Consider the following 57,671-nt stretch of genomic DNA (forward strand, 5'->3'; position numbering starts at 1 on the left):
AAATGTAATTTAATAATAATATAATTGCGTTTAAAAATTCCATACTATCCGCCTAAAAAAGAGCTTCTTACTCTTGGGTCGTTTAATAATTCTTGGCCCGTACCTGAATACTTATTTTCACCTGTAACTAACACATATCCACGATCAGAAATATTAAGAGCTTGTTTAGCATTTTGCTCAACCATTAAAATTGCAACATTAGTTCTTTTCACTTTAATTATATGATCAAATAATTCATCCATTACTATTGGAGAAACTCCAGCAGTAGGCTCATCTAACATTAACACAGATGGTTTTATCATTAATGCCCTTCCAAGAGCTACTTGTTGTCTTTGACCTCCAGATAATTCACCAACTAATTGATTTCTTTTTTCTCTAAGTATTGGAAATAGTTCATAAATTTCTTCTATAATATTTTGATAATTGTCATCTCTTAAATAAGCACCCATCTCTAAATTTTCTTCAACACTCATTCCAGAAAATACATTTTTTGTTTGTGGTACAAATGAAATACCTTCTCTCACCCTATCTTGTGGTGAAAGTTGTGAAATATCTTTACCATCAATTATAACTGAGCCTGATTTTAGATTTAAAAGACCTAGCATTGCTTTCATGGCTGTTGATTTACCAGCACCATTAGGTCCAAGAATTGAAACTATTTCGCCTCTATTTACATTAACCGAACAAGAGTTGATGATATCAGGTCCATTACCATAGCCACCTGTCATTTTTAAACCTTCAAAAAAAGCCATTAGTTCTCATCCTTTATCTTTGATCCTCTACCTAAATAGCTTTCTATAACTTTTTCATCTTTCTTAGCTTCTTCAGCAGTTCCTTCAAATAAAACTGAACCTTCTGCCATAACAATAACTGGGTCACATAATCTGCTTATAAACTCCATATCGTGCTCAATCATACAGAATGTATAACCTTCTTCCTTATTTAACTTAAGAATTGCAGTCCCTAGATCTTTAAGTAGTGTTCTATTAACCCCAGCTCCTACTTCATCAAGCAATACTAGTTTTGCATCAACCATCATAGTTCTTCCTAGTTCTAATAATTTTTTTTGACCACCTGATAAGTTGCCGGCTAATTCATTTGATAAATGTGTCAGATTTAAAAAATCAACTACGTCTTGAGCTTTTTGTTTAACTTTAAGTTCTTCAGTTCTAACCAAACTTGGTTTTAGTAAGGCTGTCATTAAATTTTCACCTGACTGATTTGCAGGAACCATCATTAAATTTTCAAGCACAGAAAGATTTGTGAACTCATGTGCTATTTGAAAAGTTCTTAAAATTCCTTTGGAAAATAATTCATAAGAAGGAACATTGGTTATATCTTCATCATTAAAAAATACTTGTCCCATTGATGAATTTAAGTTTCCTGCAATTAAATTAAACAGTGTTGTTTTTCCAGATCCATTTGGTCCAATAATTCCAGTAATTGTTCCTTTTTTAATATTAAAAGAGCAGTTTGATACTGCAGCAAGTCCACCAAAATATTTAGATAGATTTTCAATTTGTAAAATATTCTGTTCTTGATCCATGAAATTTATTTATTTAATCTTTTGTGTATACTGTTGAGTGTCTTTTCTAAAGATTTGTAAAAACCCGCTTTTGTTAACTCTTTAACTCCTTGCTCATTTAATCCTTTTGGCGTTTGTGATTCCTTTACTAAATATTTTAAATCTTTTTTAGAATTAATGACTGCATCCTCTGACAAGGATAAAAATAAAGATGTAATATATTTTTGTGCATTATCTCGTTTAACTCCTCTTTTAATTAACCAGTCTGTCATTACTCTTAGTAATTCATAAAATGGTGCCATCATTCCAGATGTTGACCAAAAATTGATTGAAGATTTTTCATTTTTAAGTTCAATGGTTGTTCCAATTTTATTAAAAAAATCTTTTACTTTTTTATTGGGTGGACAGATGGGAACGGGTCCTTTTTTTAAAGATATGGGCGGTAATGGTATAGCTCTTATAATTTTTGCTTTAACTTTAATTGCTTTTTTTAACTCTAATAAAGTGATTGTTGATATAAAACTAATGATTATTTGACTGGATCTAAAATTAAGATCTTTAATAATTCTCTCTCCTACTGTTGGAGTAACAGATAAAAAAACCCAATCACAATTATCAACTATTTTTTGATTATCTTTTGTAATTACTATTTTTTTAAATTTTTTTTGAAGTTCGTTTGCTATTTTTCTATTTCGAGCAGATATAAGGATTTTAGTAAATGATATTTTTGAATTGCAAATACCATTAATTACTGATGATGCTATTTTTCCACTTCCAATAAAACCTAGTTTCATTTTGTAAATATATCAGTATTTTTTTATATAACGTGCAAAAAAAAAGCCCCATTACTGGGGCTTTATAATTTTATTTTTTATTCGTAAATAATTAAAATGCTTTACCAATAGAAATTTTAAACGCAGTTGTGTCTACATCAGCATCAATTGTGTTCTTTTTTCCAGTAACTGCATCAGCTGTACCTGAAGTCAATTTAATTGAGTCATAATTTGTAAACTCTGCAGATGCTCTAAAGAAAACTCCAGCATCATTAGCCTTGTGTAAACCAAACCCAAAAAGTGTACCTTCAACTGTTGCATTTCCGTAAGTTGATCCAGTATTTAACACTTCATTTGTTTGAACTTTAGCTTGAGTCATTCCTGCTTTTAAGAATAATCCGTTATTAAATGTTTTCATCGCATACAAAGAAGTAAGCCCGTCAATTTCAGCTGACGCTTTGTTTCCACCAGATGTTTCCGCATCATCATCTGCTCTTGATTCAGTGTGAATATCTGCTGTTCCAGGAACGTGCTCTATTCCCAGTCCAAATCCATTGTCCGCTGCTAATTCAAAAAAAATTGATGGGATAACAGTTGTTTCTTCAACAGATTTTGTGGCTTTTTTGCTTGAGTCTTTTAATGTCTCTGTACCACTTGCTTCAACATCTGTTTGACCCAATGATAATCCAATTCTTTTTTCTACTGCATTAGCATTGGTAAATGCTAAAAGAATTGAAGCAGTAATAATCAATAGTTTTTTCATAAATCTTTCCGTTTATTAATATTAAGTAAGGTTATTTTTATAGTAATTTTGTAAGATTTGGAATTTTTATTTATAATTATAAAAAAAATTATAATATGTTGTATTTTTACAACAAAATAACCCTATAAAATAGTGCTTATTAACAAACAAATTTAATTTCTCAATCTTTAGTTGAACTAATTAAATACAATTTTTAAATTTTAAATGAAAAAAGAGCCTCTGATTCTTAATAACTCTCTACTTAGTTCTTTATTTTCCTTAAAGGGTTTTCTTCCATGCAACCAAAAATAATTATTAGCCACAATAGTTGATCCAGGTGCTAATTTAGTGATTACTTTATTCTTACTCTCCTCTAAAGCGTCTGATAATTTTTGTAAGAAAATTCCTTGATCCATATTTTTTGGTTCAGGGAATTGATCAATATAAGAAATATTTGGCTTACCGTTATCATCTGTTGTAAAAACTGGATGTTCAACTTTATATTCTATATTTTTACTTTTAGGAGATCCCCATACAAAGTTTTGTTTTCCTATGGGGTCATTAAATAAATCCTCACAATGTTCCCAGTCATCAAGATGCAACATTGCTGTTTCTCCACCCTGCACATTTTGTTCTTCAATTTTAGTCATAAGCAGCCAATCGGTGATCTCTTTGACATATGTCCCATCTGTATGGAGATCCATATTTGTGTAGGCTTTTCTCAAATACGAGTCACTTTTATCTTCGTGCTTTACAAAAAATCTTGCATAATATTTTCCAGCCATTGCGTCATGGTTTGGATTGCCAATTAAATAAGCAATTGCCGTTGATAGCTTAACTAAAAAAGTATCGTTAATTTTTGGACTTATATTTTTTGGTCCTATTATAAAGCAACCTGTATCTCTGTCTCTTATTATTGAATTAAGTAATTTGCTTAATTTATTAGAGGTTAAATCGTCTAAACTTTTGGCAATAGTAAATCTAGTAAATGGTTTATACTCTAAAGCAGTAATATCAAATTTATTGAATGGAAATATTAATTTATCTAAAATTTCATCTTCAATTCTAATATCAATTATTCTTTTTGAATTTTGATGTTCCGTTATTGTTATTCCAGAGATTTTTTTCATTAGAGATAATTACTTAGTAGTGTCATCATGATAGCAGAAATAATGGTAGGATAAACAAAATTTCTTTTTGAAATAAAAAATATGAATAAACAGAATAAAACCACGACAATTCTACTTAGATAGCTAGCATCAGACAAAATACCTGCCGGAAAAATAATTGTTCTGGCTATTAATGCAGCTAGTGTTGAGTAGGCAAGACAATTAAACCATTTAAATAATTTTGAAGTTTCTTTTATTCCTTGTGAAGAAATTGCACCTAAAAACCTTGAAGAGAAAGTTGCAAGGGACGTGACTAAGATTGCAAGAAATATACTAGTTGACATTTAGCTCTCCTATAAAATAAGCAATTGTTCCACCAACAAGTCCTCCCAATAAAATTGACCACTCTGGGGATAGAAAATAAAAAATTGGTCCTAATACCAAGCCTAAAATTACTGCAGCTGTAATTTGAATAGTTTTCATTGCCCCAACCATCATGCATAAAAAATAAATTGGATTTAAAATTGCTAAGCCCATCATCATATTCTTATCCAAATAATCAGATGCATAAAATCCTATAAAAGTTCCTATTACTGCTGTAGTCCAAGTAGCACAACCAATTCCAATCCAAAAATCAATTCTATGTTTTTTTTCAATACTTTTATAGTTACTCTTCATAATCAGCCATGCAGATACTGCTATAAAATGACATGAAAAGTAATATTTCCATTTTGGTTGGCTTTTGTGCATCATTAATGGAAACAAAGAAACAGCCATTGGATAAAGACGAGCATTAACAAACCAAACAGCTAAAAAAATATTTAATAATGAAGCTCCAACTAATAACGACTCTGCCATGACTAATGATCCAGGCAAAGCATAAGTAAGCATCGTTGAAAAAATACTTTCTTGAATATTAAATCCTAAATTTTTAAGAAGTGCACCTATAGCGATGAAGCAACATCCTAACGCAAGTGCTGGACTGTCTGGAGCTAAAATAGATTTGAAACCTTTAAAGAAAAATTCTTTATTAATCATTAACCACCAAGGAATAATCTACCAACATCAGGATTTTTTAATAAATCATCCCCTTTGCCAGCAATAGCAGTTTGTCCTGATACTAAAACATAACCAATATCTGCAAACTCTAATCCTTTTTTTGCATTTTGTTCCACCAGGATAATAGTTTTCTTTTCAGTTTGTTGAAGGTCTCTTAATATTTCAAAAACCATATCTATATATCTTGGCTCTAATCCAATTGAAGGTTCATCAACAAGTAATACAGAAGGTTTCATAACTAGTGCTCTAGAAATTTCTAATAGTCTTCTTTCACCACCAGATAAAACTTTTGCTGGTTGATTTCTTCTATTTCTTAATCTTTCATATTTTTCAAAAATTCTTTCTGCTTCTTGGTAAGACTCGTCTGTATTTTCTTTAGCATAACCACCCATTAGTAAATTTTCTTCAACCGTCATATCTGGAAAGACTGAGTTATCTTGTAGGATATATGCTATTCCACATGACCTAAGTTTTTCAGCTGGGGTTAAGTGAGTAATTTCTTTACCGTCAATTTCTATTTGTCCTGAAAAAATGTTTGTAAATCCATAAATAGAATGAAGGATCGTAGATTTACCTGCTCCATTTGGACCAATTAAACATAGCGACTGAGCTTTACTTACACATAAATCAAAATCATGTAGAATTTCCATCTTACCATAACCAGCAGATAATTTTTTTATTGTTACGTGGTTATTATCTGGAGATAGTTTTTTTAATTCTTCTGGTCCTGGTGCTTTTCCTAATACATCATATTGATTTGACATTATTGTGCTCCCAAGTAAGCGTCTAGCACACGCTTATCATTTTTAATTTCGTCTGGAGTTCCGTTTGCCAACATTTGACCATGTGCTAAACAAAAAACTCTTTGTGCTAAATTCATAATTACTTTCATATTGTGCTCTATAACTAACAGGGTAATCCCATAATCTTTATTAACACTAATTAAACGATCTATAATTCCATTAATTAATGTTGGATTAATTCCAGCTGTTGGCTCATCCAACAAGAGCATTTTAGGCTCATTCATTAAGGCCATTGCTAGTTCTAATAATTTTTGCTGACCAAAAGAAAGATCTCCTGCTCTAAGTTTTCTTTTTTGATGAAGTCCTACAAACTTTAATAATGTTTCTGCTTTATCAGTTAAATCTGAAGGTATTTTTTGGAAAACTGTTAAAATCCCATCGTTTTCAGGTTTGTGGCTGATTAGCATATTTTGAATACAGTTTAATTTTCCATAAATTCGAGTTTGCTGAAAAGTTCTAAGTAATCCAAGTTTAGCAATAACGGGTACTGGTAACTCAGATACCTCTCTATCGTTAAATTTAATTGATCCACCATCAATTGGATAGGTTCCAACTATTGAGTTAAATAAAGTAGTTTTTCCAGAACCATTTGGACCGATCAGTCCTACAATTGAACCTTGCTCAACTGACATAGAGATATCTACGTTGGCTTTAACACCGCCAAAAGATTTACTTACATTTGATATATCTAATATGGCCATTATTTTAATTCTACCTGTGCCTTTCGGTCAGCTTCATCAATTACTTCTCCAAATCTTTCAGGATATTTTTCTCTTAACCATCCCATTAATCCTTCAGGAAAATAAACAACGATTACAATAATTAAAACTCCAAGAGCTACATACTGCCAGCCTAAGAAGTAAGTCCAAAAACCTTCTTTAAATAAATGAAATAAAACAGCACCAACTAGTGGTCCCCATAAAGTTCCTTTACCACCAAGAATTGCCATTAACACCATGAACACTCCAAATGTAGGTCCTGCAAATGCGATTTCTGTAGGTTCAATATAGCCATTGATGTGACCCATTAGTCCTCCTGCAATTCCAACAAAGAAAGCTGATACCATCCAACCTATAATTTTATATCTCATAGTATGAATACCCATTGCTTCAGCTTTATCTTCATTGTCTCTAATTGCGTTTAAAACTAATCCAAATCTTGTGCTGTAAGCCCACTTTAAAGTAATAAAAGTTACAACTGCTAAACCAAAACTTAAATAGTACATAAACTGTGATGATGATGCATTCGTTCCAAAACCTTTTGGCCAAACTGGAACTGTCATACCCTGTCCTGCTCCAATAATTTCAATTCCACCAGCAATTTCACCAGCAGCTATTCCTAAAGCTAATGTACAAATTGCAAAGTAGTGTCCTCTTAAACCTAAAATTCCATAACCAATTACTCCTGCAATTATTGTTGGAATAATTCCAGCTAACAATATTCCAACTCCAAATCCTTGAAAAAATTGTGGGATAGTGTGAACAAAAGTTTTTTCTCCCCCTGCATCTGTCCACTCAGCTAGTGAAAAAAACATTGCTATTTGTGTGCTTGAGGCAACATACATTCCAACACCAAAGAATAATATATTACCAAACGTGTTGTAACCCATCTGTCCACCTTGAACATCCCAAGTCATCGCAAGTACAATTAAAATATAAAGAAACGACATCTGAAGTTTATAAGCTGGGAATATAAATGCTCCAGCCAAACCAAGAATTATTAAACCTGCATATAGAAATGTATTTTTACTCATTATTTCAGATATTCTCTTTTTCTTGATAGTTTAAATCTTCTGTAAACAAGGATTAACACGAGTAACGAGAATACAGCTGCTATTCTAAATTCTGTTCCAAGCAGATAATCAGCCCATTCCTCAAATATACCAAGACCCATACCAGATATTGCAACAGCTGGTAAATTTCCAAGTCCTGCAATAATTACAATCATGAAAGATCTAACTGTGTAAGGTAGTCCTGTATAAGGGTGCAACGTGAATGTGATTGCAATACATGCTCCTGCTATTCCACATAGTGCTGCATTTATTCCAAAAGTTGCTGCATAAACTTTTTCAGTATCAACACCTAAAATTTTAGCAGCTCTTGCATTTTGAGCAGTTGCTCTAATAGCTCTTCCTAATTTTGATTTTTTCATGTAGATGACAAGAATAATTGCCGATATCACACAAATTGCTCCTGAAAATATCTTAGCATTAGGTAGTGTCACTGAATTATCAAACAACATTGTTGTTCCAAAATTTGATTGAGCAACAACTACATCGGCACCAAATGCAAAGTTCATTAATTGTTGTGCTAAAATACTAATTCCAAAAGTTGCAAGAATTGATGTAAATAAATCTTTGTCTACTACTTTATTAATAACAAGCTTGTACATTCCCCAACCAACACAATACATAATGATTGGTGATACAATTACTCCAAAGGCTGGGTGAATTCCTGATAAATACATGAAGTAAGCGATGTATCCACCCATGATTACTAATTCTCCTTGAGCAATGTTTATTATATTCATTACTCCCCACTGCAAAGCCATTCCATAAGCAATTAATGCAAATAAAATACCAAGTAGTATTCCATCCATTGAAGCTTGGACCATTAGTATTGGGGCTTGGAAAATTAAGAAATCCATAAATTTTACTTTCTATTATTTATAAAAAAATGCCCCCTATTTCTAGGGAGCATTTTACATATTAGGTATTATCTTTTTGACCAAGATGGAATTGGGTGTACCAACTCAGCTGATGCCCATTTTGTAGGAGCAACAACTTTGTTTTCACACTTACTACCATCATCGTTACATGATACTTGGAAAAGCACCATTGGCTTAGATACGTTTTGACCACCTTCAGCAAATTTTATGTTTCCATAAAAAGTTTGCATGTCAGTTGCAGCTAAAGCATCTCTAACTTTTTTAGTATCAAATGATTGTGCTCTTTCGAACGCATCTTTAAAAACTAATAAAGCAGCAGAAGATTCAGCAGCTTGGTATGGCGGTGCATATCCGAAAGCTTTAGTAAAGTCTGCATCATACGTCATACCATCTTTAAAGAAGTTATCCGTATAAGATAGAGACTTATGCCATTGAGAAGCACAAAGCGCGTACTCAGAAGCTTTACCATGTTGCTTAGATAATTTAGCAGCATCACAGTGAGTCATTGCTAACATTTTCACATCAACTTTCATCTCTGAGATTTGTCTAACAGCTGTCAAAGCACCTTTAGTATGACCTGAAACTACAAGAACGTCCGGATTAGTAGCTTTTACCTTAGATAAAGTAGCAGCCATATCGTTAAGCTCTTTTGGTAACTTGTCATCTATAATGATTTTAGAACCTGTTCTTTTAGCAGCATCAAGAATACCTAATCTCACATCTTGAGAGAAAGCGTCTTGTTCAAATGCCATTGCAATCTTAACTGGTTTTCCACCATTTTTTTCAACTGCAAGATCAATTGCTACATCAAGATATAAGTTCGCTGGAGCTAGTACTGCAAATAAATATTTATAGCCCTTAGTGAATAACGATCTAGACGCACCGTTTGCTTCAACCATAGGAACTTGATATTTTTCAGTTACAGGAGCCATAGCTTTAGTCAAACCTGAGCTATAAGGTCCAAGCATATATTGAACACCATCTTGTTGAATTAATCTTTCTGCAAGTTGTGCTGCTCTTCCAGAGTTTGATTCATCATCGTAATAAATGATTTCAAACTTGTAAGTTTTTCCACCAACTTTAATACCACCCATGTCATTTATTCTGTCAACTGCTAAGTTATAGCCGTTTTGAGTATGAACACCATTTGACGAGTATTTTCCAGTCAATGAAATAGCTGCACCTAAAATAATTTTATCCCCAACAACCTTCGCGAAAGATATTGTTGAAGCTGAAATTAAAAGAGCAATTGCAGAAACTAAAGTAATAATTATATTTCTGATTTTCATTTTATTTCTTCCTCTATTAGTTTTAAATTTAAAAAATTATTAAACCTTTAAATTAAACTTCATACAACCACCAAGTGGAAAGATGCGACCTAATATTTTTGAATAAACGCTATAATTATTGCAATTATAAGTAATACACACGCTGAAATTGTATTTATAACTTTTGGGTTTGCTTTTATCCAAACAATTAATTTTTTAGCAAGCACAGCGTAAGCAATTAAAGATAAAAAATCTAACACAACATACGTTGTAATCAAAATAAAAAATTGAACAATATAATTTCCATTAAAGTCAATAAACTGAGGAAAGATTAATGGAAAAAACATCCAAGCTTTAGGACTTAATCCTGCAACTAAAAAACCATCTTTGAAAAAAGAAAAAAAACTTTTTGAAGAAATATTCTCTGAACTTATATCTTTGAGTCTTGAATTATAAATATCATAAGCAAGGTAGAGCAAATAAGCTATTCCAATCCACTTAAACATATTTAAAAAATTTGGATTATCGACAAAAAAAGATCCTAGTACAAAAATTACTAAAGTTGCCTGAATAATATTTGCTGTAACATCTCCAAGTGCTGTCCAAATACATTTTTGAACTCCATAATTCATAGAATATGAAATGATTACAATCCTAGGTGTTCCTGGGGTAATAAATAAAAATAAGATTATTTGTAAAAAAAGGAAGTAATTTAAGGGGAGCATTTTAAGTTTAAGGATAGTCCAAAAAAACCGGGAGCTAAAGATGGCTAAGATGGACTATCTAGATATGAAGATACCACGACCCTAAATAAAATGCATTAATCAATTTTTTCAAATATAATGATTATTAGGGATTTATGAAAAAAAAAGGTCACACCCCCATAACTAGGGTCAAAAACCCAGAACCCCATATATCAGATCCTGACTGGATCATCTGGGCTGCTTGGGCAGATCGTATTACTTTTGAGGAAATTGAGAAAAAGACTGGAAAAACAGAGGGTGAAGTTATTAAGATTATGAGACGATCTATAAAGCCGGTTTCTTTTAGATTGTGGAGAAAAAGAGTTAATCAAAAAAGTATTAAACATAAAAAAAAATTTGAATACTCCAGAAAAGAAATAACTAGTAAAATTAAAAAGAATGATTATTTATAAGATATGAAATCAGTAACTATTTATACAGGTCCACTTTGCAATTTTTGTGATGCAGCAAAAAGATTATTAACCAGAAACAATATTGAATATAAAGAAATTAATATTGCAACAGTTGATGGTGCAATGGATGAAATGATTTCAAAAGCTAATGGTAAAAGAACTATTCCTCAAATTTTCTTTGATGAACAGCACATTGGCGGCTACGATGAAACTAGAGCTTTAGAAAAAGAAAATAAACTTCAAGATCTTTTAAAATAAAGCTAATCTTTTGGCTTAAAAGTTAAACAAACACCGTTATTACAGTATCTTTTTCCAGTTGGGTTTGGTCCATCTTCAAATATATGGCCATGATGTCCACCACATTTTTTACAATGATATTCTACTCTCTCGTACCCTAATAGAGTATCTGTTTTAGTTTCAAAAGCGTCTGGTAATGATTGATAAAATGAAGGCCAACCTGAACCACTTTCGTATTTGGCTGTTGAATCAAATAATTTTTCACCACAATTAGTACAGTGATAGCTACCTTCTCTCTTCTCGTGATTTAATTCACTCGTACCAGGTGCTTCTGTACCATCTTCAAACAAAACTAATTTTTGCTCGGCAGTAAGGTCTTTGTTAATTTTTTTTGTCATAAATCTATTCTAATACTCTTAAAGGTTTACCGGCAACACATGCCTCTAGTCCTTCAATCATTTGTGTATAGAATACACTATAATTTTCTGCAGTTACATAACCAACATGTGGCATTAATAATGCGTTCTGTAAAAATCTTAATTTGTTCCCTTCTGGTAAAGGTTCCTTTTCATAAACATCAAGTCCTGCACCAGCAATAACATTAGTTGATAACGCTATAATTAAATCATCCTCATTAATAATGGATCCTCTAGATGTGTTAATTAAAAAAGCAGTTTTTTTCATTGAATCTAATTCTTTAAGTTTTATTAACTCTTTATATCTTTCTCCACCTTGGACATGAATTGATAAAAAATCAGAATTTTGAAGTAAGTCTTCTTTACTACATGGAAGAACACCCAACTCTTTACAGGTATCTAGATTTAAATTTTCACTCCAAGCCATAACTTCCATACCAAAAGCTTTACCAATTTTTGCAACTTGTGAACCAACTCTTCCAAGTCCAACTAACCCTAAAATTTTACCCTTTAACTCAAAGCCAATAGTAGATTGCCAGTAACCTTGATACATATTATCTATTTCTTCTTTAAAGTTTCTAGCTAAACCTAAGATTAAACCCCAAGTTAATTCTGTTGTACCTGCAAAATCAATCTCAGTTCCACACACTACAACTCTTCTTTTTTTAGCTGCAGCTAAGTCTATGGCTTTATTTCTTGAACCACTTGTAATGATGTATTTAAGGTCATTTAAATTATCAATTAAATTTTTTGTAATAGGAGTTCGTTCTCTCATTATCAATAATGCTTCAAAGTCAGCTAATTGTTCAATAGCATCTGCTTCGCCTTCAAATGGTTCACTAAATATTTTAAATTCATATTCTCCTGACAGTTTTTTTAGATCAACAAATTCGTGAGATACATTTTGATAATCGTCTAGGATAGCAACTTTAAGCATTTTTAATCTTTCTATTTGATAAAAGAATTCCAGTTAAAATAAATATTGCACCCAACATATGATAAAACATAAATTTTTCATTAAAAATAATCATTGCCATAATTGCACTTAATACAGGCATCATATGCAAAAAAACACCAGCTCTATTGGCACCAATTAAAGCAACTCCCTTTATCCAAAAAATAAAAGAAGCAAGACCTGGAAATAGAACTACATAAAATAAAATCATGTAAAAGTTTTGATTTAAAACAATTCTAAAGCCCATTTGATACTCTATAAAGTAAATTGGTATTAAAAAAATAAAGCCAAATGAAATTACTACTTCTAGTAAACCTAGTTGAGATAGTTCGTGTTTTTTTTTCTTTAAAAGAGCTGAATAAGTAGCCCAAGAAAGCATTCCAAAAACCATCGTGATGTCACCCTTGTTAAAGTCTAAATTCATTAATATTCCAAGATTTGCTTTGGTTATAATTAAAACAACTCCAATAAAAGAGCATGTAACGCCCATTATTTGAAAAGTATTAGTTTTTTCAATTTTTAAAATTGAAGAAATGAAAATGATCATCACTGGTATTGTTGATATCATCAACACTCCACTGATTACTTGCGTAAAGTTTAAAGAATAATAGACAATTGAATTAAAGATAGTGACGCTCGTTATTCCAAGAATTGTGTAATATTTATAATTTTCTAAAATATAACTTCTTTTATTAAATAGTTCTTGAATTGTAAATGGAGCTAAGATCAACCAAGCAAAAAGCCATCTATAAAAATTTAATGAAAATGGAGGTACTTGATATTGACTAGCAAATTTTCCAACTAAAAAATTTCCAGACCAAAATAAAGCTGCTAAAAATAAGAAAATATAAGCAACATTATTTTTATTTATCACTTAGTTAAACCTAAGAGAGCTATATGGCTTTAAATCTAAGTTTGTATTTTCTTCAGCAATCATTCCAGAGATTATTTTCCCTGAAATAGGTCCTAATGTCCATCCTAAATGATGATGACCAAAGCAATAAAAAACATTTTTATATTTTTTTGAAGGTCCTATTACAGGTAAGTAGTCTGGTAATGTGGGTCTAAAACCAAGCCACTCATCTTCATGTTCGGGTAAATCACCCATCATGTACTTTGCATTATTAATTAAATTTTTAACTCTTAATTTTGATAATGGGTTGTCTAATCCACCAAATTCAACTGTACCTACAACTCTAAGTCCCTGTTCCATGGGTGTAATACCAAATCCTCTATTTTGGAAAATTACCGGTCTACTTAAAAGATGATCGCAATTTTTAAAATGCACATGATACCCTCTTTCAGTATCTAGAGGTATTTTTTCATCTAAATTATCTGTTAATTTTTTTGAAAATGAACCACAGGCAATAACAATTTTATCAAATAAAAAGCTTTGCATTTCAGCTTTTATAACTGGCTTTTCATCATTAAAATTTATGTCTTTGATATTCATTTTTAAAAACTTGCCACCTTTTTTCAAAAACAGATCATAGAGTTTTAAAAGAATTTTCTTAGGGTTTCTCGCATGTCTACCATATTGATAATAAACACCTCCATGATAGATAGGTTTTATATTCGGTTCTAAGTCATGAATTTCTTTTGGAGTAATTACTTGTTGATCAACCCCCAGTTCATTTCTAACTTTAATCTCTAGTTCTCTGCTTTTTAAACTTTGATCGTTCCAAATATATAAAATACCTTTTTTTTCAACCAATCCTCCAAGCTCTACTTCATCAAATAATTCATCATAAGCAGGTAATGCTAAATCTAAAATTTGATGCATATTTTTAGCGGTATGCATCATTCTTTTTGTAGTACAGTTTCTTATAAATTGTAAAAACCAAGGCATCATTTTTGGAACATAGTTCCATTTTAAAGCAAGTGGACCTGTAGAACTTAAAAGCATTGCAGGGACATCAGTTAATACATCAGGTCTATTTATAGGAACAGATGCATATGGAGAAAAGTGACCTGCATTACCGTAGGATGCAGCAGGACTTCCTGGTTCATCTCTATCAAAAATTGTTACACTAAAACCTTTTTTTTGTAAAAATAAAGCATTCGAAATACCTTGTATACCAGCACCAACAATTCCAATTTTTAAATTTTTTTCCATGACACTTTATATAATTCTTAAAATTAAATATTCTCGCGACAAATTCGACAAGTAAAACATTAAAATACTTACGCTATTAGCTGTTTATGATTAATTTTAGCACTCATGACAATTGCAAATCCAATCATGGTTGCAAGCATTGAAGACCCTCCATATGACATAATTGGCAAAGGAGACCCAACGATAGGCAGTAAACCTAAAACCATTGACATATTTACTGTTACATAAAAAAATATTGCAGACCCATAGCCGTAGCAAAAAAGTTTAGCGAAATAACTCCTCGAGATTGCACCAATTCTTAATACTCTATAAATAATGATTATATAAATTAACAATAAAACTAGAGAACCTAAAAAACCATGCTCCTCAGCAAATAAAGTGAAAATGAAATCTGTATGTTTTTCTGGTAAAAATTCTAAATAACTTTGAGTTCCTTTTAAAAAACCTTTACCAGTTAAACCTCCAGATCCAACTGCTATTTTAGATTGAATAATTTGGTAACCTGCACCTAGAGGATCCCTATCTGGATTAAGAAAAGTCAAAATTCTAAGCTTTTGATAAGGTTGTAAAAAAGCAATGGCAAAAGGCATTGAAATTAATAAAGTTATAAATGAATAAACAAAATATTTAATATTAATTCCTGCAAGCCATATGACAACTAATCCACTTAAAGCAATTAAAATTGAAGTTCCCAAATCAGGTTGAGTAATAACAAGCATGATTGGTAAAATTAAAATTACCAAAGCAACAAACATAACTTGAAAACTATTAACTTTATTCAATTGTATACGGTGATAATATTTAGCAAGGCATACTATTATTGCAATTTTCATTAATTCAGATGGCTGTAAATTAATAAAATATAAATTGATCCATCTTTGTGATCCTGAAGCTTTAATGCCATATAAAGAAGCCCAGACTAGAAAAAATAAAACTACAATATAAAAAAAGTAAGCAAAGTAATGCCAAAATTTAATATTAAAAAATGACATAAAAATCATCATTGTGAAAAAAATTAAAAATTTTGAAATATGACTTTTACTATGAAATAAGATTTGCCCCCCATCTGTTGAGTACATGGACAAAGCACTAATTAACCCAAGCAATAAAATACAAATTAACAAAATGTAATCAAAATTTCTTAATTTTTGAAAAAAAGTGGTTTGTGTACTAAATGAGTTGTATTGCATTTATATTTTTAAATCATTTTGTTTAGTTTGTTTCTCTCTTAGCTCATGTCTATCTACAATTAATTTAAATAGTTTTTTTGCAATCGGTGCAGCGGTCGAGCTTCCTGATCCACCATGCTCTATAACAATACTTAATGCGTATCTTGGATTCTTATATGGACCAAAAGCTATGTATAAAGCGTGATCCCTCTCATTATATGGAATTTCAGAAGTACTTAAATCTAGTTCTCTTGCAGCTTCAGTTATTCTTTTAACCTGTGATGTTCCTGTCTTTCCAGCAAATTGGTATTTGGGATCTTCGATACGTGAATTATAAGAAGTCCCTCTGACCTCATTTGTAGATGCAAACATCGCTTCACGAACTAAGTTTATATTTTTAGAACTTTTAAATAAAGTTTCATGTTCTTTTTTATCTAAAAACTCTAAAAGTTCTTCTGTTGTATTTTTTAATCCACTGTCTTTTTTATTTAATTGTTTTTTGTTTTTATTCATTATGAATCTAATTTCTTCTGCAGTTTTACTATCCTCATCTACTATTATTTTTGGATAAATCTTAAATCCTCCATTTGCAAGCTGAGCTGTCATTTGGCATAATTGTAGAGGTGTTGTTTGAGTATAGCCCTGTCCAATACCTGTGATTAATGTTTCACCTATAACCCAACCTTTTCCTAAATTATTTTTTTTCCATTTAGTGTCAGGAATTAACCCTTTTTTCTCAATACTAAATGTTTCATTTAAAACTTTTTCACCAAGGCCAAATTTTATAGATGTTTCTTTTAATCGATCCACACCAAGTTTTCTCGCAATCTCATAAAAATATGTATCACAAGACTGTTTCATTGCGCTCTTTAAATCTACAATGCCATGTCCTTTTTTTTTCCAACAATGATAAGTTTGACCATACATTTCAATTTTTCCTGTACAGTTAACTTTGAAATTTTCATCAATAATTTTATTTTCTAGTGCTGATAAAGCTACCATTGGTTTGAATGTTGAGCCTGGTGAATACAAACCAGATAAAGTTTTATTAACTAATGGTTTTAATGGATTATTTCTAATTAACTGCCAATCATCTTGATTAATTCCAAAAAGAAATAAATTAGGGTCAAATGACGGTGAAGATTGCATAGCAACTATTTCACCCGTATAGATATCCATTACACTTATTGAGCCAGCTACACCTTTTAAAAGCTCATTACAAAACTTTTGAATTTCTGTATCTACAGTGAGTTTAATTGTTTTGCCATTTAATCCATCGGTATAATCAAGTTGGCTAATTCTTTTTCCATAGGCATTAACTTCATACCTTTGGATACCATTCGTACCAATTAATTCATCTTCAAAAGTTTTTTCTAAACCATTTTTTCCTACTTTGAGTCCTGGTACATGTGTGCTTCTTATAATTTCATTATTTAGAATATCTTTTTCACTTGCTTCACTAACATAGCCCAAAACATGTGTATAACTTTCATTAAAGGGATAGTTTCGTGATACAGATAGAACTGGTTTGGCTCCTACTAAATCGTGTAAGTAATAATTTATTTTTGTAAACTGCTCCCATGTTAAATTTTTAGAAATGATTATAGTTTCCCAGGGTTTTTGTTTATTTTTTTGGTCTATTATTTTTTTAAAATCACTATTAGTTATTGATAAAATATCTTTTAACCTTACCATCAAATATTTAAAGTTTTCTACTTCCTCTGGAATTACGTGCAATTGATACACTTTTAAATTTCCAGCAATAATATTTCCAAAATAATCTAAAAACTCACCTCTAATTGGAGGTAATCTCCACTCACGTAACCTATTTTTGTCAGATAGAGTTAAATATTTTTTATTCTCTGTAATTTGTAATGAAAATAATCGAGTAATTATTCCAGTAAATACAACCAACTTGGCAACACCAATAATGAACATTCTTCTATTAATAGTTTGAACTTTTTTTACACCAAAATCTTCACCCAGCATTATTATTTCTCACTACATAATTTTCAAAAAAATTAAATAAATTTGAAAATAAAAAATAAAACAAAAAAGTAAATGTAATATTTATTATTTGTTCAAAATAATTTAACTCATAATTAAAAATAAATTTTAAAGATAAAAACAATAATGAATTTATAATTAAAATTGTTAAAAGAAAAAATATACCATCTTTTAGTAAACTTGGTCTTAAAGTAATATTTCTAAGATAGGATGCTGCTCCACAAAGTATTAAATACATTAAACTGCTTAATCCAATTGGAGTTCCTATCACAACATCGTTAAACAAACCTGCAATAAAAATATAGGTATATCCTAAACTTTCAGTTTTTTTTAGACTGTAGTAAAAAATTAAAATGTAAGAAAAATTAAATGAAAAATATTTTAAACCTAAATAATTAAAATCATAATCATTTAAAACAGATACGAAAAGTAAAATTAAGGGTACATTTAATAATATTATTCTAATAAAATTTTTATTTCTTAACCCTGTCATTTGTTCTCACTTTTTTTAAATGAAACAACTTTTACAAATTTTAATTGAGAAAAATCTGAAAAAAAATCTACTTTTTTTTCATCACTCAAGTTATTAATATTCATTCTTCCTATAGGTATTCCAGCCTTGAATAAACTACCTGCTCCCGAAGTGTAAATAACGGACTCATTTTTGATATCCTCATATTTTTTGCTATACTGAATTTTCCCATAATCTTTACCCGTCCCTGAAAGTATAGAAAATACTGTGTTCGGCTCTACTATGACTGGAATTTTACTATTCAAATCTGAAAGTAATAATACCCTAGATGATGAATAGTTAACCTCAACAATTTTTCCAACAAGATATTCACCATCTATTACAACCATTCCAAGGTTTATTTTATGTTTACTGCCTTTGTTAATGATGATTGATCTTAAGTATGGACTACTTTTATCACTTAAAACTTTAGCAATTATAGTGTCTGATTTAACCAAATAATCATCAACAATATTTTTTAATCTTTGGTTTTCTGAAATTATAAATTCATTTAATAAATCTTTGGCTTTTAAAATCTCTAGTTCAGACTTAATTTTTTCATTTTCCTTATAAAGTTTTTTGTGATTTTGGATTGTAAGATAACTATCTTTTAATAAATTTTCTGGCACAGAAACTATAAAAGACGATCTATAAACTACTTCCTTAATGCCTATTTTTACATAGTTTATAATTTTAAAGTTAAAACTGCCCAAAATTAAAAAAACTATAGAAAAGAATATTAAACTTAATAATGAGAACCTTTGCTGTGTTCCTTTTTTTAAAAAAGCAGATCTTAATGCAATTACAAAATCATCTCTGCTTGTTTCCATTATTTCTAATACTCAGATAACATAGTAGAGAATGTTTCTTCTTGATCTAGCGCTTTTCCTGTCCCAATTGCAACACATGCTAAAGGATCATCTGCTATAAAAACTGGCAATCCAGTTTCTTTTGAGAATCTTTTATCAATATTTTTTAATAAAGCCCCACCACCTGTTAACGTTAAACCCATATCCACTAAATCAGCAGATAATTCAGGAGGAGTATTTTCCAGAGCATCTTTTATCCCATTTACCATTTCTTTTAAAATATCATTTAAAGCTTCTGCTGTATCTTCTTCAGTAATATTTACTTCTTTAGGTGTTCCTGATCTTAAATCTCTACCTTTAACTGCATAAGTATTACTGTTTGACGGAATAGCAGTACCAATTTCTTTTTTTATTTTTTCAGCAGTACTATCTCCAATCATTAAATTGTATTCTTTTCTCATATAATTTACTAAAGCCGTATCCATTGCATCTCCAGCAACTCTTAAAGATTTAGAATAAACAAGACCTCCCAGTGACATAACAGCTATTTCCGTAGTACCTCCACCAATATCAACAACCATTGATCCAGTTGCTTCTGAGATTGGTAGACCTGCACCAATTGCTGCAGCAATAGGTTCTTCAATTAACTGAACTCTTCTGGCCCCCGCCGCTAACGCACTATCTTGAATGGCTTTTCTTTCAACGGGTGTTGACCCTGTTGGAACACAAATTAAAATTCTTGGGTTTGCAAAAGTTTTATTTTTGTGAACTTTTTTTATAAAATGTTTAATCATTTCCTCGGTAACTATAAAGTCTGCAATCACTCCGTCTCTCAAAGGTCTAATAGCACTAATGTTACCAGGTGTTCTTCCAAGCATCGTCTTTGCTTCATCACCTACAGCTAACACAGTTTTTTTTCCCATATTCTCAGCAATGGCTACTACAGAGGGTTCATTTAAAACTACTCCTTGTCCTTTTAAAACAACAAGTGTATTAGCGGTTCCAAGATCAATCGCCATATCTTGACTCCAAACGTTAGTTATACTTTTAAACCAATTAGCCATCTTATATTCCCTTCACTTTCTGAGTTTCATGCTCCATTGGAACAGTTTTTTTTCTTTTAATAATCATTTTATTTAAAGCACTTAAATAAGCATTAGCTGACGCTACTAATGTGTCAGTATCCGCAGCTTGTCCAACTGTAGTTTTGCCTTCTTCTTCAATTCTAACACTTACTGTAGCTTGAGCGTCTGTTCCCTCAGTAACCGCATGTACTTGATAAAGTTGTAATTTAACGTCGTGTGGATATAAAACTTTTATACATTTAAAAATAGCATCTACAGGACCATCACCTGTTTCTGATGTTGATTTTACTTCTCCATAAACGTCAAGTGTCATTTCTGCTTTTTGAGGCTCACCTGTTCCTGCAAAAACTTTTAAAGACTTTAAATTTATTGCATTAATTTTATTGTCTGAAATTAAACTATCATCAACTAAGGCCATAATATCATCATCATAAACATGTTTTTTCTTGTCAGCTAAAACTTTAAATTTACCAAAAGCAGATTGGATTACGTCATCAGTTACATCTGCATAACCAAGATCATTTAACTTTTCTTTAAAAGCATGTCGCCCCGAATGTTTACCCATTACTAATGAAGTTTTCTTAACCCCCACACTCTCTGGTGTCATAATTTCATAGGTTTCTCTATTTTTAAGCATTCCATCTTGATGAATACCTGCTTCATGAGCAAAAGCATTTTTTCCAACAATTGCCTTATTAAATTGAACTGGAAACGTTGCATTAGAGACAACTTTTGAAGCTTTGCTTAATAATTCAGTTTTAATTCCTGTTGTAAAAGGCATTAAATCATTTCTTGTTCTTATCGCCATTACAATTTCTTCAAGTGCAGCATTACCTGCTCTTTCTCCAATACCATTAATTGTACATTCAACTTGTCTTGCACCAGCCTGAACTCCAGCCAAAGAATTTGCAACTGCTAATCCTAAATCGTTATGACAGTGAACAGATAAAATAGCTTTATCTATATTTGGAACTTTGTTTTTCAAAGTTGTGATAATTTTAGTAAATTCTGATGGAATTGTATAACCAACAGTGTCAGGAATATTTATTGTTTTGGCTCCACTGCTGATTGCTGTCTCAACTATCTTACACATAAAATCCATGTCTGTTCTAGTTCCATCTTCACAAGACCACTCAACATCATCTGTTAAATTTCTTGCATAAGTTACACTTTCTTTTATTGCATCCAAAACTTGTTCTGGAGTTTTATTTAATTTGTGCTTCATGTGTAGTGGACTTGTGGAAATAAAAGTATGAATTCTAAATCTTGGTGAAGCTTTTAATGCTTCATGACATGCATCTATATCCTTTTTACTAGCTCTTGATAATCCACATGGAATAGAATTTTTTAGAATTTTACTTATTGCAGTTACAGCCTCAAAGTCACCAGGGGATGCAATTGGAAAACCAGCTTCAATTACATCTATGCCTAATTCATCAAAAATTCTTGCAATTTGAATTTTTTCTTCAATACTCATTGATGCACCAGGTGACTGTTCACCATCTCGCATCGTAGTATCAAATATAATAACTTTATCTTTATCGCTCATAACCAATAATTTTAGAAAATCTATAATACAATCTATAATAGAGATTGCAAAATAAATGTTATATTTTGGTTATAATTTATGATCGATTTAGGTTTTTAGTAAAAATTAACTCTTATCACTATCTATTAATTTTTTCTTACCAATCCAAGGCATCATGGCTCTAAGTTCTGCACCAACCTTTTCAATTGGATGATCCGCAAGATCTTTTCTCATTTTTAAAAAGTTCTTTTGGCCGCCTTCACACTCTTTCATCCAGTCTTTTGTGAACTTACCAGATTGAATATCAGCTAGAACTTCTTTCATTCTTTTCTTGCTCTCACTATCAACAACCTTTTTACCAGATACATACTCTCCATACTCTGCTGTATTGGAAATTGAGTAATTCATATTAGCAATTCCTCCTTCGTAAATTAAGTCTACTATCAACTTTACTTCATGTAGACATTCAAAGTATGCCATTTCTGGTTCATAGCCAGCTTCAGTTAGGGTTTCAAAGCCATTTTTAATAAGCTCAACTAATCCACCACATAAAACTGATTGTTCGCCAAATAAATCTGTTTCACACTCATCTTTAAAGGTAGTTTCAATAATACCAGATTTCCCCCCACCTATTGCCGAGGCATATGATAATGCAAGGTCTCTTGCTTTACCTGTTCCATTTTGATGAACTGCAAATAAACATGGAACTCCACCACCTCTTTCAAACTCACTTCTAACCAGGTGGCCCGGTCCTTTGGGAGCAACCATAAATACATCTAAATCTTTTCTAGCATCAATCAGCTTGTAATGAATATTTAATCCATGAGCGAAAGCTAAACTTGTTCCTTGTTTAATTCTTTGCTCAATATGATTTTTATAAATTGAAGCTTGTAATTCATCAGGTGTTAAGATCATTGCAACTTCTGCCCATTCAGCAGCATCTGACATATTCATAACTCTTAATCCTTTTGACTCAGCTTTTGCTTTACTTGCTGATCCATCTCTAAGGGCTACAACAACTTCTTTGGCTCCACTATCTTTTAAATTTAGTGCATGCGCATGACCTTGGCTTCCATAACCAAAAATTGCTATTTTTTTACTTTTAATTAAATCTACATCTGCATCTTTTTCATAAAACATTTTCATTTTTTTCTCCTATTGGTAATTAATTTAAAATTTCTGCACCTCTAGTCATTGCTACCGCTCCCGTTCTTGAGGCACTGACAAGACCAAGTGGTTTTAAATTCTTTATCATACTATCTATTTCTCTTCTTAAAGCTGTTATTTGAATTACAACAGATTTATTTGTGTGATCTAATATAACTGGATTATACTTTTTACAAGCATTTAAAGCTTTCTTAATTTCGATAGAATTTGCAACAATTTTTAATAGGGCCATTTCTTTAAATATCACTTTTTTATCTTCTCTTTTAAAATTAACAACATTATGCACCGGAACTAATTTTTTGAGCTGCAATACAATTTGTTCTATAACTTGTGGTGTCCCTGTTGTGACAATAGTAATTCTAGAAAGATTTTTTTTATGGTCAATTTCAGCAACTGCTAAGGATTCAATATTATATCCTCTACCTGAAAATAGCCCTACCACTCTTGATAAAACACTTGCTTCGTTATCAACCCATACAACAATAATGTGTGTATCAATTTTTCCAGATTTACTCGGTGTGCTATATGCGGATTTAGATTTTACCATTTAAACTAACGCTTTTCCTTTTCCTGTAATTTTATTTGCATCCTGATCCTTTGGACCTAAAAGCATTTGGTTGTGAGGTTTTCCCGATGGGATCATTGGAAAACAATTCTCTCCTTGATCTACAAGACAGTCAAAAATAACAGGTCTATCTGTGTTAATCATTTCTTCAATTTTTTCATCTAATTCACTTGGATCTTTTGCTCTAATACCAACACATCCATAAGCTTCTGCTAATTTAACAAAATCTGGTAAAGCTTTTGAATAACTTTCAGAATAATTTTTTTCGTGTAGTAGCTCCTGCCACTGTCTAACCATTCCCATATATTGGTTATTTAAAATAAATATCTTTATTGGCAAATTATACTGAACTGCCGTTGATATCTCCTGCATATTCATAAGAATTGAGGCTTCACCTGCTATATCTACCACTAGTTTTTTTGGATGAGCTACCTGAACACCAATAGCTGCTGGTAATCCATAACCCATTGTTCCAAGACCTCCAGATGTCATCCATCTATTAGGTTTATCAAATTTATAATGTTGTGCTGCCCACATTTGATGCTGTCCGACTTCAGTTGTAATATAAGTGTCACTGTTTTTTGTTAATTCGTACAATCGTTGAACTGCATACTGAGGTTTAATAATTGTATCGCTGTTCACAAAACTTAAAGATTGTTTAGTCCGCCATTTTTCAATTTGTAACCACCAGTTTGAAATTTTTTGTTTATTAGATTTTTCTAGATTTAATTTTTTCTTTTTTAATGTTTTGGTCGTTGAACTGATTACATCCGATACATCACCAACTATTGATAAATCAACTTTAACTATTTTATTGATTGAGGATGGATCTATATCAATGTGAACCTTTTTTGATTTCGGAGAGAACTCATCTATTTTTCCTGTGATCCTATCATCAAACCTTGCACCAATATTAATTAATAAGTCACAGTCATGCATTGCATTATTAGCTTCATAAGTTCCGTGCATTCCAAGCATTCCTAAAAATTGATTATCATTTCCAGGATAAGCACCTAGGCCTTGTAAAGTTGAGGTTATAGGAAACCCGGTTAAAGAAACTAACTCTCTTAACAATTCACTTGCTTTGGGTCCTGAGTTAATAACTCCACCACCGGTATAAAATATTGGTTTTTTAGACTTGCTCATTAAATCAATAAATTGATCTATGTCTTTTTGATTAAATCTATTTAAATTTTTAGTAACAACTTTTTTATCTTTATTTGGTTTTGAGTATTTTGTTTTTGCAAATTGAATATCTTTTGGAATATCAACTAATACTGGTCCTGGTCTTCCTGTTGTTGCAACTTCAAAGGCTTCATGCATAATTCTTGGCAAATCATTTATATCTTTAACTAACCAATTATGTTTGGTGCAAGGTCTTGTAATTCCTGTAGTATCGCATTCTTGAAAAGCATCTGTTCCAATTAAGTGTGTAGGTACTTGTCCTGAAATACAAACTAGAGGAACTGAATCCATATAAGCGTCGGTTAATGCAGTTACAACATTTGTTGCACCTGGTCCTGAAGTAACCAATACAACACCTGGTTTTCCAGTTGATCTTGCATAACCTTCCGCAGCATGACCTGCTCCTTGTTCATGTCTAACTAAAATATGTTTTATAGTTGGATGATTTTTTAGTTCATCATAGATAGGAAGAACTGCTCCACCTGGATATCCAAAAATATGTTCAACTTTTTGGTCTTCAAGACACTTGAATACTATCTCTGCTCCTGAATATAATTTTGGCATCCAGGCAATCTATCGGACTTTATGTTAATTGGTCAAGTTTAAGAGAAGATTTTTTTAATTTTTTTATATAACCATCTAATTTGATTGGATCAATTTTAATCCACGATGACATCCTAGTTCTTGCCCAAGTCGCTTGTCTTTTAGCGTATTGTCTTGTTTTAATTGATATTAACTTTTCTGCTTCATCCAAGGTAATTTCATGATTTAGATACTGTGTCAATTCGGCAATCCCAATTACCTTGTTTACACTCTGATCTTTTTTAATTTTTAATTTAAGAAATTTTTTAACTTCAGAAATGGCTCCATTTTTTACCATGCTAGAAGTTCTTAAATTAATTCTTTCAACAAGTTTTTTTCTTTTTGTTTCAATATGCAGTTTTAAAAAATCACTATCTTTAAATTCAGATTTAGTCTTAGCTAACCAATCATACATAGATATATTTGTATAAGATTTAATTTCATAAGCTCTTATGGATCTTTGAGTATCATTTGGATCAAATTTGTCTTTAATTTTAGGATCAAGTTTTAAAAGTTTTTTATAAAATTTTTTTTGTCCTTCTTTTTTAGACATTAGTCTAACTTTGTTTCTAAACTTAAGAGGTATTTCTGGAATTTTAACTAGTCCATTAATTAATGATTGAAAATATAGACCTGTTCCACCAACTAAAACTGGAATTTTTTTCTTTTTTTGAATATTTTTAATTTTTTTAATTGTTAGTTCTAACCATTGTCCAGTTGAAAATTTTTCATTTAAATCAACAAATCCATATAGATGATGTTTAATATTTTTTTGTTCTTGCTTGTTGGGTCTTGCAGTTAATGTTTTTAATTTTTTGTAAACTTGCATGCTGTCAGCATTGATGATTTCTCCTTCAATTTTTTTTGCAATCTTAACAGCAAAATTTGATTTACCTGATGCAGTCGGTCCTGAAATTAAGATAATTTTGGACTGTTTGTCCATTATTAATCTAGCTTAACACCAATATATCTTCTTTGGTTTTGATTATTGTAAATTACAATCAAAATAGTTTTTTGATTAGATTTTAAAACAGTGCCTACAATATCTTCAAGATCTTTAGTAGATTTTATTTTTTTCTTTTGAGCTTCAACAATAACATCTCCAACATTTAAGTAATCTATTGGGCTATTTTTTCCAATATTTGTTATAACCAAACCTGTTGTTTGATTGGGTAATTTTCTTTGCTTAATATCTTCATCATTCAATGGTCTTACAATTATTTTTAAAGATTTAATTTCAGAAATATCAGGTGTTTCTTCTTTAGTTTCCTTTTTTTCTACTTTAAAATCCTCTGAAGTTTCAAGTCTTCCTAGTTTAATTTTTTTTGTAATCTCTCTTTTATTTCTCCAGATTTTAACATCTACAGTTTTACCAACTTCTGTTTGCGCAACAATTATTGGTAATTCTTTCATCTCTTTAATTTTAGTATTATTAAACTCTAATATAATGTCTCCTGCTTTAATTCCTGCTTTGTCAGATGGGCTATTTTCTGCAACACTAGCAACTAATGCTCCTCTAGGATCATCTAATTTTTCAACTTCAGCAATTTCTTCAGAAACTACCTGAATTCTAACGCCCAGCCATCCTCTTTTAGTTTCACCAAATTCTATTAATTGATTTACAACTCTTTTTGCATCGTTCGATGGTATCGAAAAACCTATCCCAATAGAGCCACCCTTACCCAAAATTGCTGTGTTAATTCCAATTACATCACCATTCATATCAAATAAAGGTCCGCCTGAGTTTCCTGAGTTTATTGATGCATCAGTTTGAATGTAATCTTCATAACGAGACAGACCGATTGATCTATTTCTTGCTGATATTATTCCTGCGGTAACCGTTCCTCCTAAGCCAAAGGGATTACCAATTGCGATAACCCAATCACCAATTCTCGCTTGATCAGAATTTCCAAATTTAACTGGTGTAAATTTTTCTTTTGAATCTATTTGAAGGACTGCAATATCAGATAAGGGATCAGCACCAACAACCGTTGCTTTATATTCTTTATCACCATCAACTCGAACTAAAATATCTTCTGCATTTTGAATAACATGGTTATTAGTGATTACAATCCCACTCTCTTCTATTATAAATCCTGAACCTAGTGCAGCAGACTTCCTTGTTTGAGGTGTTCCAAATTCTTTGAACATATCTTCAAAAGGTGATCCTGGGGGAAACTGAAAACCAGGAAATGGATTTGAATTTGTAGTAACTGTTGTCGTTGTAGAAATATTTACAACAGATGGCATTAATTTTTCTGCCAGATCCGCAAATGATGCTGGTGCGTCTTTTGCTAATACTCCTGAAGCAAAACTTATTGCAAAAAATATAATAAATAATTCTTTAATTCTGTTCATTTTAACTTTTTATATACCAAATAATTATAAAACCTATAACTGCAAAAATTAACCCACCACTTCTTAATTGTGAGTCTTTTATCATCTCCATTTTTTTTAACATACTTTTCATTTTTGATGGAAATAAGGCATATAAAATTCCTTCTATAAAAAGAAAAAGTCCAAAAGCTATAATCAGCTCTTTCATTATTTTAGATTAATTTTTAGGTTTTATGTTACCGAAAAATTTAAAGAATTCACTATCAGGCGATAAAATTAAAGATGTCTGTCCACCAATTAAAGCAGTTTCATAAGCTTGCATCGCTCTGTAGAAAGCAAAAAATTCTGCATCTCTTCCAAAGGCTTCCGCAAAAATTTTATTTCTTTCACCATCACCTTGACCCTTCATGATCTCAGATTCTTTATTAGCATTTGCTAAAATTACAGAAACATCTTTATCTGCAGTTGAAGTAATTGTAACTGCCATCTCAGCACCTTTTGCTCTAAATTCTTTTGCTTCTCTTTCCCTTTCAGTCTGCATTCTTCTATAAATTGCATCACTGTTTGCTTGTGGAAGGTCCGCTCTTTTAATTCTAACATCTACTATTTTAATTCCAAAACTTTCAGCTTCAGTATTTACACCTTCTTGTATTAAAGCCATTTGTTTAGTTCTATCTTTTGAAAGTAAAGTTTGTAATTCTTGCTGTCCGAGTACATTTCTCAGTCTTGAGTTAATAATCGTTGCTAGTCTTGATCTTGCAACTCTTTCATTGCCAACTGAAATATAAAATTTTAAAGGGTCTACAATTCTAAATCTTGCAAATGCATCAACAATTAAACGCTTTTGATCTGATGCAATAACTTCTTCTGGTGGTGTATCTAAATTTAAAATTCTTGTATCTAGAAAAACTACGTTTTGAATAAAAGGAATTTTAAAATTTAAACCTGGTTTTGTAATAATTCTTTTAGGATCACCAAATTGGAGAACAATCGCTTGGTTTGTCTCTTTAACTATAAACATAGATAGAAACGCTAATGCTCCTACTGCAATAATTATTGGTAATAAAATTTTTTGTACTTTCATTAGTTACTTGCCTTTTTTTTACCTAGCTCTGGTAATGGTAAATACGGCACCACACCTGAACCTGCATTTTTTTCTATAATTACTTTATCAATATCAGCTAAAACTTTTTCCATAGTCTCTAGGTACATTCTTTCTTGAGTAACTTCTTTTGCTTTTGCATACTCTTCATAGATAGATACGAATCTGCTAGCTTCACCTTCTGCTTGAGCAACCACTTGTTGTTTATAAGCTTCAGCTGCTTGCATAATTTTTGCAGCTTCTCCTCTAGCTCTTGGGATCACATCGTTTGCATAAGCTTCAGCTTCATTTTTGGATCTTTCCATATCCGCTCTTGCAGCTTGTACGTCTCTAAAAGAATCAATTACTTGATTAGGTGGGTCTGCTTTTTGCGTTTGTACTTGAGTTACTTGAATACCACTATTGTATTCATCTAATATCTTTTGAATAATTTCTTGTGTTTCAATTTCAATTTTAGCTCTTCCTTCAGTTAAAATTGATTGAATATTACTTTTAGCAACAACTTCTCTCATTGCAGTTTCTGCAGCAGCTTTCACAGTGCTTTCTGGGTCTTGGACCTCAAATAAGAATTTTCCTGCATCTTTAATTATCCAGAATACTGAAAAATCGATATTAACAATATTTTCATCCCCTGTTAACATTAAACTTTCTTGAGGGATATCTGCCACTCCTCCACCTTGTGAAAAACCACTTTCTCTTTCAGATCTAAAACCAATATCCATTCTATTAACTTTTGTAACTTTTGGTGTTTCAACAGCCTCTACTGGAAAAGGAATATGATAATTTAATCCTGGTTGTGTAGTTTTAATAAACTTACCAAATCTAAGAACAACACCTTGTTCATCTGGAAGTACTCTATATAGGCCACTTGCTAACCATACGAAGGCTAAAATAATTAGAACTAATATAATTGGTTTTCCTCCTGATGAGCTTCCACCAGGTAAAAATTTATTTATTTTACTTTGAATATCTCTAATAATTGCATCTACATCAGGTGGTGTAGGTCCTTTTCCCGAACCATTTCCTCCTCCTGGAGGTGTTCCCCATGGGCTTCCGCCTCTACCTTGAAAATCATCTGACATATGACAAAGTATATAATGTCTTTATAATAAAAAACAAGTAATGATGAGATTATGACAGATAAAAAGCCAGAACTAAGTGACGCAATGAAAAAAAAACTGGAACCTAGAAAGTTCACAAAGAACCCAATTTTAGGAACAAAATTTACAATAGCTGTTTCAAGTGCAAAAGGAGGAGTTGGAAAATCAACTTTTGCAACCAACCTTGCTTTAGCATTAAAACAAATTGGCTGCAAAGTTGGTTTACTTGACGCTGATATTTATGGTCCTTCAATTCCAAAGATGTTTGATATTAATGAAAAACCAAAAAGTGATGGTCAAACCTTAACTCCAATTACAAAATATGACATTCAATGTATGTCCATTGGTTTTCTTGCAGACCAGCAAACTCCAATGATTTGGCGTGGACCTATGGTTACTAGTGCAATTAAAACATTTACACAAAAAGTTGGTTGGAAAGATTTAGATTTTATCATTGTTGATATGCCTCCAGGAACTGGAGATACCCAATTAACTTTTTCTCAAGAAATTAAGATGGATGGAGCAATTATTGTCTCAACTCCTCAAGAAGTAGCTCTTCTTGATGTTAAAAGAGGGATTAAAATGTTTGACAAGCTTGGAGTTAAGATCTTGGGTTTAGTTGATAACATGAGCTATTTCACTGGTGATGATGGTAAAAAATATAAAATATTTGGTGAAGGTGGGGTTAAGCGAACTGCAGATGAATTTGAAAAAGAATTTTTAGGAGAAATTCCAATAAATCCTGAGGTTGGAAAATGTGGAGATGAAGGAAAGCCAATTGTTGAAGCTAATCCTGAACACGAAATTTCTAAAATATATTTAGACTTTGCTAGAAAAATTAAATCAACTTATCTTTAAGATCAAAAGAAACCATAAGTTCATTCCATTCTCTTTTGGATAAGCCTGAACTATCTGGATTAACATCCTCACCTTTAATAAGTTTTTGAATGATAATTTTTCCTTTAGCTGAAATTTCTGTGCCCCCTACTCTATAATCCATGAATGCATCATAAGTTATAGGTACCCATTTCTTAACAGTATCTAACATGATGTCAGCATAAACTCTTATTTCATACTGAGCATGACTATCAGCTCTTAATCTTAAAAAATTCATTAAGTTTAATAAATCAGTTTTCCAATACCACTGGGTATAAGTGTTTAAAGTTAAATTCATTCTTGCAAGTTCTCTTGCTAACCCTTTTTTATTTTCATCAATCGTTGATCCATCAAATCTTTGATTGAGCATCATCTCATAATTATCATAAGTTTGTTCAGCATCATTTTTTAAAAGTTCTAAAACTTCTTTTGCTTGTTCACCTTCAATTACATCACCTCTACCTTGTCTGTTACTTGAAGACTGTGCTGCTAAATTTTCTGCTGATGGCAAATAAAATTCTTTATCTAAAATTGAATATCTAGCTGAGTACTCGTTAACATTTGCTGTTCTATGTCTTATCCATTGTCGAGCAATAAAGATTGGAAGTTTGACATGGTATTTAATTTCACACATTTCAAATGGAGTGCTGTGCCAATGTCTCATTAAATATTTAATTAGACCTGCATCTGTTGAAACTTGTTTGGTTCCTTTTCCATATGAAACTCTAGCTGACTGAACAATTGAAGTGTCATCTCCCATGTAATCAATAACTCTTACAAAACCATGGTCTAATGCTGGCATTGCCTCATATAGAATATTTTCAAGCGCTGGAGCTGTAACTCTTTTTGTTTGATTTTGCTGACCTTGTTGATCTTTGATTTCTTGTGATTGTTCTTTAGTTAATTTCATGATTTTTATTGAATCTCTTTCAAATGCTTTTATAGTAATACTGTTGGCTTGCCAACTACGACGATAAACGAATTTCGTAATAACCATTACGGACGTGGGGGCAGTACCCACCACCTCCACCATTTACAACTTACGGGGGTGAAATAGGATCGACGGGTGACTAAAGGCTATTCTTTCGTTCGGGATTGTTCCACCGTAACGGGCTAAACTTTAAATGCTGACGAAAGTTACGCACTTGCTGCATAATTAACTTAGGTTAATTATAGAAGCACGGTCTGGGGCACCGGGTAACAGAACGCCCCTACACACTCCTCTACTTCTCTTTATTTATAATGCTGATTAACGTTTAGATTACTTTTTGTCGGGCACATGTCGGGATTTTACTTAAAAGTTTTTTCATTTAACTTTTGAAACAATAAAATCTAAAATTTGAGGATAGTAATCTTGAAAACAAGAATAATAAAGCATTACATGCCCTCTAGCTTTTTTCTTCATTTCTTTCTTTTCTTTTTTATCAACTGGCTTAAATCCTTTATGTTTTTTTTTAACATCATGGGTCTCTTCCCATCCCGCTTGCATTCTTGGCAAATCTTTACACAGTTTTCCATTTACAGAAATTTCTCTACCATTTTTTGCATTGTGACCAGCTAATTCAATCATAGTGGCACCCGGTATATCTCCTATCCATTTTAAATATTTGTAATCACTATGCCAGTCTGCATGACCGTCAACGGGACTTGAAAAACTAATTGAAGAAAGTTCTTTAAAAGTTTTCATTTCATCAATTAACATTTTTCTTATAGGTCCATTTGGCTTTCTGTCCCAACAATTAGGCATATAGGCGATAGCACTGTTAAAAGCATCAGGGTATTTTCCTTTAAGTCTAAGTGCGTTCCATGCACCACAAGAATGTCCTGATAAAAATATTTGGTTTCTAGGTGTGCCTTTTCTTGCAAAATAATCTATAGCTTCTTTTGTTCTTTTTTCTCTTAAATAAGTAGGAAAATTATTTATTACACAGTCATACCATGGAGGATGATAACCTCCTCTAAGTTTCCATCCACAAGCATATCCAATTTCTTTCCCTTTAAAAGGATCATTCTTTTTGTCAATTAAACTTCCATTCATCCATAAAACGGTTTCTTTTCCTTTAATATTTTTTCCAGAAAGATTAGGTGCCATTAATTTTGCTAAGCTAGAAGCCCAGCCTGGTCCCCAGCTTTTATCCCATCCCCACCCACCATGATTGAAGATAATTATGATTTTGTTTTCTGGGTTTTCAATATCTCTACCTTTCTGAATTTTTAATTTTTTTCCATCTGACCAAACAAAAGCATCAAAATTATTTGGCTTATGGTCGTTAGCAAAAGAAGTGTTAGTCCACAACAAACTCAGAACTATAATTCCTAAAATCTTTTTCATGAACCACGATCCTAGCACCAATATCTTTGTCGGGCTAGTGTCGGGATTTTAGGTAATTTTGTACCCTCTAGTATTTCAACTTTGTTGCAAAATAAGGATTATACAAGCACGGTCTGGGGCACCGGGTAACAGAACGCCCCTTACCACTCTCCTACTTCTCTTTATTTATAATGCTGATTAACGTTTAGATTACTTTTTGTCGGGCACATGTCGAGATTTTACTTAAAAGTTTTTTCATAAGTTTTCTTTTATGAATTTAACACTTTTAAGAAGCATTTTATTATCTACTTGGTGTCCTAAGTTTTTTGGGCTTTCAAATTTAACATTATCTACAATTTGATTTATGTATTTTTGAGAATTTTTCCACATCACAGTATTAACTTCTAAAGAAACAGGACTTGATTCAAAAAGTAGCCCATCTACAAAAAGTTTTTTTACTATTCCAAACTCTTTATCTGTTAAATCTTCAGCACCTTTCCTAAATGGATTTGATTTATCTTTTGTTCCTTGCCAGTAAAATTGAGGTGTATTTTTGTATTCTTCTAGAGGAAATTTTTTTCCAGTAATTTTTACAAAATCATACGTTCCAATAGGGTATATAGTTTCAATTCCATTAATTTTATCAGCTGGAACAGGTAGCAAACCTCCTATTCCTCCACCAACTGCAACTGATACTCTGTCTGGATTTAAAAAAGTAAATCTTGCTGCAAATAGAGAGGATGATGAAAAACCAGTAAAAATAACCTTTTCATTTATACTTTGGTTATTTTCTTTCAACAATCTTTCTCTTGCATCGTCAATCATGGCAATTAACTGCAAATCAATTCTTTTGTATTTATCATTATTTATTTTTATAGTGTCGCTATCTAATTGAGGAAAATAATAATGCCATTTTAAATTGGGTAAATCTTTTTCAATTTCTTTAGTAGCGAATGGAAAAACAGGCATTAATAAAGGGAAATTTAATTTTTTTGCAATATCAGAACCCAAAACCCAACCCAGAGACTTTTTAGCTTTACTGGTCATATCTTTTATTGATTTACCGTTACCAGTGTTATTTGACTCAACAATTAAATATTTTGCATCTGAAGTTTTTTTTGAAGTTTTTAACAAATAAGGAAAATTAAAACCTTTTTCTGGATTAGCTTTAACCACTATTGTTTTAGAATAAGCATTCCCACTCAACAACAAACCCAGAACCACGATCCCTAAAATTTTTTTCATTATTTAATTTCCTTGATAAAAAGATTTTGCTATTTGATCGTTAAAAATTTTCATTTTTCCTGATTGTTGATCCCAGTAAGAAAATTTACAGCCTGAACCACCAGATCTATAATTCCACTTACCATTTTTTAAATCTTTTTTTTGTTTTTCTCTTAGCTTGACTAACTTTTTATGATTATATTTTTCCCATTCATTTTGACATATAAGTTTAAATGGATCATAAGGATCTTTTGATGTTGGAGTTAAGTAAACTGAATCTTCTCCTTTGGGACATCCTTCTACATCATGAACATAAGCTTTACCAAAAAACATTTGTTTAGCAGGAGTGTCTTGACCACTGGTAAAATGAGCATTTTTACTCATACCAGGAACACAAGCAAACCCTCCACCCATTGCATGATGCATTTCATGAACGGAAGTTCTAATCATATTATCTACTTTTTTATTATATTTGTTTTTTAAGAACATTGATGCCATTCCCACTCCACCTTCACCACCATCTACACTTGTTACATCAGCAAAGGTAAAATAAATCTTTTTTGGATTGTTAAATCCATTAGCCCACAACCAGCCACTATAATTTTGATTGATATGTTTGTGAAGCTCTTTACGTTTTCTGTCTAATCGAATGAAAGAAACATCAAGTTTACCATCTTCTCTATAATCATATTTATATTTTTTAGGACCAGAGGAGCCTTTTGTTTTTTTACTAAAACTTTCATGAAGTTTATTCATTTTATCTGCATATTCTTCAATTTTTCCATTAATGTCTAATTCACGATCTTTATCATTTGCTGTAAGCATATAAATAAAATGAATTTGATAATTATCTGTTACATCGGGCTGATCTTCAAAAAATCTTCCTGGTTTTTTATCTATCTTTAGATTCTTTTCTTCTAGCACTTTTGCTTCTGCTATTTTAGTTTTTGCTATGGTAGATGCTTTAGCCTTGTCGTATTTCCAAACAATTTCTTCATTAACTGCATACAAATAACATTCTTTGCCCGTATGTTTCTCTGCATATTTCATACATTGTTTATATGTTTTTTTATGAAGTTTTTCTAAATCCTTACCTTTATTAGCTGCCCAGGAATATTGGTCATAATTACAACTAGCATAGAGAACACCAGTTTTATTTTTTTTTATTAATTCTTTTAAATGTTTTTTTATAAGTTTTTCGTGTTGAAATTTAAGTCCTTTATCACACCCTGCAATAGACGTTACTCCAGGTTCATTAACGCCTGCATTAGCATTCCCACACAACAACAAACCCAGAACCACAATCCCTAAAAACTTTTTCATGGTCCAAGGTTAACAAATCCTATAATCTGTGACGAGTCGATTTTTACTCGTCCTCTACTCGTCCGAATACTTAAAATTTATGTGATTTTGTAAAAATAATTGGTTATAATCAAGCAAAGTTCGGGGCACCTGGCAACAGAACGCCCCTACTAATTTACAAATTTAGTTAGATCAGGTTTAAAATATTTAGGGCCCTTCATAACTTTTCCAGATTCGTTATAAATTGGTTTACCATCTTCACCTAACTTACTCATATTTGAGTTTTGCACTTCCTCAAAGCACTTATCAAGATCAATACCAAACGCATGTCCAGCTCCATACGTTACATACAATATGTCTGTTAAAGCATCTGCAACTTCTAAAAGATCTTTATTTTCCATTGCTTCTTTAAGCTCTTCTAATTCCTCTTTTATTAAATCATATCTAAGGCTATTGATCTTATCAGTGCTAAAAGATGGCTTAGTTTTGACTTCTTGACCAAAGGTTTCCATAAAAGTTTTTACTTTGTTAAAATTTGACATTTAGCTCCTGTAAGTTTTTAAAAATTAATATATAAGTATATTAAATTACTAATTATATATTAATCAATGAAATTAAGAAAAGAATTTGACAGTATTGGAAGCATCAACGTACCTAGCGATAAGTATTGGGGTGCATCAACTCAAAGATCTAATAAGTTTTTTAATATTGGAAAAATTTTAGTTAATATTTCTATAATAAAATCTATTGCGATCATTAAAAGATCTGCTGCTTTAGTGCATTATAAAGAAAAGCAAATAAATAAAAAAATTACTAATTCAATAATTAAAGCTTCAGATGAAGTTATAAAAGGAAAACTAGATGAAAATTTTCCTTTAAAGGTTTGGCAAACAGGATCTGGCACACAAACTAATATGAATGTTAATGAGGTAATTGCAAACAGAGCAATTGAAATATTGGGTGGAAAAAAAGGTTCAAAAAAACCAGTTCATCCAAATGATCATGTAAATAAATCTCAATCAACAAATGATGTTTTTCCAACAGCTATGCATATATCTGTTGCTCAGGAGACTATATCAAAACTATTACCTAGTTTAAAAATTTTAGAAAAAGAGTTAGCAAAAAAATCTAAAGAATTTAAAAATATTATTAAAATTGGTAGAACCCATTTACAAGATGCAACACCATTATCACTTGGGCAAGAATTTTCAGGCTACCAGGTACAGCTAAAAAAATGCATTGAAAGAGTAGAGCTTTCACTTAAAGAAATATATTTTTTAGCGCAAGGCGGGACGGCTGTTGGGACAGGTATTAACTCTAAAAAAGGTTTTGATAAAAAAATTGTTAAAGAGATTGCTAAATATACAAAAATCCCCTTTAAACCAGCTCCAAATAAATTTGCAGAACTTGCAGCTCACGACTCTATTGTAAATTTTTCAGGTACACTAAATACTTGTGCTGTTGCATTAATGAAAATATCAAATGATGTGAGATTTTTAGGTTCAGGGCCTCGTGCTGGATATGGTGAATTAATATTGCCAGAAAATGAACCTGGTTCATCTATTATGCCAGGAAAAGTCAACCCTACTCAATGTGAGGCAGTAACAATGGTTTGTGCGAAAGTAATAGGCAATCATACAGGAATTACAATTGCTGGATCACACGGGCATTTTGAATTGAATGTATTTAAGCCAATGATTGCTCATAATGTGCTTCAATCGATAGATCTTATTGCTGATAGTACTAAAAATTTTGCAATTTATTGTGTTAAAGGAATAAAAGCTAACAAGAAAAGAATTAAAGAGCATCTGGATAATTCTTTAATGCTAGTAACAGCGCTAGCCCCGCACATTGGATATGATAATGCAGCAAAAATTGCAAAGACTGCTTTAAAAAATGGGACAACACTAAAATATGAAACTCTTAAAACAGGTCTTGTTGATGAGAAAGATTATAAGAAAATAGTAGATCCTAAAAAAATGATTTACCCATCATAAAGGTTAATTAATTCATTCAGCAACCTTCTACTTTTAGTTAAATTATTAGAATTAATATCAATAAAACCTTCAGCTATATTGTTAAATTGAGAACTCACGTCATTACCGTTTATCTTAATATTCTTAAGTTCAATTTGATTGCTCAAGAAATCATAAATTATATTTAACTTAATATTTCTTATGTTTTTTCTTGAATTCTTATTGGTGTTTAAAAAAGAATATAATTTATCAATATTTTTAATGTCTATTGATAAATTAGAACTCAAAAATAACTTGTCATTGTCTAAAAATAAATCGCTATTAGAAATTTCCATTAAACCAATATTATTGTTGATAAATACCGATTTATCAAAGCTGATTTTACCATTTAAAATTCTTAACTCTAGTTTAGCTTCATTAAAAATTTCATCTTTTTTAGTAGACTTAATATTTACTAAAGTTTGTACACTAATATTTTCATTAAATAATAAACCTGATTTAATAAATTCATTGATTATAGAGTTTGGTGTAAATAAATTTGAAATTTTATAATCGTATAAATTAATTTTTAAATTTAGATCAAATGGATTTATTGCAAGTTGTCCATTGTAATCTACTTTGGAATTATAAATTCTAGAACCATCTGATTGAAATATTGCTATTTGATCTTTAATATTAAATTTTGTATTAATGGATGAACTTAAAATAGAAATATTACTTATTCCACTACTTAAGTTTTCATCTTTTTTAAAAAAATCATTTATAACTTTTAGTTTAAGATCGGGAGCATTTATCTCAATTTGTTTTTGTAAATTAAGTACATTTTCATATTTTAGTTTGAAAGGTATGTTAAAAATTTCTCCTTTTAAATCAAAAAGATTAAATAAATTTTTTTCATCAAAGAATAAAAATGCATTGGAGATTTTTATAATTGAAATTATTTCATTTAAATTGTTCTTAAAAAAAATATTACTGTCATTAATTTTAATTTTTTTTTTTGAAAATTTATTTTCACTGTCTTTATAAAGTGGTTTTAAATCATTGCTTAATAAAGAAAAATTTGCTTCTTCAATAACTACTTCGTTTATTCTAATGCTGTCCTTATTGAAAAAATTATTTTGACTAATAAAAATATTTAATATTTTAATCTCTGCTAAAGAAGTTTTGCTGTCTCTAATTAAATAATGAGGTTTTGGTAAAATACGATAAGAAAAATCAAATGAATTGCCTAGATTTATATTAAATTCATTACCTAATTCAGTTACAATTTTATTTTGTATCCAATTTTTGTCATATAAAAGGGGTATTGATAAATAAAAAATGTAAATAAATAATACAACTATTGCAGATATTAAATATTTACTAAATTTGCTGACCTGAAACTTATCATTTGTTTTATTCTCAACTTTGAATATTGTCTTTTTAATTAAGTTATTAAAATTTTTAACAATTTGTTTCATAAATTACATTGAAAGTTTAACAGCTTATAATCAAATTTAAAAAATGATAAACTCTGAATATTTAAACAACCTGAATAATGCACAAAAAGAAGCTGTTTTATATCTTGATGGACCGTTACTAATTGTTGCAGGAGCTGGATCTGGAAAAACGAAAGTTCTAACTTCAAGAATTGCTCATATAATCAACGAAAAAAAAGCTTTTCCAAACCAAATCTTATCAGTGACTTTTACTAATAAGGCTGCAAAAGAAATGCAAAACAGAGTAAGCTCAATATTAAATTCTGAGGCTATAGGGCTTTCTTGGCTTGGAACCTTTCACTCTATATGTGCAAAGCTACTTAGAAAGCATGCACCAGCAGCTGGATTAACCTCAAACTTTACAATTATTGATACAGATGACCAGGTAAGATTAATCAAAAATATATGTAAAGCTGAAAATATAGACATAAAACAATTAGCCCCAAAGTTTATTCTTTCAATAATTGATAGGTGGAAAAATAAAGGCTTCTATCCAGATGAAGTCGTTATCAATAAAAATGATATTTTTGAAAGAACTATACGTCCTCTATATAAAATTTATCAACAAAAGTTATTAGATTTAAATGCATGTGACTTTGGAGATTTAATTTTACACGTGGTCAAAATTTTAGAAAAAAATCAGGACATTAGAAATATTTATTCAAATAATTTTAAATATATACTTGTGGATGAATACCAAGATACTAATTATATACAAAGTAGATGGCTAAACTTGCTCTCAGAAAAGCATAAAAATTTGTGCTGTGTTGGAGATGACGATCAATCCATCTATAGTTGGCGTGGAGCAGAGATAAAAAATTTCTTAGAGTTTGATCAGGTATATAAAAATTCAAAAGTAATAAGATTAGAAGAAAATTATCGTTCCTCACAAAATATATTATCTGTTGCTTCAAATCTTATAGCTAACAATCAAAACAGAGTTGGAAAAACTTTAAAGACAACTATGGAGGAAGGAGATCTTGTTAAGCTTAATTGTTTTAAGAATGGAAAAGATGAAGCAATAGGGGTTTCTGATGAAATAGAAAAAAAACTTAAAAAAAAATATTCTTTTAATAATATTGCTATTCTAGTTAGAGCTATTTTTCAGACAAGAGAATTTGAAGAAAGATTTTTAAAAATTGGCTTACCCTACAGAATTCTTGGTGGGACAAAATTTTATGAAAGAGCAGAAATTAAAGATTGTGTTGCCTATTTAAGATTGATTCACCAGCCAAAAGATGATTTAGCTTTTGATAGAATAGTCAATAATCCTAAAAGAGCAATTGGAGAAAGTACTATAAAATTAATTCATGAATTTTCAATAACAAATGCTGTTAGTTTGGAAATTGCTTCTAAAAAATTAATTGAAGAAAATTTAATTAAACCCAAAACTAAAATCGGTCTTAGCTCTTTTTTATTCCTAATGGATAAGTGGAGGAATGACATTAATATTAAAAAAATTAACCATGTTAAATTATTACAACTAGTTTTAGATGAATCTGGTTATTCAAGTATGTTAAAAAACAAAAAAGATTTAGAAAATGAAAATAGACTTGAAAACATCAAAGAGCTTTTAAGTGCGATGAAAGATTTTGATAATTTAGAAAATTTTCTAGAACATGTTGCTCTTGCCACCTCTGTTGATCAGGATTGGGATGGAGAAAAAGTTAATATGATGACAATGCATGGATCTAAAGGACTTGAATTTGATGTGGTTTTCTTACCCGGTTGGGAAGAGGGTCTTTTCCCACACCAAAAATCTATTGAAGAGAAAGGCCAAAATGGGCTTGAAGAAGAAAGACGATTGGCATATGTGGGAATAACAAGGGCAAAAAAAAAAGCGCTAATATCTTTTGCTATGAATAGGTTTTATCAAGGAAATTGGATAGACAGTATGGCTTCAAGATTTATTGAAGAATTACCAGAAAAATTTCTAGAGAAGAATTCTTTTTTTGACGACTCTAAAGATAATGAAGAAGATTTTGAATTTAATCAAGATTTTGAAATTGAAGAAGGAACTAGAAGTCCTGGATGGATAAGATATCAAAAAAGAATTAAATGATTTTAAATAAAATAAAAATTCTAAGAAAAAAATTTAAACAATATAACATTGATGGTTATATTATTCCAAAAAATGATGAATATTTTTCTGAATATGCAAAAAATGATAGGTTAAAGAATATTACTGGATTTTCAGGTTCTGCAGGTTTTGCAGTAGTTTTAAAAAAACAAAATTATTTATTTGTTGATGGAAGGTATACTATTCAAGCACATCAACAGGCATCTAAAAATTTTAAGATTGTTGAAATTCATAAAAAACTTCCTCACACAATTATTAAGAATTTTAATTTAGGATATGACCCAACACTATTTACATCAAAATTACTTAATAAATATTTCAAGAATAATAACTTAATTTCAATTGACCAAAACTTAATTGACCAAATATTTAAATTCAAAGAAAAACTTACTAAACCATTCTACTCTTTAGACGCAAAAATTGTAGGGGAGCCATATAGTTCTAAAATTTCTAAAGTAGTGCAATTTCTTAAAAACAACAAAGCAGATTATTGTTTCATTTCTGCACCTGAAAATGTGGCATGGCTTTTAAATATTCGTGGATATGATAATCCAAATAGCCCAATTGCGAATGCAAGATTGATACTAAATAAAAAAAAAGAATTTTTTTTAATAACAAATGAAAAAAAATTAAAAAATCTCCTATTAGATAAAAAGATTAAAAAGAAACAAATTTTACCAATCAAATCACTTCCAAAATTTTTAGATAATTTAAAAGGTAAAAATTTTATTATTGATAATAAAACCTGCTCAATTTTTTATGAAAAAATAATTAAATCAAATTTTAATATACTTAAATTTGATGATCCTGTTTATGAATTAAAATCAATCAAAAATTCTAATGAAATAAAACATATGATCGAAGCCCATAAAAAAGATGGCTTAGCGTTAACAAGGTTTATTTATTGGATTAAAAATGTTAATAATAAAAAAATTACAGAAGTGTATGCGCAAAACAAATTAGAAAAATTCCGAAAACTAAATAAAGATTATTTATTTCCAAGTTTTGATACTATTGCTGGCGCTGGCTCAAATGGGGCAATTGTTCATTATAGGGCTAATAAAAAAACAACTAAAAAAATTGAACAGAATGATATTTTATTGGTAGATTCTGGTGGACAATATCATTACGGTACTACAGATGTTACAAGGACTATTTCATTCTTAAAACAAAACAAATTTATCAAAAATGCTTATACGAAGGTATTAAAAGGACATATTGCAGTTGCCTTAACAAATTTGAATAAAGATAACACTGGAAAAAAAATCGACATAAGAGCTAGAAAATTTTTAAAAAAAGAAGGTCAAGATTATGCTCACGGAACAGGACATGGAGTTGGTTTTTTTTTAAACGTCCACGAAGGACCTCAATCTATCTCAAAACATAATTTGATAAAGATAAAAAATGGAATGGTCTTGAGTAATGAACCTGGTTTTTATAAAAAAAACCACTTTGGTATTAGAATCGAAAACTTAATCTATGCCAAAAAAACCAAAAGAAGCTTTAATTTTGAAAACCTTACACTTGCTCCTTTAGAAAAAGATTTAATTAACTACGAGCTATTAAATAAAATAGAAAAAGATTATTTATTTAAATATCATTTAAGTATTTATTCAGAATTTTCTGGTTTGCTTAATAAAAAAGAAAGAAAGTGGTTAGCCACTCTTATTTAACATTTTTAACCATTCTGTCTGATTAATAATTTTTATATTCCACTCTTTAGCTGTGTTTATTTTTTTTAGAGTTGGTTTGGCTCCAGCAATTAAATAATCAAGTTTTTTATTAACGTTACTAATTATTTTTCCTGAATTTTGTTCTATCAATGATTTTGCTTCCGCCCTGCTTATTCCATTTAACTTTCCAGTTAACATAAAAGTTTTATTTTTTAACAATCCATTATTATTTATTAAAATTACATCTTTGATTAATAAATTTTTTTCTAACTCAGACAGCACTTTAAGATTAGTTTTATTTAGGAAAAATTTTTTAATGGATTGAATTTGAGTTATTCCAATTCCATCAATATTAGATAAACTTTCAACATTGTTTTCCCCTGATAGTCTAAAAAAATTAGATGCTGTTTTAAGGTGTCTTGCAATAAGCTTAGCATTTTCTTGTCCAATATGTCTTATTCCTAATGAATAAATAAATCGCTCTAGAGAAATATTTTTTTTTTCTTGAATTGAGAATTTTAAATTAGCAACTGATAATTTTCCCCATCCTTCGAATTCTTCTATTTTATTATAATTAAGCTTAAATATATCCTGTGGAAGTCTTACTAATTTTAGATTCCAAAAATTTTCAACAATTTTCTTACCAAATCCTTCTATGTTAAATGCGTCCTTAGAAACAAAATGTTTAATTCTCTCTATGGCAATTTTTTCACATTCAAACCCCTCACTAGCACACCTTCTTATGGCATCTTGTCTTTTAGTTGTCTCATTATAATCTTTAATTGTTTTGCTTCCACACGATGGGCACTTTAATGGAAAAATAAATTTCTTTGAGTTTAGTTTTCTTTTTTTTAAATCTACTGAAACTACATGTGGAATTACATCTCCAGCTCTTTCAACAGTGACCGTATCCCCTACTCTTATATCTTTTCTCACAATTTCATCTTCATTGTGAAGCGTTGCATTTGAAACTATTACTCCCCCTATATTAACTGGTTTAATTTTTGCAACCGGGGTAAGTGCACCCGTTCTACCAATTTGTATTTCAATATTCATTATTTCTGAAATTGAGCTATTAGCTGAAAACTTATGTGCTATCGCCCATCTTGGTGCATTAGCAGCAAAACCCAGTCTTTTTTGTAAATCAAAATCATTAACTTTATAAACAATTCCATCTATATCAAATGCCAGCTCTTTTCTTTTTTCCTCTAATTCTTTATAATTTAACATTAAATTTTTAACCCCAATAATTTTTTTATTAAATGGGTTTATTTTAAACCCCCATAATTTTAAATTTTCTAAGAAACTTGTTTGATTTTTGATTTTCATTTTTTTTTCATAACCATAGGTGTAGGCAATAAATTTTAATGGAATTTTTGCAGTTATTAATGAATTTTTTTGTCTTAATGATCCAGAAGCAGCATTTCTAGGGTTTGCAAACTTGTCTTTAATTTTTTTAAAATCATTATTTTCTATAAAAACTTCACCTCTAATATCTATTTCTTTAGGGAAGTTACTCTTAGTAATCTCCAAAGGTATATCCTTAATGGTTTTTAAATTTTGTGTAATATCCTCTCCTTCATTACCATCTCCTCTAGAAAGCCCTTTGGTTAATTTTCCATTAATATAAATTAGGGATGCAGATATTCCGTCAATTTTTGGTTCAGCACTATATTCGATAGAATTTACATCTTTTAAACTTAAGAAATTAATTATTTTTTTTTCAAAATTTTTTAAGTCTTCTTCATTAAAAGCATTTCCAAGCGACAACATTGGAACTTTATGTTTTATTTTTTGAAAGTTTTTTGATGGTTTAAAACCAACTATTTTTGTAGGTGATCGATCATTATTTAGAAATTTATACGAATTTTCTAAATCAATTATTTCTTTTTTAAGTAAATCATATTCTTGATCTGAAACAATTGGATTATCTTTGTCATAATAGTTTTTATTATATTCTTCTAATAAATTAATTTTATGTAAATAATCTTTACTTATTTTTTTATTATCCATTTATTAAAAAAGTTTTTTAAATTTTTCTTTTAAACTTTTTTTCTCACTTTTAATTTTATCTACTTCATATTCTTTATTAAATATATTGTAAGTTTTTTCATACCATTCACTAGATAGATAATTATACCCCAGTAAACTTGCATATTTTTTAGCTTCACCCTCTAAACCTATTTTATAATGAATTTCCACCAATCTATGTATTGCCTCTTCTGTGTAAATTGTGGTATCGTAATCTTTCAATATAGTTTTAAATCTATTAATTGCTGCTACCCATTTTTCTTTTTTTATATAATGTCTACCTAAATACATTTCTTTTGATGCCAAAATATCATTTATTAGGCCAATTTTAAATTTTGAGTCCAGAGCAAAATCAGTATTTGGGTAATTCTCAATTATAAATTCAAATTTTTTTTTAGCTTCCAGTAGTGGTTTGAGATCTTTTTTTTCTCCTTCGATATTTTCGTAATATGATAAACCCATCAAATAATACACATAATCTAATCTAGGGTCTTTTGGATATGTTTTTAAAAATCTTTCAAGATTGTATATAGCATTGAAATAATTGCCCTCAATGTAATAGGCGTAAGATGCCATTAAAGAAGATTTCGGTGCCCAATCAGATTGGGGGAACAATAATTCTGCTTCTAAAAATTTTTTTGCAGCAAAAAATGTATCATTTTCCTCTAAGGCTTTTACACCTTCTTTGTATGCTTGTATCATTTCGTCTTCTTGATTAATTTCTTTAATTAAAGAAATTTCCTTATCATTTTTTGAACAAGCGTTTAGGATCAGGATTGCTAATATTATTATTAATTTAGAAAAGAAATTCATTTAATTTTACTATAATTTATATAATAAAAAAAACTAAGCGATAGACCTTAAATGACTCTTATTTATGAAGGTATTTGGCAAATGTTTTTCAGTAATCTCTATTAATGAAAAATTTTCATCGTTTTGGAAAACTTTTCTCAATAATTGGTTAGTTAATTTATGTCCTCCTTGAGAACAAACAATTTTTCCAATTATTTTATAACCCGCTAGATATAAATCTCCCATACAATCTAAAATCTTATGGTTTACAAATTCTTTTTTATTTCTAAGACCTTTGTCATTTAAAATTTCATTGTCCTTAACAACTATTGCATTTTCAAGACTTCCTCCTTGAGCTAGGCCCATCTCTTTTAATTTTTCTATATCTTCAAATAAACAAAACGTTCTGGAGTTATAAATATCAGTCAAATCTGACTCAAATACACTTACCAAATTTCTTTGCGTTCCAATTAAGTTATTTTCATATTTTAGTTCAAAATCTATATCCAAACTAACTTTGCTTGGCTCTATAGAAATTGTTTTTTTACCATCATTAAATTCAATTCTTTTTTCAATTTTAATAATCTTTATTGGTGCTTCACTACTTTTTATTCCAACTTTTGATATTTCTTCAATAAAAATTTTTGCTGACCCATCGAGAATTGGTACTTCCTGATTATCAATCTCTACTAGTGCATTATCAATTCCTAAACCATATAATGCTCCCATTAAATGCTCTATTGTTGATATACTAACCCCACTTTCATTTGCTATGGTTGTACAAAATACTGCACTACTAACATTAAAAATATTTGGAACTACTATATTATTTTCTTTTAAATCAACTCTTTTAAAAAGAATTCCCGAATTTGGTTTTGCTGGCTTAACCGTCATAGTTACATTTGCTCCACTATGAAGCCCAACGCCTTTAAAGATAATATCTCTATTGATAGTTTTTTGATTAAGAACAGACATAATTATTCTTATAAATAATTGGTTTAAATTTAGAAAAACAACAAATGTTACGAGAAAATACTAGTCTATTTGAAAAAATGAAAAAGTTTTTCAAAAAAACCTTGTTTTATTTGTTTTTTTGGCACAACTACAACCTCTTGTTTGTCATACATTTTTCTTAGTTTGTACCCAGATTGACAAACATCACCTAGGGTTTCCTCTAAAAAATCAATATCTTTAGAAAATGAAATTTTATCTTTAAATTTATTATCTAAAATTTTTGATCCTTCTCCCATCAGTATCATCTTAGATTGGGTCTTTACCTTTGCATTTGAGACAAGAGATTTATCACATAATTCAAGAATCTCTTCCGTTCTAGCAAAAGCTATTTTTTGTAGCATTTCCAAAGAAAAATTTGGATTATCAGTATGTTCGTTATTTTTTTCAAAATTTAATTTAAGTTTTTCTGCTTCATTAATATCAATTTTTAAAAGTAGAGAAATATCTTTAGTAATATGGTTTCCACCTATCGGCAGAACGTCCAAAAAGATCAATTTATCATTATAAAAGGAAATAATTGATGTTTTTTTAAAAGCAATATCAATGAAAGATACCTCTCCTGTTAAATTTAAATTATTTTTATAATTGATTGATTTTGCATAACTAGAGCAAATTATTTGATTAATTGATATATTTAATTCTGAAAAAATATTTTTAAAGCTAAAGACTAATTCACTTGGAAGACAGATAAAAATAATGTCTAGCGATATAAATTGGCAATCGATTTCATCTGGTAACTCAGAATAATCAACATTATCAATTTTATAATTATTTATAATTATGTGTGCAATATTATAATCTGAATAATATTTTTTTATTTGCTGCTTTGCTTCTTGAATTAAAAATATGATATCATCTTGTCTTAATTTCAGTTCTTCAATTTTTTTAAATACAGAAATTGCAACAGAAATCGTTTTTGAACTATCTATCATCAAATCTATATTATCAATATATTCATTTGTGGATTTTTCTAGCGATGCAATAATTTTTTGAATATCTGGTTTAAGATTAAATTGCTCTGTATAAAAATTACTCTCAATAAAAAAAGGATTATTCTTACTTTCCCCATTAAATGCACCTGCTCTTATTTTTGAAGAACCACAGTCAATTATTATTTGAAATTTTTTATCACTCATTACTTAGCAACTAAATGATTTTTAATTCTCAAATCAATAAATTTAAAATCTTTAAAATTATCATTATTGATAAGTTCCTTAGATAAGTTTAATGACGCTACAATATGTTCTTGTGGTAGCTTAATCAAAATATCCTTATCAGTTAAAATATCCCATCTACCTGATGGGAAAAAAGATAATTCTTTTAAATTTGAAAAAGACCACATAGATTTTTCAATATTTTTTTTAAATGATAAAAAATCTTGAGAATTAAATTCACCAAAAATGTATGGGAGTAGTTCGTTGTTACTTTTATCTTCAATTAACTTACCATTGGCACCTACTAGATATTGACTATTATTAGAAACTCGAGCAATTAATTTAGTTGGTTTAATTTTAATGTTAAGTGTTGATGGGTAAATTTTTTTTATATTAAACTCTTGTATAATATTATGTTTTTCTAAAATTTTTATTATTTCTTCCTCATTAATGACAAATATACTTTTGTATAAAAGGTTATTAAGGTTATTTAGGATCTCCAAATTTTTTCTCTCAGAAAGACCTGTAATGTTTATTTTAGTTATTGATGAAGATAAATTTTTTTGATCGTTTATAAATTTTGCACTAGTAGTGCTTAAAATGAATAAAAATAATAAATAAATTATTATTTTATTTTTTTTACCTATTGATTGATGCATCTTTTAAAATCCATTCAATTAATTTTATAAAACTTATACCCTTATGTTTTGCAATCTCAGGGACTAATGAAAGTTTAGTCATTCCAGGCTGAGTATTAATCTCTAACAAATAAAACTTCCCGTTAAAAAATTTAAAGTCAGATCTTGTAACACCTTTACAGCCTATAATTTTATGAGCTGCTCTTGCTATGCCAGTAATTTTAGCTAGATTATTTTTACTCAAATCTACAGGAATTAAGTGCTTAGTCTTAGCACTAGAATTATATTTTGCCTCATAATCATAAAACTTTCTTTTAGGCTCAAGTTCAATTGCACCAAGTGATTTATTATTCATTATTGCAACTTGGATTTCTCTACCTGGTATAAATTCCTCAATTAATATTTCATTATAACTTTTTAATACTTTTAAGTTTTTTAATATATTGGTCTTGTCACAAATATATACATGAACGCTAGACCCTTCATTTATAGGTTTTACTACTACAGGGAATTTTAATTTTTTTTCAATTAATTTTATAATGTTAAGTTTATTTTTTTTATGATTAAATTTAATATATTTTGGAGTTAGTATTTTATTTTTTATAAAAATTTTTTTTGAAATTTCTTTATCCATTGCTATTGATGATGCAATTACACCTGAGTGTGTGTATGGAATTTTTTTAGTCTCTAAAATTGTTTGAATGTATCCATCCTCACCAAATTGTCCATGTAGCGCATTAAAGATAACATCTGGTTTAAATGAAGTGATATTCTTTGAAAGATTTTTATCAGGCTCACTAATTAAAACCTTATATCCATTTTTAATTAACTCTTTGGCAACTTGCTTTCCAGTATCTAAGCTAATTAACCGTTCCTTAGATATACCACCAGATAATATTAAGATTTTTTTTGTCATTTTATTTTAAAATTTTAATTTCTTTTTCTAGCACTATTCCAGTTTTTTTTTCCACACTTGTCTTAACAAATTCAATCAATTTATTCATATCCTCAAAACTAGCATTATTTTTATTTACAAAAAAATTACAGTGCTTATTTGAAATGTGAGCATCCCCAAAGCTTATATCTAGTGGTACAGAATCTTTTATCAGCTCCCAGACCTTTTTGTCAGTTTGATCAATTGGATTCTTGAATGTGCTACCACTTGTTTTTAATTTTGTTGGTTGTGCTTTATCTTTCTTTTTCTTTAATTCTAAAACTTCGTTTTCTATTTCTTCTTTATTTTTTTTTGTTCCTTTAAAAGATGCGCTTAAAAAAATTAAGTCCTCTTTTAAATCATTGCTTCGGTATTTAAATATAACTTTACTCGCTGGTATTGTAAAAACCTGTCCATTTTTATCAATTGCTTGGATTGATACTAGCACATCTTTAAACTCTTTATTAAAGCATCCAGCATTCATCTTTAATCCACCACCTATAGTACCAGGTATGCATGCTAAAAATTCAAATCCACCTATTCCATTTTTCAGTGCAAAATCAGAAAGCTTTTTATCAAGACAGGCACTGCCAGCTATAATGACATCATTTGGTAATATAGAGATGTTGGAAAAATTTTTTCCTAGTTTGATAACAACACCATCAAATTTTTCATCACTTATAAGAGTATTCGAGCCTGCACCTAAAATATGTATTTTTTCTTTTTCTCCAAATTTTTTTAAAAATAAAATTAAGTCAGGTAAATTATCTGGTCTAAAGTAAACTTTAGTTTGTCCACCAATATTAAACCAATTGCTCTTTTTTAAATCATAATCAAAGTTAATTTTACTACTAATTTCATTAGAAAATTTTCTTATTTCTTCAATGCTCATTAGATCAATTCTGGTAATTGTCTCATCCATGCAGAAATTGTACCAGCACCCATACCAACAACTATCTTTTTGCCAAAAATAGTATTTTTAATAAATTTTGCTAACTGGTACTGATCTTCAACCATAAACAATCTTACTTTTGAATTTTTAATAATATTTTTTGCAAAATTATTATATTTAAAACCTAATTTTATTTTTTCTCCAGCGGTATAAATAGGGCATAATATTACAACATCAGCTTTTTTAAATGATAAGCTGAATTCTTTTTTAAGATCTTTTAATCTGGAAATTCTGTGTGGTTGAAATATGCAAATCACTTCTTCCTTTTTATAAGCAGCTCGCACACCATTTAATACTTCTCTAATTTCAGTTGGATGATGGGCATAATCATCATAAAAATTAGTTTCTCTATGTGTAAAAATTTTATTAAATCTTCTTTGAACACCCTTAAATTCTTTTAATCCTTTTTTGATTATATTTTGTGATATTCCTATTGTTACTGCCACAGCAATTGCTGCTGTAGAGTTTCTAATATTGTGAATTCCTAATAATGGTAATTTAATTTTTCTTATTGTTAAATTCTTTTTTCCTGGCAAATTTATAGCTAAATCATATTGAGAATATTCTTTTTCTTGTTTTATATTCTTAATATAGAAATTTGATTTATTATCAGTTCCATATGTATAATAATTCTTCATTTTTAATTTACTTAATAAATCTTTATTATTCTTGTCATCTATACAAATAAAAGACTTCCCAAACGAAGGGGCCTTATTGATAAATTTTATAAATAATTCTTTAAGATCTTTCATTGAATTATAAAAATCCATATGCTCACGATCAATATTTGTTACTATAGAATAAGTTGGTGGCACATGTATAAAGCTTCCATCTGACTCATCAGCTTCTAATATACACCAATCACTTTTACCTAGTTTTGCAGAATTTTTTATTGCATTAAGGACACCTCCATTAATAATTGTTGGGTCCAATTTTGTCTTTGAAAATATTGAGGCTAATAAAGATGTAGTTGTTGTTTTTCCATGTGAACCGGTAACAACTATATTTTTTGTTAAAGAGACTATATTTGCCAACATCTCTCCTCTTTTATAAATAGGTAATTGTTTTAGTTTGGCTTCAATTAATTCAGGGTTATTATTTTTAATAGCTGACGAAATGACAACAATTGTTGCTTTTGCTATATTTTTTTTAGTATGACTAATTGTAATTTTGACCTTATCTTTTTTTAATCTTTCAATATTTTTATTTGCAAGGACGTCACTCCCTTGAACATTAAATCCCATCCTTTTCATAATGAGTGCAAGGCCACTCATTCCAATACCCCCTATACCAACAAAATGTATAATTTCAGTTTTAGCTAATTTAATTTTCATTAATAACAGATATAATTTTCAGATTTATATTATTCCATGTGTTTTCATAGTTAAAATTCTTCATGTTCTTTTTTTTAACAAGATATTCTTCTTTATTATCAATAATATTAATTAGTTTATTGAGTAATGTTTTCTCATCTATTTCTTTTTGATTTAACAACCAATTAAAGCCAAGTTTATTATAAAAATGTGCATTTTCAAATTGATGGTTATCTTTCGCGGTTGGCAAAGGTATTGCTAAATATGGAGTCTCAGTAAAATTTAACTCAGCTAATGTTGATGCTCCTGCTCTAGTAATGCACAGGTCTGTTTTTTGCATAAAATTTATGACATCATCGTTAAAATTGAATAATTCACATTGAATATTCTTATCTTCGTAAGTTTTTTTAAAACTTTCAAAGTTAATAGAACTAGTTTGTTGGTAAATTTTTAGTTTATATTTTTTAGCTAATTCAATAATTGCATTTTTAACTAAATCATCAAATATTTTAGCCCCTTGACTACCACCTATTATAAGCAAATTAATTGTATCTAAGGATTTATTGTAATCTCTCTTATTATAAAAATTTTTTCTTAATAATGCTGGAATTACTTTAATTTTATTTTTAAATTTAATAGGAAATTTTTTGACATTATTAGAATAACAAAATATTTTTTGACAGTAACTTAAAAAAAATTTGTTTGATCTACCTAAAACCATATTTGGTTCAAATAACAACAGCTTAATATTTAAAATTCTAGCTCCTAAGCATAAGGGTAGCGACATGTATCCGCCTGTCGAAATTAATGTATCAATTTTATTTTTTCTTAAAAAAGAAATTGATTTAAAAATCAAAAATATCATAAAAATAAAATCAAGTGGTATTATTAATAAGTTTTTTGAAATTGGTCTCACATTAAATATTTTTAAATTGTACTCATCTTTGTTTAAAAATTTGACACCCCTAAAGTCAGATGTCATTGAAACATCAAAATTTCCCTCTAAATGTTTATATATTATGGTTGCGGGTATGACGTGACCTCCTGATCCACCAGTACTAATTAGTATTTTTTTATTCATTTAATTAATTTTTCTTTTTGTTAAATTTAAAATTATTCCAGATAATATAGAAACTCCTATAATTGAAGAACCCCCATAACTTAAAAATGGCAATGTCATTCCTGTTGTGGGAAATAGTCTTATATTCACCCCAAGATGTATTAATGCTTGAAAAATTATTAGACTTATTGCTCCAGTTAGCACTAGTTTATTTTTTTCACTTTTTTCTAAGTAAATTTTTTTAAAAATAGAGTAAATAAAAAATAAAAATAAAATTAATAAAAATATTATTGCAATAACACCAAACTCCTCTGAGATAACTGAAACTATATAGTCGGTATGAGCCTCTGGAACTCTTGTTTTTAAGGTACCTTCTCCTATTCCTTTGCCAAAAAAACCACCACTACTGATTGCTTCTATAGCTTTATCAGATTGAAAATTATGGGTTCCACCATCAGGGTTAAAGAAAGAGAGTATACGACTTTTAATATAAATAAATTTTGGGATAAAAAAAACTACGCATAGCAGGCTTATAATAGAAAGACTTATAAATAATAAAATGAATAATAAGTTTATGCCAGATACAAAAACTAATATTGCCCACGATAAAAACACTAAAAGTGTTTGACCGATGTCAGGCTGCATTATTAATAGTAACCCAGTTGGGATAATGGCGATAACAGTCAATAAATATTTGATATAAATATTATAATTTTTTTCACTACATAAAATTGTTGCAACAAAAATAATTATAAATGGTTTTAGTAATTCAATTGGTTGAAATTGAGGAAGAAAAAAAAGATTTAACCATCTTTTTGATCCTTTAACTTCAGTTCCAAAAATTGGAACTAAAAATAAAAAAAATAAAATAATAAAAAAAAGATAAATAGAGACTCTAAAAAGATTCTTTTCACTTAGAGAAGAGAAAAACACTAAGGTCAATAAGCCAATAAAAATATAGACCAAATGTTTAAAAAAGAAAAAATAATTATTTGTATCTAATTTATCAGAAGCAATTAATGAGGTTGAAACTAAAGAAAAAAATAAACCCAAACTAAACAAAATTATTATTAATAAAAGAATTGTTTTATCTATATTTTTCCACCAGTTATAATATATTGAGTTGAGTGAACTATTATTTATCATTTTATATAATTTTTAACAAGTTTATTAAAATATTTACCTCTCTCTTCAAAGTTTTTAAAACTATCAAATGATGCAGAGGCTGGACTAAAAAGAATTGTTTTTTTAATAAAATTATTTTCATTTTTAATATCTAAAAAAATCTTAGCAATTAGACTCTTTAAATTTAAAAATGATTTAAACGCCATTTTATTTTTTAATTCATTAATAAAAAATTTTTGATTTTTACCAAAAATATATAATTTGATCTTTTTACAATCATTTTTTTTAAGTAGAAATTTATCTCCTTTTTTAGGTAAACCACCTATTATCCAATAAATATTTTTTAATGATTTCAATAATTTTTCTGATGAAGAAAAGCTTGTTGCTTTAGAATCATTAATAATTTTTAAAAATTTAGAATTATGAATTATTTCTTGTCTAAAACTTAGTCCTTTAAAATTTTTTAATGATTTTAATAGCAAGTTATTCTTTAACTTTAATATCTTTGAAACCTTCAGCACAAATGTCAAATTTTCTTTATTACCATCTGTATCAAAATAATGATTATCAATTTTTTTAATAAACCTATCACTTATATATTTTTCTATTTTCAAAATTGATGGTGCAAATTTTTTTTGCTTTAATTTTCTTTTAATATAAAAATTTTTTGTATTTAAAATTGCAATATCATTTTTAGATTGATTTTTTATTAATTTAAATTTAGCACTTACATATTTATTTATAGTCTTGTGTCTTTCGAGGTGATCTGGTGAAATGTTTAAGATTAAAGATATATTTGTTTTAAATAACTTGCTGTATTCTAGTTGATAGGATGAAGCTTCTATTACAAATAAAGTGTCTTTTTTGATCTTTTTTTCAAGTAAAACTGGATTTCCTATATTACCAACTAAACGAACATCTTTTTTTTGATCCTTTAATATATCGTACAAAAGCTTAGCAGTAGTTGATTTTCCGTTTGTTCCTGTAATAGTTATTTTTTGATTAAAAGCATATCGACTATAAAAAATGTCTAAATCTGTATAAATTTTTTTATGATTTTTTTTTAAAAATCTACTTAATTTACAATTATTAATATCTATTCCTGGACTAATTATAATACAGTCAAATTCTTTTTTAACTATTTCTTTGTATGTTGTGTGAGTTTCTTTTATATTTTTTTTAGTAATTATTCGATCATCATATAAACTAATAATATTATTTTTTTTTAAATAACTATAAGTGGATAGACCACTTTTACCCAGACCATAAATCAGTATTCTTTTTTTTAAAAAGTTTTTTTCTAGATTTAACATTATCTAAGTTTTAATGTCGCTAATCCAATCATTGCTAAGATTATTGATATAATCCAAAACCTAATTACAACTGTTGACTCTGCCCAACCTTTTTTTTCAAAATGATGATGTATAGGTGCCATTCTAAAAATTCTTTTACCTGTAAGTTTGAATGAAAATACTTGGATTATAACTGATACAGCTTCTAACACAAATAGCCCACCTGTTATTGCTAAAACAATCTCATGTTTAGTAATAATGCCAATTGCCCCTAAAGATCCACCTAATGCTAATGAACCAGTATCGCCCATAAATATTTTAGCAGGTGGAGCATTGAACCATAAAAATCCTAAACAAGCTCCAATAATTGATCCACAAAAAACAGAAACTTCCCCCATACCTTCAAGATAGGGAATATTTAAATATTCAGAAAATACAATATTGCCCGTTACGTAACTAATAAATGCAAAACATGCTGCAACTAATATCACTGGCACTGTTGCTAAGCCGTCTAAACCATCTGTTAAATTAACTGCGTTGGAGGATCCAACAATTATAAAAATTGAAAATGGAATAAAAAACCATCCAAGATTAATAATTAAATTTTTAAAAAAAGGAAAATATAAATTTGTAAGTTCAGTGTTTTGAGATAATTGAGTTAAACCATAAATTCCAACAATGGCTATTAAAATTTGAGAAATAATCTTAAATTTAAATGAAACACCAGATGAATTTTTAAACTTAATTTTTTTATAATCATCATATGCACCTAATAGCCCAAACCCTGAAACAATAAATAACAAAAACCATATATGGTAATTTGATAAATCACCCCAAAGTAATATTCCTGAAAAAAGTCCAAGTAAAATTAAAACACCTCCCATTGTTGGTGTTCCAATTTTCTTAACGATATGTTCAGTAGGACCATCATCTCTTATTGGATCTAATATTTTTCTTGCTGAAAAAAATTTAATAAAAGGAGTACCAATTAATAAAACTACAAACATTGATGTAAACATCGAAAGGCCCGTTCTAAAAGTTAAATACTTAAATACATTTAGAAAACTGTATTGGTCAATTAATTGAGTAATAAGACTATAAAGCATTAAACTTTCCAGTTTTTAATTTGTTAACTAGATTGTTAAGTCCAGTAGAGTTTGAACCCTTAATCATTAAATAATCATTATTATTTAAATCATTTTTAATCAAATCAATTATTTTAGACTTATCTTTCAAAATGACCCCTCTTCGATGCTTATCAAGGTTTTTATAAGTATGTAAAATATGTTTGCCCACTACATTAATATTTTTAAGAGAAGTTTTATTAATTTCTTTGCCAGCCTCTAAGTGTAATTTCTTTGAATAATTTCCTAACTCCAACATGTCACTCAGTATTAATCTTTTTTTAGAATTATCAATTTTTAATTCATCAAAATTTTTTATAGCAGACTTTAATGACAATGGATTAGAGTTATAACTTTCATCTACAATGTAAATACTCTTTTTGTTTAATTTAACTTTTATAATATCACCACGGCCTTTTACCATCTCATAATCAAGAAATATATTTTTATCTAATTTTTGTGTATCTTTAAAAATTGATATAATTGCAATTGTGGCTAATAAGTTTTTTAAATTATTTTCAAAAATTAATCTTACATAAAAATAAGTTTGTTTTTTATTAATATTTACAAATATTTTGTATTTAGATTTTTCTTTAACTATTTTTTCTAGATAAATATTTGCTGATTTATTTTTTAAACTAAATGTAAAAATATTTATGTTTTTTTTCTTGGCAATTTTTTTATGTAAATTATAAAATCTGTCATCTTGGTTTAAAACAAGAATTCCATTTGTTTTTATATTATTAATAATTTCTGACTTTGCTAAAGCTACTTGATGAATGTTTTTAAAGTTTTTAATATGTGCGTAGGAAATATTTGTAATAACACCCACATCAGGCTTGATAATTTTTGATAGATAATCAATCTCACCTTTTTTATCCATTCCAATCTCAAAAATACCAAATTCATCATTTTTTTTTAGATTAAATAAACTTAATGGTACACCAAATTTATTATTAAAAGATTTTGGTGAATAAGTTACATTACTAATCTTACTTAAAGTTTTTCCTAACAATTCTTTAAGAGAAGTTTTTCCACAACTGCCTGTTATAGATATAATTTTACTAGATAAATTTTCTCTTAATTTTGATGAAGCCTCTGTTAAAAGTTGCAACGTATCATCTACTACAATTTTTTTTTTAGATTTTTTTTGATTGTTAGCTATTACTAATGATGCACCATTTTGGAAAGCTTCATTAACATATAGATTTCCATCTTTATTATTTCCTTTTATTGCAAAAAATATGTCATTTTTTTTTATTGTTTTTGAATTAATTGCTGCATTTTTTATTTTTATATTTGAATTAATTTGGGGAGAGTTGCTGATTTCTTTTAAAATATTTATTTTA

At 29.3% G+C, this 57,671-nt stretch carries 57 protein-coding genes and 1 other RNA gene (2 of these 58 only partly in view); 7 read left to right on the forward strand and 51 right to left on the reverse strand.

Features of this window, described 5'->3' with window-relative positions; all coding sequences use genetic code 11:
* The 14 genes from AC5SMR_RS05000 to AC5SMR_RS05065 all read right to left on the reverse strand — a co-directional run.
* Window positions 1-43: the 5' portion of a branched-chain amino acid ABC transporter permease gene (locus AC5SMR_RS05000; protein WP_494576459.1), read on the reverse strand. 968 nt of this gene lie to the left of the window's left edge; only the first 43 of its 1,011 coding nucleotides appear in the window; it begins with the start codon at window positions 41-43; the stop codon falls past the left edge of the window.
* Window position 44: 1 nt separating this feature from the next.
* The gene (locus AC5SMR_RS05005; protein WP_494576461.1) at window positions 45-752 is read right to left on the reverse strand and encodes an ABC transporter ATP-binding protein; all 708 of its coding nucleotides are present in this window, start codon (window positions 750-752) and stop codon (window positions 45-47) included.
* Complete coding sequence (locus AC5SMR_RS05010; protein ID WP_494576463.1) at window positions 752-1,546, reverse strand: ABC transporter ATP-binding protein; 795 nt, start codon at window positions 1,544-1,546, stop codon at window positions 752-754. The genes AC5SMR_RS05005 and AC5SMR_RS05010 overlap by 1 nt, the downstream gene beginning before the upstream one ends.
* A gap of 5 nt (window positions 1,547-1,551) precedes the next feature.
* Window positions 1,552-2,319 (reverse strand): pyrroline-5-carboxylate reductase, encoded by a 768-nt coding sequence (locus AC5SMR_RS05015; RefSeq protein WP_494576465.1) that lies wholly within the window; start codon window positions 2,317-2,319, stop codon window positions 1,552-1,554.
* Window positions 2,320-2,410: 91 nt separating this feature from the next.
* Window positions 2,411-3,061: a hypothetical protein gene (locus AC5SMR_RS05020; RefSeq protein WP_494576467.1), complete on the reverse strand. Its 651-nt coding sequence runs from the start codon at window positions 3,059-3,061 to the stop codon at window positions 2,411-2,413.
* A 200-nt stretch (window positions 3,062-3,261) separates the two neighbouring features.
* On the reverse strand, window positions 3,262-4,170 hold the full coding sequence (gene glaH / locus AC5SMR_RS05025) for a glutarate dioxygenase GlaH (protein ID WP_494576469.1): 909 nt from the start codon (window positions 4,168-4,170) through the stop codon (window positions 3,262-3,264).
* Window positions 4,170-4,493, reverse strand: coding sequence for an AzlD domain-containing protein (locus AC5SMR_RS05030; RefSeq protein WP_494576471.1), 324 nt, complete (start codon window positions 4,491-4,493; stop codon window positions 4,170-4,172). Before AC5SMR_RS05030 ends, glaH begins: the two co-directional genes overlap by 1 nt.
* The gene (locus tag AC5SMR_RS05035) at window positions 4,483-5,187 is read right to left on the reverse strand and encodes an AzlC family ABC transporter permease (protein WP_011282333.1); all 705 of its coding nucleotides are present in this window, start codon (window positions 5,185-5,187) and stop codon (window positions 4,483-4,485) included. Before AC5SMR_RS05035 ends, AC5SMR_RS05030 begins: the two co-directional genes overlap by 11 nt.
* Entirely contained in the window at window positions 5,187-5,972 is a 786-nt protein-coding gene (locus tag AC5SMR_RS05040; RefSeq protein ID WP_020169637.1) for an ABC transporter ATP-binding protein, read from the reverse strand. The genes AC5SMR_RS05035 and AC5SMR_RS05040 overlap by 1 nt, the downstream gene beginning before the upstream one ends.
* The gene (locus AC5SMR_RS05045) at window positions 5,972-6,712 is read right to left on the reverse strand and encodes an ABC transporter ATP-binding protein (RefSeq protein ID WP_006997926.1); all 741 of its coding nucleotides are present in this window, start codon (window positions 6,710-6,712) and stop codon (window positions 5,972-5,974) included. Before AC5SMR_RS05045 ends, AC5SMR_RS05040 begins: the two co-directional genes overlap by 1 nt.
* Window positions 6,712-7,764, reverse strand: a complete 1,053-nt coding sequence (locus AC5SMR_RS05050; RefSeq protein WP_006997925.1) for a branched-chain amino acid ABC transporter permease — start codon at window positions 7,762-7,764, stop codon at window positions 6,712-6,714. The genes AC5SMR_RS05045 and AC5SMR_RS05050 overlap by 1 nt, the downstream gene beginning before the upstream one ends.
* The gene (locus tag AC5SMR_RS05055; RefSeq protein WP_006997924.1) at window positions 7,764-8,657 is read right to left on the reverse strand and encodes a branched-chain amino acid ABC transporter permease; all 894 of its coding nucleotides are present in this window, start codon (window positions 8,655-8,657) and stop codon (window positions 7,764-7,766) included. The genes AC5SMR_RS05050 and AC5SMR_RS05055 overlap by 1 nt, the downstream gene beginning before the upstream one ends.
* 68 nt (window positions 8,658-8,725) lie before the next feature.
* The gene (locus AC5SMR_RS05060) at window positions 8,726-9,967 is read right to left on the reverse strand and encodes an amino acid ABC transporter substrate-binding protein (protein ID WP_006997923.1); all 1,242 of its coding nucleotides are present in this window, start codon (window positions 9,965-9,967) and stop codon (window positions 8,726-8,728) included.
* Between the two features lie 89 nt (window positions 9,968-10,056).
* A complete protein-coding gene (locus AC5SMR_RS05065; RefSeq protein WP_494576474.1) occupies window positions 10,057-10,671 on the reverse strand; it encodes a LysE family translocator in 615 nt (204 codons plus the stop codon).
* 134 nt (window positions 10,672-10,805) lie between these two features.
* On the opposite strand from AC5SMR_RS05065, the gene AC5SMR_RS05070 reads away from it, so the two are divergent.
* Together AC5SMR_RS05070 and grxC are read left to right on the forward strand one after the other, a co-directional pair.
* Window positions 10,806-11,102 carry a TIGR03643 family protein gene (locus AC5SMR_RS05070; RefSeq protein ID WP_168607274.1) on the forward strand — a complete coding sequence of 99 codons (297 nt, stop codon included), beginning with the start codon at window positions 10,806-10,808 and terminating at the stop codon, window positions 11,100-11,102.
* Window positions 11,103-11,105: 3 nt separating this feature from the next.
* On the forward strand, window positions 11,106-11,360 hold the full coding sequence (grxC, locus tag AC5SMR_RS05075) for a glutaredoxin 3 (RefSeq protein WP_494576477.1): 255 nt from the start codon (window positions 11,106-11,108) through the stop codon (window positions 11,358-11,360).
* A 2-nt stretch (window positions 11,361-11,362) separates the two neighbouring features.
* On the opposite strand, the gene msrB is transcribed toward grxC, so the two are convergent.
* The 18 genes from msrB to hflK all read right to left on the reverse strand — a co-directional run bounded on the left by msrB (window position 11,363) and on the right by hflK (window position 29,955).
* Window positions 11,363-11,737: a peptide-methionine (R)-S-oxide reductase MsrB gene (msrB, locus tag AC5SMR_RS05080; protein ID WP_494576479.1), complete on the reverse strand. Its 375-nt coding sequence runs from the start codon at window positions 11,735-11,737 to the stop codon at window positions 11,363-11,365.
* A 4-nt stretch (window positions 11,738-11,741) separates the two neighbouring features.
* Window positions 11,742-12,692, reverse strand: a complete 951-nt coding sequence (locus tag AC5SMR_RS05085) for a D-2-hydroxyacid dehydrogenase family protein (RefSeq protein WP_494576481.1) — start codon at window positions 12,690-12,692, stop codon at window positions 11,742-11,744.
* The gene (locus AC5SMR_RS05090; RefSeq protein WP_494576483.1) at window positions 12,685-13,584 is read right to left on the reverse strand and encodes a DMT family transporter; all 900 of its coding nucleotides are present in this window, start codon (window positions 13,582-13,584) and stop codon (window positions 12,685-12,687) included. The genes AC5SMR_RS05085 and AC5SMR_RS05090 overlap by 8 nt, the downstream gene beginning before the upstream one ends.
* Entirely contained in the window at window positions 13,585-14,826 is a 1,242-nt protein-coding gene (locus tag AC5SMR_RS05095) for an NAD(P)/FAD-dependent oxidoreductase (RefSeq protein WP_494576485.1), read from the reverse strand. It lies immediately after the preceding gene.
* A 68-nt stretch (window positions 14,827-14,894) separates the two neighbouring features.
* The gene (gene rodA, locus AC5SMR_RS05100; protein WP_494576487.1) at window positions 14,895-16,016 is read right to left on the reverse strand and encodes a rod shape-determining protein RodA; all 1,122 of its coding nucleotides are present in this window, start codon (window positions 16,014-16,016) and stop codon (window positions 14,895-14,897) included.
* A complete protein-coding gene (gene mrdA / locus AC5SMR_RS05105) occupies window positions 16,017-17,984 on the reverse strand; it encodes a penicillin-binding protein 2 (RefSeq protein ID WP_494576489.1) in 1,968 nt (655 codons plus the stop codon).
* Window positions 17,974-18,495: a rod shape-determining protein MreD gene (locus AC5SMR_RS05110; protein ID WP_494576491.1), complete on the reverse strand. Its 522-nt coding sequence runs from the start codon at window positions 18,493-18,495 to the stop codon at window positions 17,974-17,976. The genes mrdA and AC5SMR_RS05110 overlap by 11 nt, the downstream gene beginning before the upstream one ends.
* Window positions 18,492-19,343 (reverse strand): rod shape-determining protein MreC, encoded by an 852-nt coding sequence (gene mreC, locus AC5SMR_RS05115; protein ID WP_494576493.1) that lies wholly within the window; start codon window positions 19,341-19,343, stop codon window positions 18,492-18,494. Before mreC ends, AC5SMR_RS05110 begins: the two co-directional genes overlap by 4 nt.
* 5 nt (window positions 19,344-19,348) lie before the next feature.
* Window positions 19,349-20,386 carry a rod shape-determining protein gene (locus tag AC5SMR_RS05120; RefSeq protein ID WP_494576495.1) on the reverse strand — a complete coding sequence of 346 codons (1,038 nt, stop codon included), beginning with the start codon at window positions 20,384-20,386 and terminating at the stop codon, window positions 19,349-19,351.
* A gap of 1 nt (window position 20,387) precedes the next feature.
* Entirely contained in the window at window positions 20,388-21,956 is a 1,569-nt protein-coding gene (locus tag AC5SMR_RS05125) for a 2-isopropylmalate synthase (protein WP_006997910.1), read from the reverse strand.
* A gap of 105 nt (window positions 21,957-22,061) precedes the next feature.
* Complete coding sequence (gene ilvC, locus AC5SMR_RS05130) at window positions 22,062-23,081, reverse strand: ketol-acid reductoisomerase (protein WP_494576498.1); 1,020 nt, start codon at window positions 23,079-23,081, stop codon at window positions 22,062-22,064.
* 19 nt (window positions 23,082-23,100) lie between these two features.
* Entirely contained in the window at window positions 23,101-23,649 is a 549-nt protein-coding gene (gene ilvN / locus AC5SMR_RS05135) for an acetolactate synthase small subunit (RefSeq protein ID WP_494576500.1), read from the reverse strand.
* Window positions 23,650-25,416 carry an acetolactate synthase 3 large subunit gene (locus tag AC5SMR_RS05140; protein WP_494576502.1) on the reverse strand — a complete coding sequence of 589 codons (1,767 nt, stop codon included), beginning with the start codon at window positions 25,414-25,416 and terminating at the stop codon, window positions 23,650-23,652. It lies immediately after the preceding gene.
* Window positions 25,417-25,435: 19 nt separating this feature from the next.
* Window positions 25,436-26,377, reverse strand: a complete 942-nt coding sequence (gene miaA, locus AC5SMR_RS05145; protein ID WP_494576504.1) for a tRNA (adenosine(37)-N6)-dimethylallyltransferase MiaA — start codon at window positions 26,375-26,377, stop codon at window positions 25,436-25,438.
* A gap of 2 nt (window positions 26,378-26,379) precedes the next feature.
* Window positions 26,380-27,792, reverse strand: a complete 1,413-nt coding sequence (locus AC5SMR_RS05150; RefSeq protein ID WP_494576506.1) for a Do family serine endopeptidase — start codon at window positions 27,790-27,792, stop codon at window positions 26,380-26,382.
* A gap of 1 nt (window position 27,793) precedes the next feature.
* A complete protein-coding gene (locus AC5SMR_RS05155; protein WP_006997904.1) occupies window positions 27,794-27,979 on the reverse strand; it encodes a DUF2065 domain-containing protein in 186 nt (61 codons plus the stop codon).
* A 9-nt stretch (window positions 27,980-27,988) separates the two neighbouring features.
* Window positions 27,989-28,855 (reverse strand): protease modulator HflC, encoded by an 867-nt coding sequence (gene hflC, locus AC5SMR_RS05160; protein ID WP_018414329.1) that lies wholly within the window; start codon window positions 28,853-28,855, stop codon window positions 27,989-27,991.
* On the reverse strand, window positions 28,855-29,955 hold the full coding sequence (hflK, locus tag AC5SMR_RS05165; RefSeq protein ID WP_011281404.1) for an FtsH protease activity modulator HflK: 1,101 nt from the start codon (window positions 29,953-29,955) through the stop codon (window positions 28,855-28,857). Before hflK ends, hflC begins: the two co-directional genes overlap by 1 nt.
* A gap of 51 nt (window positions 29,956-30,006) precedes the next feature.
* Between hflK and AC5SMR_RS05170 the strand changes: the two genes are divergently transcribed.
* On the forward strand, window positions 30,007-30,831 hold the full coding sequence (locus AC5SMR_RS05170) for an Mrp/NBP35 family ATP-binding protein (RefSeq protein ID WP_494576509.1): 825 nt from the start codon (window positions 30,007-30,009) through the stop codon (window positions 30,829-30,831).
* On the opposite strand, the gene thyX is transcribed toward AC5SMR_RS05170, so the two are convergent.
* A complete protein-coding gene (thyX, locus tag AC5SMR_RS05175; RefSeq protein ID WP_494576511.1) occupies window positions 30,812-31,759 on the reverse strand; it encodes an FAD-dependent thymidylate synthase in 948 nt (315 codons plus the stop codon). The genes AC5SMR_RS05170 and thyX overlap by 20 nt on opposite strands.
* Before the next feature lie 4 nt (window positions 31,760-31,763).
* Here thyX and ssrA point away from each other — a divergent pair.
* Window positions 31,764-32,065, forward strand: a transfer-messenger RNA (tmRNA) gene (ssrA, locus tag AC5SMR_RS05180).
* A 90-nt stretch (window positions 32,066-32,155) separates the two neighbouring features.
* On the opposite strand, the gene AC5SMR_RS05185 is transcribed toward ssrA, so the two are convergent.
* The 4 genes from AC5SMR_RS05185 to AC5SMR_RS05200 form a co-directional block, all read right to left on the reverse strand.
* Complete coding sequence (locus AC5SMR_RS05185; protein WP_494576513.1) at window positions 32,156-33,181, reverse strand: hypothetical protein; 1,026 nt, start codon at window positions 33,179-33,181, stop codon at window positions 32,156-32,158.
* Window positions 33,182-33,415: 234 nt separating this feature from the next.
* Window positions 33,416-34,405, reverse strand: a complete 990-nt coding sequence (locus AC5SMR_RS05190; protein WP_494576515.1) for a hypothetical protein — start codon at window positions 34,403-34,405, stop codon at window positions 33,416-33,418.
* A 3-nt stretch (window positions 34,406-34,408) separates the two neighbouring features.
* Window positions 34,409-35,707, reverse strand: a complete 1,299-nt coding sequence (locus tag AC5SMR_RS05195; protein WP_494576517.1) for a hypothetical protein — start codon at window positions 35,705-35,707, stop codon at window positions 34,409-34,411.
* Window positions 35,708-35,856: 149 nt separating this feature from the next.
* Complete coding sequence (locus tag AC5SMR_RS05200; protein ID WP_006997897.1) at window positions 35,857-36,228, reverse strand: pyrophosphohydrolase domain-containing protein; 372 nt, start codon at window positions 36,226-36,228, stop codon at window positions 35,857-35,859.
* 66 nt (window positions 36,229-36,294) lie between these two features.
* Here AC5SMR_RS05200 and fumC point away from each other — a divergent pair, with 66 nt between their 5' ends.
* Window positions 36,295-37,683, forward strand: a complete 1,389-nt coding sequence (fumC, locus tag AC5SMR_RS05205; RefSeq protein WP_494576519.1) for a class II fumarate hydratase — start codon at window positions 36,295-36,297, stop codon at window positions 37,681-37,683.
* Here fumC and AC5SMR_RS05210 read toward each other — a convergent pair.
* The gene (locus AC5SMR_RS05210; RefSeq protein ID WP_494576521.1) at window positions 37,671-39,122 is read right to left on the reverse strand and encodes a hypothetical protein; all 1,452 of its coding nucleotides are present in this window, start codon (window positions 39,120-39,122) and stop codon (window positions 37,671-37,673) included. The two genes, fumC and AC5SMR_RS05210, sit on opposite strands and share 13 nt — an antisense overlap.
* 43 nt (window positions 39,123-39,165) lie before the next feature.
* Between AC5SMR_RS05210 and AC5SMR_RS05215 the strand changes: the two genes are divergently transcribed.
* Entirely contained in the window at window positions 39,166-41,202 is a 2,037-nt protein-coding gene (locus AC5SMR_RS05215) for an ATP-dependent helicase (RefSeq protein ID WP_494576523.1), read from the forward strand.
* Window positions 41,199-42,893 (forward strand): M24 family metallopeptidase, encoded by a 1,695-nt coding sequence (locus AC5SMR_RS05220; RefSeq protein ID WP_494576525.1) that lies wholly within the window; start codon window positions 41,199-41,201, stop codon window positions 42,891-42,893. The genes AC5SMR_RS05215 and AC5SMR_RS05220 overlap by 4 nt, the downstream gene beginning before the upstream one ends.
* Here the strand turns inward: AC5SMR_RS05220 and ligA are convergent.
* The 13 genes from ligA to murF all read right to left on the reverse strand — a co-directional run.
* Window positions 42,876-44,906 (reverse strand): NAD-dependent DNA ligase LigA, encoded by a 2,031-nt coding sequence (ligA, locus tag AC5SMR_RS05225; protein ID WP_494576527.1) that lies wholly within the window; start codon window positions 44,904-44,906, stop codon window positions 42,876-42,878. The genes AC5SMR_RS05220 and ligA overlap by 18 nt on opposite strands.
* Window positions 44,907-44,909: 3 nt before the next feature.
* Window positions 44,910-45,737, reverse strand: coding sequence for an outer membrane protein assembly factor BamD (locus tag AC5SMR_RS05230; RefSeq protein WP_494576529.1), 828 nt, complete (start codon window positions 45,735-45,737; stop codon window positions 44,910-44,912).
* A 33-nt stretch (window positions 45,738-45,770) separates the two neighbouring features.
* Window positions 45,771-46,691: a UDP-3-O-acyl-N-acetylglucosamine deacetylase gene (gene lpxC, locus AC5SMR_RS05235; RefSeq protein WP_494576531.1), complete on the reverse strand. Its 921-nt coding sequence runs from the start codon at window positions 46,689-46,691 to the stop codon at window positions 45,771-45,773.
* Window positions 46,692-46,756: 65 nt separating this feature from the next.
* Entirely contained in the window at window positions 46,757-47,866 is a 1,110-nt protein-coding gene (locus tag AC5SMR_RS05240; RefSeq protein ID WP_494576533.1) for a cell division FtsA domain-containing protein, read from the reverse strand.
* Window positions 47,866-48,543 (reverse strand): cell division protein FtsQ/DivIB, encoded by a 678-nt coding sequence (locus AC5SMR_RS05245; RefSeq protein ID WP_494576535.1) that lies wholly within the window; start codon window positions 48,541-48,543, stop codon window positions 47,866-47,868. The genes AC5SMR_RS05240 and AC5SMR_RS05245 overlap by 1 nt, the downstream gene beginning before the upstream one ends.
* Window positions 48,524-49,438: a D-alanine--D-alanine ligase gene (locus tag AC5SMR_RS05250; RefSeq protein ID WP_494576537.1), complete on the reverse strand. Its 915-nt coding sequence runs from the start codon at window positions 49,436-49,438 to the stop codon at window positions 48,524-48,526. The genes AC5SMR_RS05245 and AC5SMR_RS05250 overlap by 20 nt, the downstream gene beginning before the upstream one ends.
* Before the next feature lies 1 nt (window position 49,439).
* A complete protein-coding gene (murB, locus tag AC5SMR_RS05255) occupies window positions 49,440-50,378 on the reverse strand; it encodes a UDP-N-acetylmuramate dehydrogenase (protein ID WP_494576539.1) in 939 nt (312 codons plus the stop codon).
* Window positions 50,348-51,742, reverse strand: coding sequence for a UDP-N-acetylmuramate--L-alanine ligase (gene murC, locus AC5SMR_RS05260; RefSeq protein ID WP_494576541.1), 1,395 nt, complete (start codon window positions 51,740-51,742; stop codon window positions 50,348-50,350). Before murC ends, murB begins: the two co-directional genes overlap by 31 nt.
* Window positions 51,732-52,802 (reverse strand): UDP-N-acetylglucosamine--N-acetylmuramyl-(pentapeptide) pyrophosphoryl-undecaprenol N-acetylglucosamine transferase, encoded by a 1,071-nt coding sequence (locus tag AC5SMR_RS05265; RefSeq protein WP_494576543.1) that lies wholly within the window; start codon window positions 52,800-52,802, stop codon window positions 51,732-51,734. The genes murC and AC5SMR_RS05265 overlap by 11 nt, the downstream gene beginning before the upstream one ends.
* Window positions 52,803-53,927 carry an FtsW/RodA/SpoVE family cell cycle protein gene (locus AC5SMR_RS05270; protein ID WP_494576545.1) on the reverse strand — a complete coding sequence of 375 codons (1,125 nt, stop codon included), beginning with the start codon at window positions 53,925-53,927 and terminating at the stop codon, window positions 52,803-52,805.
* Complete coding sequence (gene murD / locus AC5SMR_RS05275) at window positions 53,924-55,219, reverse strand: UDP-N-acetylmuramoyl-L-alanine--D-glutamate ligase (RefSeq protein WP_494576547.1); 1,296 nt, start codon at window positions 55,217-55,219, stop codon at window positions 53,924-53,926. The genes AC5SMR_RS05270 and murD overlap by 4 nt, the downstream gene beginning before the upstream one ends.
* On the reverse strand, window positions 55,219-56,304 hold the full coding sequence (gene mraY / locus AC5SMR_RS05280) for a phospho-N-acetylmuramoyl-pentapeptide-transferase (RefSeq protein WP_494576549.1): 1,086 nt from the start codon (window positions 56,302-56,304) through the stop codon (window positions 55,219-55,221). Before mraY ends, murD begins: the two co-directional genes overlap by 1 nt.
* On the reverse strand, window positions 56,294-57,671 hold the 3' end of the coding sequence (gene murF, locus AC5SMR_RS05285) for a bifunctional UDP-N-acetylmuramoyl-L-alanyl-D-glutamate--2,6-diaminopimelate ligase MurE/UDP-N-acetylmuramoyl-tripeptide--D-alanyl-D-alanine ligase MurF (RefSeq protein WP_494576551.1). Its footprint extends 1,469 nt past the window's final position; the window shows 1,378 of its 2,847 coding nt (coding positions 1,470-2,847); its start codon lies off the right edge, out of view; its stop codon occupies window positions 56,294-56,296. Before murF ends, mraY begins: the two co-directional genes overlap by 11 nt.

This window comes from Candidatus Pelagibacter sp. PS_28, from assembly GCF_059417885.1.

Coding starts and splice junctions, on each gene's coding strand:
- glaH (WP_494576469.1), bottom strand. CDS start 4,170: ATGAAAAAAATCTCTGGAATAACAATAACGGAACATCAAAATTCAAAA.
- AC5SMR_RS05270 (WP_494576545.1), bottom strand. CDS start 53,927: ATGATAAATAATAGTTCACTCAACTCAATATATTATAACTGGTGGAAA.
- thyX (WP_494576511.1), bottom strand. CDS start 31,759: ATGAAATTAACTAAAGAACAATCACAAGAAATCAAAGATCAACAAGGT.
- AC5SMR_RS05065 (WP_494576474.1), bottom strand. CDS start 10,671: ATGCTCCCCTTAAATTACTTCCTTTTTTTACAAATAATCTTATTTTTA.
- AC5SMR_RS05125 (WP_006997910.1), bottom strand. CDS start 21,956: ATGAGCGATAAAGATAAAGTTATTATATTTGATACTACGATGCGAGAT.
- AC5SMR_RS05005 (WP_494576461.1), bottom strand. CDS start 752: ATGGCTTTTTTTGAAGGTTTAAAAATGACAGGTGGCTATGGTAATGGA.
- AC5SMR_RS05265 (WP_494576543.1), bottom strand. CDS start 52,802: ATGAATAAAAAAATACTAATTAGTACTGGTGGATCAGGAGGTCACGTC.
- AC5SMR_RS05070 (WP_168607274.1), top strand. CDS start 10,806: ATGAAAAAAAAAGGTCACACCCCCATAACTAGGGTCAAAAACCCAGAA.
- AC5SMR_RS05190 (WP_494576515.1), bottom strand. CDS start 34,405: ATGAAAAAAATTTTAGGGATCGTGGTTCTGGGTTTGTTGTTGAGTGGG.
- AC5SMR_RS05045 (WP_006997926.1), bottom strand. CDS start 6,712: ATGGCCATATTAGATATATCAAATGTAAGTAAATCTTTTGGCGGTGTT.
- AC5SMR_RS05110 (WP_494576491.1), bottom strand. CDS start 18,495: ATGACAGGGTTAAGAAATAAAAATTTTATTAGAATAATATTATTAAAT.
- AC5SMR_RS05185 (WP_494576513.1), bottom strand. CDS start 33,181: ATGAAAAAGATTTTAGGAATTATAGTTCTGAGTTTGTTGTGGACTAAC.
- mreC (WP_494576493.1), bottom strand. CDS start 19,343: ATGGAAACAAGCAGAGATGATTTTGTAATTGCATTAAGATCTGCTTTT.
- AC5SMR_RS05220 (WP_494576525.1), top strand. CDS start 41,199: ATGATTTTAAATAAAATAAAAATTCTAAGAAAAAAATTTAAACAATAT.
- grxC (WP_494576477.1), top strand. CDS start 11,106: ATGAAATCAGTAACTATTTATACAGGTCCACTTTGCAATTTTTGTGAT.
- hflC (WP_018414329.1), bottom strand. CDS start 28,855: ATGAAAGTACAAAAAATTTTATTACCAATAATTATTGCAGTAGGAGCA.
- rodA (WP_494576487.1), bottom strand. CDS start 16,016: ATGCAATACAACTCATTTAGTACACAAACCACTTTTTTTCAAAAATTA.
- mraY (WP_494576549.1), bottom strand. CDS start 56,304: ATGCTTTATAGTCTTATTACTCAATTAATTGACCAATACAGTTTTCTA.
- murB (WP_494576539.1), bottom strand. CDS start 50,378: ATGGATGAGACAATTACCAGAATTGATCTAATGAGCATTGAAGAAATA.
- AC5SMR_RS05170 (WP_494576509.1), top strand. CDS start 30,007: ATGACAGATAAAAAGCCAGAACTAAGTGACGCAATGAAAAAAAAACTG.
- murD (WP_494576547.1), bottom strand. CDS start 55,219: ATGTTAAATCTAGAAAAAAACTTTTTAAAAAAAAGAATACTGATTTAT.
- AC5SMR_RS05200 (WP_006997897.1), bottom strand. CDS start 36,228: ATGTCAAATTTTAACAAAGTAAAAACTTTTATGGAAACCTTTGGTCAA.
- AC5SMR_RS05210 (WP_494576521.1), bottom strand. CDS start 39,122: ATGAAACAAATTGTTAAAAATTTTAATAACTTAATTAAAAAGACAATA.
- AC5SMR_RS05155 (WP_006997904.1), bottom strand. CDS start 27,979: ATGAAAGAGCTGATTATAGCTTTTGGACTTTTTCTTTTTATAGAAGGA.
- AC5SMR_RS05085 (WP_494576481.1), bottom strand. CDS start 12,692: ATGCTTAAAGTTGCTATCCTAGACGATTATCAAAATGTATCTCACGAA.
- AC5SMR_RS05040 (WP_020169637.1), bottom strand. CDS start 5,972: ATGTCAAATCAATATGATGTATTAGGAAAAGCACCAGGACCAGAAGAA.
- lpxC (WP_494576531.1), bottom strand. CDS start 46,691: ATGTCTGTTCTTAATCAAAAAACTATCAATAGAGATATTATCTTTAAA.
- AC5SMR_RS05060 (WP_006997923.1), bottom strand. CDS start 9,967: ATGAAAATCAGAAATATAATTATTACTTTAGTTTCTGCAATTGCTCTT.
- AC5SMR_RS05250 (WP_494576537.1), bottom strand. CDS start 49,438: ATGACAAAAAAAATCTTAATATTATCTGGTGGTATATCTAAGGAACGG.
- miaA (WP_494576504.1), bottom strand. CDS start 26,377: ATGGACAAACAGTCCAAAATTATCTTAATTTCAGGACCGACTGCATCA.
- AC5SMR_RS05015 (WP_494576465.1), bottom strand. CDS start 2,319: ATGAAACTAGGTTTTATTGGAAGTGGAAAAATAGCATCATCAGTAATT.
- AC5SMR_RS05010 (WP_494576463.1), bottom strand. CDS start 1,546: ATGGATCAAGAACAGAATATTTTACAAATTGAAAATCTATCTAAATAT.
- murC (WP_494576541.1), bottom strand. CDS start 51,742: ATGAAAATTAAATTAGCTAAAACTGAAATTATACATTTTGTTGGTATA.
- ilvC (WP_494576498.1), bottom strand. CDS start 23,081: ATGAAAATGTTTTATGAAAAAGATGCAGATGTAGATTTAATTAAAAGT.
- AC5SMR_RS05095 (WP_494576485.1), bottom strand. CDS start 14,826: ATGGAAAAAAATTTAAAAATTGGAATTGTTGGTGCTGGTATACAAGGT.
- AC5SMR_RS05020 (WP_494576467.1), bottom strand. CDS start 3,061: ATGAAAAAACTATTGATTATTACTGCTTCAATTCTTTTAGCATTTACC.
- AC5SMR_RS05140 (WP_494576502.1), bottom strand. CDS start 25,416: ATGCCAAAATTATATTCAGGAGCAGAGATAGTATTCAAGTGTCTTGAA.
- ilvN (WP_494576500.1), bottom strand. CDS start 23,649: ATGGTAAAATCTAAATCCGCATATAGCACACCGAGTAAATCTGGAAAA.
- AC5SMR_RS05245 (WP_494576535.1), bottom strand. CDS start 48,543: ATGCATCAATCAATAGGTAAAAAAAATAAAATAATAATTTATTTATTA.
- AC5SMR_RS05055 (WP_006997924.1), bottom strand. CDS start 8,657: ATGGATTTCTTAATTTTCCAAGCCCCAATACTAATGGTCCAAGCTTCA.
- AC5SMR_RS05240 (WP_494576533.1), bottom strand. CDS start 47,866: ATGAGTGATAAAAAATTTCAAATAATAATTGACTGTGGTTCTTCAAAA.
- AC5SMR_RS05195 (WP_494576517.1), bottom strand. CDS start 35,707: ATGAAAAAGTTTTTAGGGATTGTGGTTCTGGGTTTGTTGTTGTGTGGG.
- ligA (WP_494576527.1), bottom strand. CDS start 44,906: ATGGATAATAAAAAAATAAGTAAAGATTATTTACATAAAATTAATTTA.
- AC5SMR_RS05215 (WP_494576523.1), top strand. CDS start 39,166: ATGATAAACTCTGAATATTTAAACAACCTGAATAATGCACAAAAAGAA.
- msrB (WP_494576479.1), bottom strand. CDS start 11,737: ATGACAAAAAAAATTAACAAAGACCTTACTGCCGAGCAAAAATTAGTT.
- hflK (WP_011281404.1), bottom strand. CDS start 29,955: ATGTCAGATGATTTTCAAGGTAGAGGCGGAAGCCCATGGGGAACACCT.
- mrdA (WP_494576489.1), bottom strand. CDS start 17,984: ATGCTGGGTGAAGATTTTGGTGTAAAAAAAGTTCAAACTATTAATAGA.
- AC5SMR_RS05150 (WP_494576506.1), bottom strand. CDS start 27,792: ATGAACAGAATTAAAGAATTATTTATTATATTTTTTGCAATAAGTTTT.
- AC5SMR_RS05120 (WP_494576495.1), bottom strand. CDS start 20,386: ATGGCTAATTGGTTTAAAAGTATAACTAACGTTTGGAGTCAAGATATG.
- AC5SMR_RS05035 (WP_011282333.1), bottom strand. CDS start 5,187: ATGATTAATAAAGAATTTTTCTTTAAAGGTTTCAAATCTATTTTAGCT.
- AC5SMR_RS05230 (WP_494576529.1), bottom strand. CDS start 45,737: ATGAATTTCTTTTCTAAATTAATAATAATATTAGCAATCCTGATCCTA.
- AC5SMR_RS05030 (WP_494576471.1), bottom strand. CDS start 4,493: ATGTCAACTAGTATATTTCTTGCAATCTTAGTCACGTCCCTTGCAACT.
- fumC (WP_494576519.1), top strand. CDS start 36,295: ATGAAATTAAGAAAAGAATTTGACAGTATTGGAAGCATCAACGTACCT.
- AC5SMR_RS05050 (WP_006997925.1), bottom strand. CDS start 7,764: ATGAGTAAAAATACATTTCTATATGCAGGTTTAATAATTCTTGGTTTG.